This is a genomic window from Paenibacillus sp. NFR01, assembly GCF_900111565.1.
Taxonomy (GTDB): Bacteria; Bacillota; Bacilli; order Paenibacillales; family Paenibacillaceae; genus Paenibacillus_AQ.
The window spans coordinates 119281-176618 of record NZ_FOIK01000007.1; the positions used below are offsets into that span (position 1 = coordinate 119281).

Below are 57338 nucleotides of genomic sequence, written 5' to 3' on the forward strand. Positions count from 1 at the left end.
AGGTATCGAGGCCACAACGATCCAAATTAATGACGGTCAAATCACGTTGTATGCAAAGAATGACGGCATCAATGCCTCGCCTAAAATCGACGCAACTCCGGTCATTGAGGTCAACGGCGGGACGATTTCGGTGAGCATGGGCAGCGGCGACACGGATGCCTTCGATGCCAACGGGAATATCGCGATCAACGGCGGAACGATTAACGTCGAAGCCACTTCGGCTTTTGACGCGGACGGAACGGCTCAATTAAACGGCGGCACGGTGACGGTCAACGGCGAGCAGATCACGGAGATTACGGTCTCGCGCGGCGGAGGCGGAGGGAGAGGCAAGCGGTTTTGAGGATGGACAATAGGCTTGGCGGTTGAAGAATAAAAAGCTCATGCTATCACAGCGTGAGCTTTTTCGCGTTGGATTTATCTGTACCCTTCAGCGTTGGCCGGTTTGCCGGCATCCGCAACCTCAACCAAATAACGCCAGGAGTCCGGCTGCGAACCGTCGATATCCGTGAACCCGTACTCCTGCGCAAGTTGACCGCTTGAGAGGGATTGCCCGTTCCAGCGGGCTAGCCCGGGGTCTTGGGCAAGCGCAGCAACGGCCCGGCCCACATAACGGGGGGATTCCGAGATGCAGAAGTGAGGTTCCTGGGCTACGGCATCTTGCCAATGGTCTTCCTGTACTCCGTAATGCTCCAGCATCATTTCCGAACGAAGCCAGCCTGGCGTGAGCGCCACTGCGGTACAGCCATAAGGCTGAACCTCCTGGGCAAGCGCCCAGGCCATGCGGTTAATGGAGGTTTTTGCCTGATCATAAAACATGGAGACTCTATAATTTGTACGGTTATATTCAGCGGTCCCATCCGTCATCTCGACGATCAAGCCGTGTTTATTCTTGATCAGAAGCGGGAGCGCAAAATGGTTGGTAATCAGATGCGTATCGACGGCGAGCCGCAGCATCCGCAGCCCTTTTTCAAGGGAATGTTCCCATACGGGGATGTTCCATTCAATGAGTTTTTCGGCTCCCCATATATCGTTTACGAGAATATCCAGCCGGCCTTGCTCTTGCTCGATACGGCTCACCAATTTCTGCACCTGAACAGGGTCCAGATGATCAACTTGAACAGGGATTCCACGGCCGCCGGCCTTCGTGACGAGCTCGGCCGTTTCTTCAATCGTTTCCGGACGATCGTATTCGGAACGCTCCGCCCGGGTCGTTCTTCCGGTCACATACACCGTCGCGCCTGCTGCGCCTAACTCGGCGGCAATCCCCCGGCCTGCTCCTCTTGTCGCCCCGGCGACCAGAGCGATTTTTCCATGTAAAGAAGTCATATCGTCTTCCTCCTTTGGTATGCATAACTTCATGATAGAGGGTAATGACGTCATCTGTTGTCATATATGAACAGGAGTTGGCTGAATGTCACAAGCTCTAAACTAGATCGAAAGTTGTAAGCAAGTTATACAAAAAAAGGTCTATAAAAAGTCCAGATGTAATAATAGGGGTGACGGCATAAAGCGGCGGTTGATGCAGCTGGATTGGCCATATCGGAGAGAATGCAGGCGCAGATTCGCGGATTATCCCAAGCGAAACGAAATATAGAAAATGGGATATCGCTAACAGCGGATGTGCGGACCGCTGAGCTTAATTATGGATGGAGTGGACTTTTCGGCGATCCATGGGGCTGAAGTAGCCATTGAAGCATGAATTATAAACGCAGGACGTTTATTGGAAGGCACGGATGACTCATCCATGCTTATCGGTCATCCATATCCAGGAAGGAAATTGAAGGGTTTTGGTTTTGTTTGCCGAATAGTTCATAGGATCTATACCCGTAATAGTAGAATTCGCTTCAATATAATCAATAAAAAGTAGAGGATGAATATGATTTGGAAACAATATTAATAATGGAATTGAAAGGGTTCGAGAGGATTACAACTGAGCTGGCACAACGTATGGATGCTGTTCAAATGTCAGTAGAACAAATTAGATCGACTGCCATCCAACGTGTAAATGAAGTAATTGCTCAAGTATCCGAGCAGCTATGTTTCCCCCAAGAGCAAACACTTATCGGCGGAGATACATGGTACTTTATATTCAATGATTTTCCTGAGGGGATTAATTTTGGATGCGGGTTGCTATATAGAATGTATAACTTAATCATTGATCATTCCATTTTTTATATCAAACCTAGCCTGGCTATAAATATTGGAAAAGCTAAATTTGATGGTTCAAAATTCTTAGATAACGACTCGATTACTGCTTACCGTAAAGCTGATAAAGGTGAGCCGTTTACCTTTTATGCTATAGGCGCAGCTATTAATGAATCTAGAAGGTTGGGTAACATTGTGCTTGAGCCGATCGATGAAGATTCCATGTCTATAAATTGGCTTCAATTTGGTGAAATTCTGAATAGAAGTGGACAATTTAATTTTGGAAGCATAAATATACCCCATATTCTATTGAATAATGAGGTTCAATATTTCCGTTCGACAAGTGAAAGTGTGAGGAGTTTTATTCAACTTCAAGAACGTTCTACAACGATTTCTGCCTTTGGAGGCGCGGTACCATATGATATTGACTTTTACTACGAGTATTTAAAGAGTATGAAGAAATTAATAGAGTCGCAAAAGTGCAAATGCAGTATAATCACATATATCAATTCTGGGTTGAATATAAAATACTCCTATTTTTGGTTGAAATGGTGTCTTTATTTTGCACGGAGATATCCGCAATTTTTTACTATTGCGGCATATGAAATATCAGGGATATCAGCTAAACCGATTTCTTTCCATATTTACGATAAATCATTGACACATATTGGGCTCCGTGAATATTCACTACATAAGAACCAGTCCATTATGTCTGCCTCCATTCTTTTAAAAAATGAAAAAATCGCTGATCGATTTTATAGTGAATTTCAAGAGAATTTCCGTAGTATAAGTGTGAATAATTGCGATGATATGCTTGAAAATTTGAAAAAGTCCATTACTGAAAAAGACTTGTCGGAAGCAGAATATGCATTTGATAAACTATTGAATGAAAAGGAGTTTTAAGGTGGACTTTGCTCAAAAGGAAAACGAGATTAATCAGCTACTAAAGTCTGTTATGGAACTTAATATAATCTATCTTGGAATCATTCATGGATTTTTTACTATAATTGATCGAAGTAGTAACCAAATTACATATAATACATTGGCGTCTGCCGCTGCACTTGACCCCGAATATGTTAAACGTTGGTTGGATGCTTCAGTTGCTTTCGGATTAATAGATGTACATAAAGATGGTTTAATTTCGTTGAACGAAAGAGGAACGGCTTATATAGATAATGGGAATAATGGTTTCATAGCTCAAATTCTTCAGGCGGTATATAGCACTCTGATAAGTGATCAAGCGGTTAACCTGTTCCAATCAGGGGATCGTCCAGGATATTCTATAGTAAACAACTTTCCTAACCTAAGGCCATGGTATGGATATATTTTTGAATCACTATATTTGAGCGTTATGAAAAAAGAAATATTGACGCATCCATCTGTTCAAAGACATATCAGTAATACTGCAGGAGATATTATAGATTATGGTTGTGGTAATGGTTGGCTGCTTCGAACGTTTGGAGACTATTATCCTCAAAAATCATTTTTAGGACTAGATGGTGATCCGCAGATTATTGATAAGGCTATACAACTTACAGCAGATAATGGATTAAGCAAAAACGTTTCTTTCAGAGTTCAGGATTTTTCTCAACCCTTCTCACAGCCTGTTGGCGGAGTTATTATTAATCGGTCTTTGCATCATTTTGGTGATAGCCGTCTGCGTATTTTGAAAGAAATGATAAGCAATCTTTCTTCCGATGGCTTTTTAATGATATGGGATTTTAATTGGACCAATAACATGAATGAATTGAGGAATGAAGGTAACGAAGATTTGAGCTTCTTACAAATAATAGAACATATCCAAGGCAACTCTTTTTTGGAATTGGAGACTATAATTAAAGAACTTTCATTATTACAATGTTCTACCGAATATTTCTTTGTTAATAGAAATAGAGATTATGTTATCTTAGCATCAAAACAGTAACTCTGAGGTCTCCCAACGAGTGATAACAAGTCGCCTCCTGTTTGAGGCGACTATTTATATTGTTCTTCGATTTATGCGTATGCGTTTCTTCCGAACCCAGCCGCGCTTCCGGCGGCAGCTCGCCGATTAATCATAAACATCCCCAAACAACCCCCGCCCCACCACATTTGCGCTCACCGGTGCTTTCCCGATCTCCCGTGCCCAGACGGACAATTGGCCGATATGGTGAATTTCGTGGGCAATCACATGGCTCAAGACCTCGGCATAGGTGTGGGGCTCCCGTTCGCCTTCGTCCGTAATGTCGATCATGATGCGGTCGGCCATGCTGTCGTCCCAGCCGTATACGAATGGGGCGAGCTCTGCGTGGCAGCGCTCGGAGAACTCTTTGATCTGCTGCACGCCGGCCACGTCGTCAAAGTCAGGGATGTCGATCTCTTTTTCCAGGATGCCGCCGCAGATCCAGCCGTATTCGACTGCAATGATGTGATATAACGTGGGAAGAAAGTACCCGATGCCGCCCGTGCGCTTCTTCATCAGTTCTGCCATGCTTACCGTCTCGCACCAGTCCAGCCACTCTTTCCGGACTTGCCAGTTATACTCAAACAGCTTAATCATCGGTTCGCCTCCTGTAATTTAGAGTAGTTCTCTTACAATAATTCTCAGTGGAAGTCTATGATCCTGCCAATCTGCGAAAATTTCAAATATATGTATGCTAGCGAAGCGACTTCTTTTTCGTTTATACTGATAAGGCCAATTTTACAGCTGGGAGTGTCGGTATAGTCATGATAAAAAAAGAGATCGCGCATATACGCAAGCAATTTAAGCTGGATCACGATTTGCTGAATATTTACGACATCCTGAACGTGTATATTATGAAGGACAGCAGCGAGATCTATCACTGGGAGCGCCAGCCGTTCGGCCTGGTGGACCGGGAGAAGCAGGAGCTGTACATGGGCAATTTCAAGAAATTGCTCGCCGGCGAACTGGACCAGAAGCTGTTCGAGCTGAAGTTCCAGGAGGACGCGGAGGAGCCTGCACGGGTGCTGCTGCACCAGGCGCTCGTTACCGGCGATCCGGACGAGTGGCAGGAAATGATGCTGATGCTGGTGGAACGGATGCTGACCGATACGGTATATGAAAAAGACATGGTCGTGACGTTCGTCCGCGGCCAGTATTACCGGCCGACCAAAGCGCGGAACGACGAAGCCGAGGAGACCGGGAAGGATGAGATGTTCGCGCATCCGTTTATTCTATGCAGCGTCAATTCCACGGAGCAGCAGCGCAAAAACCTCATGTTCGACTACGTCGAACGGGAGTTCAAGTACAACGTGATGGTCGATCCGATCATCAAGCTGAGCACGCCGGAGCAGGGCTTCTTTTATCCGAGCGTGACGGACAATTATTCCGACGTGAATCGGATTTTGTACTGCTCGGGCAGAGCGCATGAGCCGAATCCGGTGTTCCTCGACAAGGTGCTGAACGCCGAACCGACGATTACGGCGCTGGAGGAGCGGGGCTTCTTCGAGAATATCGTGAAGGAAGTAGCCGGCGATTCGCTTGATACGGCGACGCTTGCCCATGTGTACGAGGAGATTTACAACGTCATCGAGAGCAACAAGGACGCGGAAGAGCCGCCGCGGCTGGATTATACCGACGTGGAACGTGTGCTGAAATCGAGCGGCGTGGAGAACGTGACGGCGGAGAAGGTGGCGCTGGCCTTTGAGACGGTCATCGACGACAAGAATTACGAGATGAAGGCGAGCAGCGTCATTCCGAAATTCACGACCAAATCGATCAAGATCGAGACGAAGGTCGCGACGGTTTCGGTCAGCCCGCAGGATTTGCGCTATATTAAGCAAGTGAATTTCCAGGGCCGGCGCTGCCTGATGATCGAGGTCGACGAGGACGTCGTGATCGAAGGCTTTACACTGAGCTCGGAGACGATCTAGGTTACGCTGGAGAAAAAAATGACCCGCAAACGGGACGCTTGGTGACAAGCTGATGTTTGCGGGTCATTTGCATTTTGCATTTGCGTTTTACGCTTCGTTGCTGTACAGCTCCCGCAATTGCCGGAAGGCCGGGAGCGAGCGGCGGATCATGTCGGGCTGCACGCAATAGGAGATGCGCACATAACCGGGACAGCCGAAATCATCGGCCGGCACCAGCAGCAGGTTGAAGGCTTTGGCTTTCTCGCTAAAGGCGACGGCGTCCGCTTCCAGCGCACGGACGAACAGGTAGAAGGCGCCGCCTGGCTTCACGCAATCGTAGCCCATCTCGCTCAGGGCGTCATAGAGCAGCGTGCGGTTATAGTCGTAGGCGGAAATATCGGCCGTCTCCCCCAGACACTTCAGCACGACCTTCTGGAACAGGCTCGGTGCGCACACATAGCCGAGCGCCCGTCCGGCGCCGCATACGGCGGCGTACACTGCCCGGGCCTCTTCGACATGGGAAGGGACCAGAATGTACCCGATCCGCTCGCCGGTCAGCGACAGCGACTTGCTGTACGAGTAGCAGACAATCGTATTTTCGTAGATCGCCGGGATGTAGGCGGGCGTGATGCCGTCGTAGACGACCTCGCGGTACGGCTCGTCGGAGATCAGATAGATCGCGGTGCCGAATTCCGCCGATTTCCGGCGCAGAAGTTCGGCCAGCTCTTTGAGTACGGCGTCCGGATAGACGATGCCGGTCGGATTGTTGGGCGAATTGATGATGACGCCTTTGGTGTTCGGCGTCAGCGCGGCCGCCAGCAGGTCAAACGGAATTTCGAATTTGCCCATGTCCGGCGGAACGACGACCGTCCGAGCTCCGGCATTGCGGATGAACACCGGATATTCAGGGAAATACGGAGCCAGTACGATGAACTCATCCGTCTCGGCGGCGGTTAATGCTTTCAGGGTAATGGCCAGAGAAGCGGCGGCGCCGCAGGTGATGTAGAAATCGTCGGCATGGAGCTTGCAGGGATAGGACGCGTTCATGTAGGCGGCCAGCCCCGCGCGCAGCTCAAGGTCTCCCTGGGCCGAAGTATAGCCGTGCAGAACATCGGAAGGTTCGGTCTCCAGCAGCGACAGGATAGCCTCCTTTACGCATTCCGGTGCAGGGACGGTCGGTTTGCCGATGCTGTAGTCATACACATTTTCCGCCCCGACAATGGCTGCCTGCCGCTTGCCGTATTCGAACAACTCCCGGATGACGGAGCGCTTCGAGCCCAGCTCCAGCATTTCTTGCGATAGATTCATATGTATTTCCTCCTTGTCTCTGATCAGATACGCTTAAAGAAGTTTGGCGTTGACGCCGCGCAGCACCGCGATGGACTGCTTGAAGCGCCCCAGCTCTTCTTCCGTTAAATTATATTCTACCAGTTCTTTGACGCCCCGGCTGGTCAATACGGCCGGAACCCCGCAATACACATCCCGTTCCCCGTATTCTCCGTTCAGCATGACGGAAACCGGAAGCACCTTATGTTTGTCTTTGATGATCGCTTCGATAATCTGTGCCGTGATATAGGAGATGGCGTAGCTGGTCGCCCCTTTGGCCTCCACGATCTGATAGGCAACCTGGGTAACGCTTTGCGAGACTTCGTCCAGATTCAGCCCGCCGAAGCGCAGGGGGTTGTCCTCGATGATCTCCAGAAATTTTTTGCTGCCGACGGTGACCTGGCTCCAGGGAACCATCTGCGAATCTCCGTGTTCGCCCATGCAGAAGGCATCGACGCTGCGGGAATCCACGCCCATCAGATCGGAGATGGCTTTGCGGAGCCGGGAGGAATCCAGGGAGGTGCCGGTGCCGATGACCCGTTCCGGGGGCAGTCCGGAAATCCGCTGCACCAGATAGGTCATCACATCGACCGGATTGGTGATGACCAGAAATATACCATTAAATCCGCTGTCCATAATCGGAGGGACCACTTCTTTGAGAATATCCGTGGCGCTCTCCAGCATGTCGAGCCGGGTCATGCCGGTAACGTAGGGAGCGCTGACGGACAGGACGACAAGGTCGGCGTCGCGGCAGGCCGCATAGTCTCCGGGGATGACGTTCACGATGGTATCGGAGTACCCCATGGCGTGATTCAGGTCCATCGCCTCCGCCCAGGCTTTGCGGGGATTTTTGTTGATCAGGATCAGCTCGTCGCAGATGCCGGTGTTAATGATCTGATACGCCAGTGTGGCCCCGACGCGGCCAATGCCGACGATGGCGATTTTGGTTTTCTTCATACGGTGTCTCTCCTTAATTTCTCCACGTCCTTGATCAGGATGCTTCTATTTTTGCCGTTATACTAGCAGTAAGAAACGTTATTTACCAATATCGAAAAGATGCAGTACAATAACTAAAACTTATGGTGGGAGCCGGCAATGAATCTCAATCAACTGGACTATTTTGTAACGGCGGCGGAGACGCTCAATTTCACGAAGACGGCCCGGAAATTCTTCATTTCCCAGACCGCGATTACCCAGCAGATTAAGGCGCTTGAGGAAAATATCGGGGTTACGCTGTTTGACCGTTCGAACCGCACGCTCGCGTTGACTCCGGCGGGCCAGGTGTTCTACAAGGAATGCAAAGAGATTCTGATCCGGACCGCGGATGCGCTGGATAAGGTGCGGAAGGCGGAGGGCGGGATCATCGGCAGCCTGAAGATCGGCTTTATTTCGGGGTATGAGAAGACAAATCTGACCGAGCGGATCAAAAATTTTCACATCGGCTACCCCAATGTCTCCTTGACCTTTGTCCGCAAGGATTCCCGGGAGCTGAGGGATTTGCTGCAAAAGGGTGAGCTGGACCTGATCTTCGACACAGCCCGCGAGGATGCGCTGAATGCCGGTTACGGAATCCTGCCGATTAGCCGCTACCCGGTCAGAGCCGTATTGTATCCGTCCCATCCGCTGGCGGGCCATACCTCCGTCCGGTTAGCGGAGCTGTACAATGAGCGCCTAATCATGCTTTCTCTGGATGAAGCGAACGCCAACCGGCCCGATCCGGCCTATCCGCATATCGTGCAGTATTCCAATGATGTCGATGTCATCCTGCTGATGGTCTCGGCCGGTCTTGGCATTTCATTGATTCCCCAGTTCGCGCTGAATTACTACAACCAGGCGCAGAGCCTGTCGATCATTCCGCTGGAGCCGCGCGATGCGCTGGAGATTACGGTATACGCGATCTGGAATCAGGAGAATAAAAATGCCTCCATTGCGAACTTTCTGCAGCATCTGGAGCTCCGGTAATAATTTTTTAAGCATTCTTAAGGCTTTCTTCATAACTTCCCGCCAAGGGCTTAAGATTTCTTCGCTATCCTTGAGGAAAGCGAGGAGGATGCCGACATGGAAATGTTTATTGCAGGGATTGGAAGCCTTATGGCGAATGTTGCGATGGTTGCTCTATTTATGATGCTGACGAAATTGGGAAGCAAATTTATGGCGAAGAAGGCGAAGAAGGGCCAGCGTTTATTCAAGCGTCTGGATAAGGCCCTCATGAAAATCCACAAGCCTATAGGGTATACGCTGATTCTATCGGCAACCGTTCATGGCGCCCTTTCGGTCGGGAGCATCCCGCACATCGGAATAGGGGCAACCTTATTCGGGGGAATCGCACTGGCAAGCGCGGCAGGGGCAGCTATAAGCTTTTTCATTCGCAAGAAATTCAAGCCGGTGAAATCCTGGCTGTATATGCATAGAGGATTATCCATCTTGGCGTTATTTTCATTCTGTGCCCATTTCGTATGGGTATAAACTCCGAAGCAGAGGTGGAGGCGTATGGACAAACCGAGCCGGTTCCAAAAAGTAATCCGGTATATCGAGGAGCACTTACAGGAGGAGATTTCGCTGGAGCGGGCTGCCCAGGCAGGATTTACGTCTCTGATGCAGCTGTACCGGGATTTCTATGCCTATACCGGCCACTCGGTCAAGGAATATATCCGCAAACGGCGTTTGTCCAACGCTCTTGCCCTGATCCGCTGCTCGGAGCTGCCGCTCGCGGAGATCGCGTACACCTGCGGCTACAGCTCCCAGCAGGCGATGTGCAAAGCCGTCAAATCCGCCGTCGCCATGACACCTCTGGAATACAAACGCAGCGAAAGCTCCTATTATTTTCCCCGGTACGACAGCATGGCGGACAGACAGGTAACGGTATCGGCAGAGACTTTTCCTGCAACGGTCGGGGCATGTTTCTACCACCCCCGCCTTCTGGGGATCGAAGATGCGGCGATTGCGGCGCTACGGGCAGCGATGCCCGATTACAGCGGCAGGATATTCGGCAGGAATAGCCGTCAGCAGGGGAACCGGTTCGGGTATGAGATTCGGGTGGAGCATACGCCACAGACCGCGGAAGGCCTGCTGTCTGCCGGCGCGTTTCGCGAGGCGGTGCTGTATCCCGGGAAAACGTTAACCGTTGCCCGAACCGTCGTCTTAAATGAGGAGCCGGAGATCGTAGCCGCCTGGAACTACCTGTATTCGGATTGGCTGAAATCCAGCATGTTCACCGAGGATCATGAGCCGTACTTCGAGGAGTTCCTATGCCGGAACAACCGGGTGAACCGGTTGGCGCTCATCCTGCCGGTGGCCAAACGGAGGGATTATGAGCGGATTTCCTTGATACAGAGCACCCGGATGCTTTTTCTGGCTTGTACCCGGGAAGGCAGTGACGGGGAGCGGGCAGCGGCACATGCGGTGCTGAGCTACCTGGCCGTGTACCGGCCGCAGGCTGCGCGTACGGCTGCGACCTTTTTTATCGCGAAAAATGAAAAGGCTGTCACCTGCGGTGTAAAGCTGGAGGAGGCACTTGACCTTCCGGCTGGAAGCGGACTAACGCTGCTGGAGCTCCCGGCGGGAAGTTATGCCGTACTGGAGACGGGGAGCAGCGGTGAAGGCCTGGTGCTGGGGGAACGATTGAAGGGATGGGTACGGGATCATGGACTGCGCCCGGGCGGACCGGCTTTTGCCATTTACGAGTATGAAGGCGGGTATGACGCCAAGCAGATGATCTGCACCTGCCGGATCCCGCTGGAACATGTTAAGAACGGATAATACAACCTTTGGAACTGCCGGTAAAATGAAGCTGTAGAACGCTGGAGAGAGAAAGGTGGATCGCCGATGAACATGAGAAAGCGGGCCGGCCACGGGCATAACCCGGGGCTTGCGCAAGGCCAGGGAACGGAGGCCTAAGCCCAGCCGTAAAACCGGAAATTGTGAAGCTGGCGGAGGAGATGAGCCGGGTGGGGCTGCCAAGCGAAGTGTTGGTGGAACAGGTAAGCGAATTTTGCACGATTGTGGACCGGCCGGAAATGAACATCGTGGGTTTCGCCCTGCCTGTCAGCTATGAAAGCCGGGGGTATGGCGGATATTACGGCTTCGAGCACGCCAATTGCATCCTGAACGATTATTTTTATACGAAAAAGCTGGTTGGCGAAGGGGATATGGCGCTTCTGGCCGGCCTGATCGGGAGTAGCCTGCTGGATCGGGAAGTGGTGACGGTCCGCACGGATGCCCGGGGAGACGGGAATTATAAGATCGTGGCCGGGTACAGAGTCAAGAGCTTCGAACAGATCCCGGAATATTTGCCGGAATATACGGAGCAGCTGACGCTTCCGCCTTGCCGTTATGCCAAGGTCCTGATTAACGAGACTAAGCGGGCGGACCGTAAAGGGTATGACGAGCGGATGCATGCGGACGAATATTTCGTCGGTAAGTTCCGCGAGGACACAAGGTATGTATTTAATCAGGCGGGCTGCGGCTTTAACACCTATGATGAAACCGGAGACGTGCTGGCCAAATACGAGCCGGTGAAAAAGGCGGACAGCGTGAAGGAGCGCTTCGACTCCCTGCGGTATAAGCTGGTCACCCTGCCGGAGATGAAAATCGCCTGCAGCGTAACCCCGCCCGATTCTGAAGAGTTCGTCATCACCAAATATTTCGGCGTGCAGCATCGGGTCTTCGCCACGGAAGCGGCCAAGTATTACCTTCATGATTATTACGGTTTTCCCGTGGATGGCCCGGAACAAGGCTCGTACAGCTCTTGCTTCGGCACCCGGGTCAGCACCTTCGAAGGCATCCCGGACGATGTCGAGAAGGTTACGCTTCCGGGCGGCATTTATGTACATATCACCCAGCTGGAGATCAACGGGGATAATCCCTCGCTACCTTATGAAGTTGCATTCCAGCATCTGCAGGAGCTGTTTCTGGCCGGTCACCCCGGATATGAAATGGACTCTGGCCGCAAGGTGATCGCCCGGTTCCGGCAGGCGAACAGTGCCTCCGTGTTTGTACCGCTGAAGCTGGTGAATGGCGAAACGGAGTAAATAATGGCTTGTAAAAAAGGTCAAGCACCGGGCTTCCCTGTCCGGCGCTTGGGCTTATTTTCTTCTGAAGCTGTCCGCCCAGTCGTTAATGACTGCGGCTCTGGTCGGGAACCGGTCCTGACGCCAAGATTCGGTCTCCCATTCGTGGATCGCTTGCTGTTTGGTTTTGTAGAAACGGTAGTCGCAAATGTTCCAGGAACAATAGACCTTCCGGTACCATTTGCCATCTTGAATTTCCTCGGCATAACGGCGCACAGCTTTGCTGGCCTGCCGTTTGCTCCAGCGCGTTCCCGGAGTACGGTGATCCGTACATGCCGGGGATTTTTTCACGCTTCTGCTCATTAGGCGCTCTAACCTCCTCTTACCGGGAAGCTAGAGGCCGTCCAATGTCTTCATCGTTCACCTCATCTCAAGGCTTGCTGTCTCTATATATAACGCGGCGGACATAAATATGTTGCTCCTACAAGGACGCCGATATGGTACGATTTGGATAACGCATTTTATACATGGAGGCTGTGGCATGAAAATTCTGTTTTGTTCAGAACCGTTTAACCCTAAATCCGTTGATGCGGAATATGAACAGGAATATTACTGCGCGTTAACGCTCGGATTAGATGTCTACCTTGTTTCGTTGGAAGAGCTATTAGAGGGCGAGCCTGCAAAAGCGATTAAACGGGTTCCCGCCTTCGAAACTCCCGAGCTGTTCATTTACAGGGGCTGGATGCTTAAGCCGAAGGATTACGAAGCCTTACATTTGGCGCTGCGCCAGAAAAATGCCATGCTGATCAACTCTCCGGCACAGTACATAAACGGGCATTATTTCCCTTTTTCCTATGAAGCGATCAAGGCGGCCACGCCGGAAAGCATTTGGCTGGGGATGGAGAACCTTCAGGATGGCTTAGACCCTTTATATGAGAAAATGAACGCTTTTGGAGATCGGCCGGTTATTGTCAAAGATTACGTGAAATCCAGAAAACATGAATGGGTAGAGGCGTGTTTTATCCCCGAGGCTTCGGATCGGCAGCAGGCGCAGACGGTTCTTCGGAATTTCATCGATCGCCAAGGCTCAGAGCTGAACGGCGGTGTGGTCATTCGCAAATTTATTCAGCTGGAACAGCTCGGGAACCATCCCAAGAGCGGGATGCCGTTATCCAATGAATACCGGCTGTTTTTCCTGGATCACGAATTGGTTCAGTGTATTGAATATTGGGATGAGGCGGCCTATCGGCAAGAAACTCCTATGCTGGATACTTTTATAGCTTTGGCTAAAGGTGTGGCGAGCCGGTTCTTTACGATGGATATTGCCAAAACGGCAAGCGGAACGTGGACCGTGATCGAATTGGGCGACGGACAGGTCTCGGGGCTGCCGAGCCATGCAAATCTGGAGCGGTTCTATAAATCTATATTATCCAAAGAAAGTACGATAACGGAGTGATTCCATGCCAACAGAAATCATCAGTGAAATCGTGAACGCGTTACAAAAGATCGCCGGCGTGCAGGCCATTGTGCTGGGCGGATCGAGAGCGAAAGGGACGGCGCATGCCCATTCGGATATTGATCTCGGAATCTATTATGATCCCGCTGACGGATTGGATATTGCCGCACTAAATCAGGTGGCTTCAGCACTGGATGATGATCACCGGACGGACCTCATCACGGAGGTTGGCGGCTGGGGGCCGTGGATCAATGGCGGCGGATGGCTGCAGATGCAGCAGATTCCCGTTGACTGGTTGTTTCGTGACCTGGGCAAAGTCTCGCAAGTGATGGAGCAGTGCTTGGCGGGGGACATAACGATCGACTATCAGCCGGGGCATCCCCACGGGTTCGTGAATGCGATGTATCTGGCGGAAGTCGCGCTATGCCGGGTGTTGTGGGACCCGCATGGACTGTTGGCCGAGCTAAAGTCGAAGACACAGCCGTATCCGCCGGTTTTGCAGGCAGCGATGATCCGGAAGTTCTTGTGGGAAGCGCGCTTTTCCATGGAGATTGGGCGAAAGGGGATCTACAAGCAGGACCTGTCCTATATCGCCGGTTGCTGCTTCCGCGCCGTCTCCTGTTTGAATCAGGTGCTGTTTGCTTTGAATGAGACGTATTGGATGAACGAGAAGGGCGCGGTGGCGATTGCGGATGCTTTTTCGATTAAGCCGGGTAACTACGCCAGTCGGGTAAACGAGATGATGACGCTAATATCGGAGGACTCTGCACGTTTGGGGATGGCGATTGAGGTGCTGGACGAACTAATCAATGAAACAGAGGGGACAGTGAGGGATGAAGATACGAATCGATAAAAAAGAACGGAAAGTCATCATTAATGAATATTTCGTTATTGGCGGAGTAGTCATTCCTGAGCGGTATTGCTCCGAGTGCGGAAGTATTGTAATTGCGGATAATCAATAAAAGCACTTCACCTGGAAAGGAGATAAACCGGTGGGACAACGGGCGAATCTGATAATCGTTAAAAATGGGGCTTATGATCTCTACTATAGCCACTGGTGTGCGAACACGTTGCCCGAGGATATATTTTGGGGAGAAAGATACGCCATTCCGTTTATTGAGCAGCAGCGGGCGGTAGACGCCTGCATAAAGGTGCCTGAATTCCCACGGATTCAGGCACCTTTTATTTGCATCGGCAGCCGGGAATGTTTATCTATGAATCAAGGTTTACGATCTTCCCGGCCCATGCAGCGGGTATAATGTAATTATTGGAAGTGAATACAGGACGATTCGGAAAGAGAAGTGCAATGATGTTAAACGAAGCTTCGGAAAAAAGCTTAAGTAAGTTAATGACCAAGATACTCCGGCATACCCCGGAGCAATTCGGAATACGCCTGGAGCCGGCGGACGGCTCCTGTACGCTCGCGGCGCTGCTGCATGCGATTCAGGCCCAGCCGACATGGGCATGGGTAATACAGGAGGATGTGGAGCAGGTGGTGCGCCAGTCGGATAAACAGCGTTTCGAGATTGCGGACGGGCGCATTAGGGCGAGATATGGCCACAGCCATGACCAGGTGCAGTATACGCCGGGCGAACCGCCGGCGGTGCTCTATCACGGGACCAATACCAAAGCGCTGCCGCTGATTTTGCGGGAGGGCTTGCGCCCGATGAACCGGCAATATGTACATCTCTCGGAAGGCACTCATTTCGCGACGCTGGCGGGCAGCCGCCGGGGCGAGCTGGTTATTCTTAAAGTGGATACTGCGAGCGCAAAGCGGCAGGGCGCGACCTTCTATTATGCGGGCAATGAAGTGTGGTTGGCGGACCGGATTCCGGCAGCTAGCCTTTCGAAAAACAACATCGGAGAAAAAGGAGCAACTAAGCCATGACACATCCCCTTGTCGATATCGGCATCAATCTGATGCACCGTTCCTTTAACGAGGACCGGGATCTGCTTGTAGAGAAAGCGGCGGCGGCGGGCGTTACGCCGCTGATCATTACCGGCACGAGCCTGCGCAGCAGCAGCGAAGCGGTCCGTTATGCCGGGCGGTATCCGGCAAAGCTGTACGCCACGGCCGGCGTGCATCCGCATGACGCCAAGAGCTGCAATGAAGAGACGCTGAAGAAGCTGAAAGAACTGGCGGCGCTGCCGCAGGTCGTAGCCATCGGGGAATGCGGCCTAGACTATAACCGCGACTTCTCGCCGCGCGAGGTGCAGCGGACATGGTTCGCAGAGCAGGTTCGGTTGGCGCAGGAGCTGGAGATGCCGCTCTTCCTGCATGAGCGGGAGGCTTTTGCGGATTTTATGCATATCCTGCGGGAGCATTCGGTGCGCAAGGCGGTGGTTCACTGCTTCACGGGGACGGCAGCCGAGCTGAAAGCGTATCTGGATGCCGGTTTCCATATCGGGATTACCGGCTGGATCTGCGATGAACGCCGGGGCAAACCTTTGCGGGAGCTTGTCCGCAACGTGCCGCTGAACCGGCTCATGATCGAGACGGACGCGCCGTTCCTGACGCCGCGGGACCTTAAGGAGAAGCCGAAGGACGGGCGGAACGAGCCGGCCTTCCTGCCGCATATCCTCCGGTCCGTGGCGCTCTGCGTGGGCAAACCGGCAGAGGAGGTCGCCAAGGCGACGACGGAGACGGCGCGGGAGTTTTTCGGAATCTAATCCCGCGGCGTTTCCTCCGGCGTTTCCGCCACCCCGTAACGCTGCAGCGCTTTGGATGATGCTTCCAGCATCCGCTGCTTTAAATAATCCCCCTCGATGACCCGGACCCGTTTGCCGAGAAAACGGATTTTGGAGAGCAAATATTCGGCTTCGTCGCTGAGCAGCGTAACCTTGATCCGGTAAATGTCGCTGGGAGCGTCATATTCCACGTTTTTCTCGAAGCTGGAGAAGGCGTACAGAATCCGGGAGAGTTCCTCGTTGTAGTCGCGGACGAGTTCAATGACCACCTCCGTCTTGCGCGATTCCAGCGTCTTGGCGGTTTTTCTGAAAATCTGGTCCACAGTGGCGGGGCTGGCCGGCTCGGGCACAACCGAGAGAATCTTTTTTAACCGGGTGCTCATAAAAGCGTGATGCCGGGCATGATGCCAGAGCAGATACCATTCCCGCTTGACCATGGAATACTCCAGCTTGTAGGGGATTCCCGCTTGGTCCAATTTCACTTGACCGCCTTTGATCTCGTAGGTGATGCGGATGCCCGACTTTTCCATAATGCAGCGGCGTAGAGGCCGCAGCAGCGGATGGTAGACCTGCTCTTCGGCGGTACGGGCTTTCTCAATGAGGTGCAGGGCTGTGTCCATCACCGGTTCCGGCTCCAGAAGGGAACGCAGCTTCTCCCGTGTCTCCGGCATAAAAGCCTCATCGGCGGCAGGATGCTCCAGCATCGTCTTCAACCATGCCCGTTCGTGGGCGGTGACCATAAACGTGCCGGAGTCCTCCAGCCGGGAGAGGATCTGGTAGTTGAAAATTTTTTCAAACAGATTCATAATACGCCCGGATCTCCTTCCACTCGGCAATCATCTGCTGGCGCAGCTGGCGCGGCTCCAGAATCTCGCAGCTCGAACCAAAGCTCCGCAGCCACGGCTTGATTTCGGTAGTTCCGTTCACGGTAATCTCATAGATGAAAGACGCTTCATCCTCGGCCACGATCTGACCCCACTGCCCCTGCGACAGCACCCGTTCCTTCACGAAGTTGGCGGCCGAATCCAGCGGATGGTAAAAGCGGGCGCGAACCGTCACCGGTTCTCCCGTGTCGATCAGCCAGCTGTATTGCATTTTCCGGGCCAGCTCCTCTTGCTTGCCGGCAAACCACTCTTCGTCCACCGCCTCGGCTTCTTCCATCTGCGTAATGCCCTCCATCCGGAATTTCCGGATCCCTTCGCGGCCATGGCCGAGCAGATACCAACGCCCATATTGATGGTCATAGACGAGCTTTAGCGGAAGCGTCGTTTGGGATTTGCCCTGTGTGTCCCGTTCGAATAACGGGTTGGTGTTCCTGGAGGCATAGCTTTTATCCGACTTCGGCGAAAAATAAAGAAACCGGACCTTGCGCCGTTGCCGGATCGCCTGCAGCAGCGTGAACAGATGCGCTTCATCCAGAATCCGCGAGTAATAGTGGTACTTATACAGAAAAAGCTCGATTCCCTGCGGTTCGGCCTGCCCGCTGCGCAGCAGCTGTTTCTTCAGGCCGTCGCGCAGCAGGTAGCCCTGGACGGAAGGAACCTGCGTGTTGGCCATCACGTCCACGAAATCATACAGATCGATCATTTCGTCCTGCGACAAACTGCGGATCAGCTCGTCCTGAATGCGGTAGCGGTAGGGGCGCGGCCCCGGCTCCCGCTTGATGACGCCGACGTCCTCCAGATATTTGAGGTCGGAGCGGATCGTTTTTTCGTCAGGCAGCGCCCATTCGGGAGGCATACTGCCGCAGCACAGATCCAGCAGCTCCATGGCGGTTAACGCCTGGCCGTTCATGGCCCCAAGCAGCAGGGAGATCCGCTGGCTCTCCGATTCCTTGACCGACTTGGCGCGGAACAGGAACAGCAGCAGCGGGTCGGCCGATTCGTAATAGCTGCTCCGCAGCGCCTCGGCAAACTCTTTGTTCTGTTCCTGCGCTGCAGGCTGGTGCACGGCCCCGGCCACCTCTTTAAGCCGCCGCAGGGTTTTATCGAAGGTGTGGACCGAGATGCCCAGCCGCTCGGCGAACTGCTGCCGGCTGAACGCCCCGCTGGTCAGCACAAGTATGCGCAGAAACTGGATTTCTTTATCGAAGCTTTCTTTGGCCAATGGTGTCTCCCCCGTTCGCAAGCATCTTTTTCCATTGTAACAGGGGCAGGATTGGGGTGAAATGGTAAACTTTATGACCCGTCGTAATACTTTCGCCATGTTCGCGCCGCGTTAAATCAGCGATGATAGTACCTGTAAGCGGCATGACAGAAGTTGGTAAACGCCAAAACGGCGTTCTATCATACATTGCTTCTTGTCCGGACGGCTGTAACGAGGCGGGGATATCCATGAATCCCGCAGTGCCGCGCATGTTATGCTGCGGTATCCTGTACACCGGGTCGGCTTGGAGCCAACATTATTGGGGTTCGATTCCCCAATCGCCTAGGGAGCGATTCTGGTAGAGCACTCGACTTTCAATCGAGCGATAAATTTATGACCAAAGGCCGGAATTCCGCGCGGCTTGGGTTAGCGCACTGCGGGAGAGGCTATGCAATCCGCGGATACCGCCGGAGCGGAAGTCCGGAACCTCGGGAGGTTTTGAAGATTCAGCGGGACGGCTGAGGTTTGGCCGTTCTTCGGATCGGCAGGCTGCCTGGGGCAGAGGGATGGAGCGCACCGGCTGAAGCGGGATTCCGCTGAACTTAGCAGAGGGATTCCGGGCCAATGGTCGACCATTAAGGAGGTTAACGATATGTTCAGAAAAATCATCATTCAAGCGGACGAACGCGGGTTGCTTTTTAACAATGGAAGCTACGAGAAGAAACTGCTGCCGGGTACATACAGCTTCATGCCTTGGTCGAAATCTACGGTAACGGTGCTCAACATCGCCAAACCGTTTCAGGTCGAAGGCCGGGATATGCGGTTGTTCCTGCAGGACGAGGAACTGCTGCGCGAGCTCGATGTCGTACGGGTGCAGGATCATGAATATGTGCTGCATTACGAGGACGGGCAATTCGTGCAGCTGTTGAAGCCGGGCGTGTATGCTTTCTGGAATGTTTTGAAGAAAAATACGTTTATGCACGCGGATACGCGTCAGCCGGAGCTGCCTGCGGAGATTAACCGCTCCATCGTGCAGCGGCTGGGCGCGAACGTGCTGACCTATGAAGTGGCGAGCCATGAATGCGGATTTCTCTTCTATGACCACATGCTGCAGCGGGAGCTGAAGCCCGGCAAATACTATTTCTGGAGAGGCCCGGTCTCGCCACTCTTGAAGACAGTGGATTTGCGGCAGCAGCAGATGGACCTGATCGGCCAGGAAATGATGACGGAGGATAAGGTAACCTTGCGCCTGAACTTCGTCTGCCAATACAAAATCGTCATGCCGCTGCGCGCGCTGGAACTGAAGTCGTTCGACGAGCAGGTTCACATCCAGCTGCAGCTGATTCTGCGGGAATATGTGGGCATGCTGAAACTGGATGATCTTCTGCGCCGCAAAGAAGAGGCTGCGGCCTTCGTCCTCTCTCGTCTGCGGGAGAAGGAAGCGGCGTTCGGCGTGCAGTTCCTTGGCGCGGGCGTGAAAGACGTCATTTTGCCGGGCGAAATGCGCGACATTCTGAATACCGTGCTGCTGGCGGAGAAACGGGCGCAAGCCAACCTGATCACCCGCCGCGAAGAAACGGCCTCGACCCGCAGCTTGCTGAACACCGCAAAGCTGATGGATGAGAACCAGACGTTGTTCCGGCTCAAGGAGCTGGAGTTCCTCGAAAAAATCTGCGAGAAAATCGGCTCCATCTCGCTCACGGGCGGCGGAGACCTGCTGGACCGGCTGAATGCGCTCGTTGGAGCGGGGAAGACGGCGGGATGAACGGTTAATAATCCCGGCGGAGTAGCGTAAGGAGGGGGTATCCCATGAACGACAGCATACAACAACGCATCCAAACGGAGCTGACGCGCATCGAACGCGAAGAGCAGGTGCGCATCCTGTACGCCTGCGAATCCGGCAGCCGGGCCTGGGGATTCCCGTCCAAGGACAGCGATTATGACGTAAGGTTCCTGTACGTCCGGCCGGTGGACTGGTATTTATCGATTCATGACAAGCGCGATGTAATCGAACGTCCGATCAGCGACCTGCTGGACATCAACGGCTGGGATTTGCGCAAAGCGCTGCGGCTGTTCCGCAAATCCAATCCGCCGCTGCTGGAATGGCTGCAGTCCCCGATCGTATATCTGGACGATCGGTCGATCACGGAGCAGATCCGCCGGATCGCTCCGCTGACGTTTTCGCCAAAGGCCTGCACTTATCATTACCTGCACATGGCGAAGGGCAACTACCGGGAGTATCTGCAGGGCGAGCAGGTGAAGATCAAGAAATATTTCTACGTGCTCCGCCCGGTCCTGGCCTGTGAATGGATCACGAGATACGGCACGATGCCGCCGATTGAATTCGGGCAGCTGGTGGACGCCATCGTACCCGCAGACAGTGAGCTGAAGGGCATCATCGACCGTCTGCTTATCCGCAAGAAGGCGGGAGACGAAATGGATCTGGAAGCGAGAATGAATCCGATTAACGATTATCTGGAGGAGCGGATCGGGTATTACGAACGGACGGCCGCAAGCCTGCAGGCTGCACCCGCCGGAGATCCGGATGAGCAGTTGGACGATTTGTTCAGGAATGTGCTGAAGGAAGCATGGAATAGCGAAAACATTTAGGAGTTGAAGCAGAGATGGCTTATCAACATATAAACGGCGTGCGGGTCTGGGGCCAGCCGGACGACGGGGCGCTGGCGCAGGCCTTGACCTGTGCGGCGACAGGCAATGTCGTGCAGACGCTGCTGATGGCCGACCATCATAAAGGCTACAGCCAGCCGATCGGCGGTGTGGTCGTGTACGACGGCCAAATCTCGCCTTCCGGCGTCGGGTATGACATTGCTTGCGGCAACAAGGCGGTGCGGACAAATGTGCTGGCCGCGGACATCCGGCCGAAGCTTGGAACAATGATGGATACCGTTGCCCGCAAAATTTCGTTCGGCGTAGGGCGGATCAACAACGAGAAAGTCGATCACGACCTGTTCGACGATCCCGATTGGGACGTGTACATGGCGGTTGGCCGCATGGAGCACCGGAAGCTCAAAGAGCTGGCGCAGAGCCAGCTCGGCACCGTCGGCAGCGGCAACCACTTCGTGGACCTGTTCGAAGAATCCGCCACGGGTCGTCTGTGGATTGCCAACCACTTCGGCAGCCGGGGCTTCGGCCACAAGACCGCGAGCGGGTTCATCAATCTGGCGGCAGGGCGGGAGTTTCTGGCGAACGCCCCGGGCGAGAAGATGGATCAGCCGCCGGTACTGCTCGATTTGGACAGCGAACTCGGCGATATGTATTACCGGGCCATGAAGCTGGCCGGGCGTTATGCTTATGCGGGTCGGGACTACGTCATCCGGCAGGTGCTGCAGATTATCGGCGCGGAAGCAGATCTGGAAGTGCACAACCATCACAATTTTGCGTGGAAAGAGACGCACAGCGGCAAAGACGTGGTCGTCGTCCGGAAAGGGGCGACGCCGTCCGCCCCCGGCCAGGTCGGTTTTATCGGCGGCAGCATGGGGGACATCTCCGTAATCGTCAAGGGCAAGGACACCGCAGAGAACCGGGATTCGTATTACAGCACCGTGCACGGCGCGGGGCGGATTATGAGCCGTACCCAGGCCGCCGGACGGATGAACTGGAAAACCCGCACCCGCAGCGGCGGACAGATTAGCGCGTTGCAAATGCTCGAGGCGGTTCGGAATTATGGCGTGGAGCTGCGCGGCGCCGGCACCGACGAGAGCCCGTTCGTGTACCGGAAGCTTCGGGACGTGCTGGACGCACACGCGGAGACGATTGAGGTAATGCATGAGCTGAAGCCGATCGGCGTCTGCATGGCCGGTGCCGGCGAGTTCGATCCGTACAAGGATTGAGGATCACCCCGCTTTGCGGGGTGATTTTTACATCGTTTTACTTATCGCTGCGTTCATTGCATAGATTCTCTTGTTCATCTACAGGTATAATAGGAGAAGGTTCAAGACTGTATGGAGGGACGAGTGTGGAGAGGGAACGTTCTGGGCTAGACAGGAATAGAGAGAGCTATGATGACTTACACATCCACGAAATACAGAAGGAATACACCCGAATCGACAACGATTGGCTCGTGCTGCACTACAAGACGACGGTGGGGCTTGTGCTGTTCGCGTTTATCATTGAATGCGTCATGGGAGCGTTCCTGCTGCAATCCGATATGCTGACCACGACCGTGCCGCGGTTTATTTTAAAATTCATAGCGGTTCCCAGCGGGATCAACCTGCTGTTTGTCGGGGTGAATGCGGCGGTCATACGGTCGGAGTCCCTTTCGCTGACTCAGAAAAAATATACGGTCTCGCTGGTGATGGTCGGCATCTGCTTTGTGCTCTTTACGACGCACAGCGCATTTACGGCGTCGTACTATATGTTTGCGGTGGCCGTGATGATGACGACGATCTATGCCAGCCATCGCTTGACCAGCATTACGGCGCTGCTGAGCATTGCCGCCATTATCGTCTCGGAACTGTTCATCAAATGGGATGTAGACAAGATCAGCATTTTCGACAGTACGCTGCGGATGAGCAATTTTTTCATATCCCTGTTCATTATGATCGCCGTTTCCATCGTCTGCATGGTCGTGATCCGTTACGAGCAGAAGAAAAACGAAGCCAGCATTCAGATGGAGATGGAACGGCAGCAGCTGCAGCGCCGTCTTCAGATCGATGAAACGACCGGCATCTTTAACCGCAAGGCGCTGCACGACGCGCTCAAGAATATGGAGGACGACGTGCTGGATCATACATACATCCTCGCGATCACGGATATCGATAATTTCAAGGGGATCAACGATACGTGGGGGCATCACCTGGGCGACCGCTGTTTGATCGAATTTGCGCGGGTATTGAAGGAACATTGCGGCGGTGCGATTCCTTTCCGTTACGGGGGCGATGAATTCTGCCTGCTGTTCCGCAACGCGACCATGGACGAAGCGGTCCGTACCTGCGAGCAGATCCGGGTGAAAGTCAGCGAACTGCAGTTTGCGGACGAGCCTCTCTTGAAGCTGACGGCCAGCTTTGGCTTATCCTCCTATTCCGAGCAGGTCGATACCGTACGTCTTTTTACGCATTCGGACCATGCCCTTTATAAGGCCAAGGAAGTGCGCAACTCCATAAGCGTATTTGAAAAAGAAGCCTGAGCCGCACCGGGATGAAGCGGTTAAAATCATTTTTTACCAAATGATGTATGACCGTCCGTGCTACACTTGGTGAAGAGAGGGCATGCTTCTTAGCGGATTCATTCCTCTCATACCGGTGGGGGGAACTAGATCGTATGATGAAGTTAGACAACATGGTTATTGGACTGACAGGGGATGCCGCTGCGGCAAGCTTGCTTGAGTGTTGGGAGCATAGTGAAGGAAGCTTGAAGTTTTGTCGAGCCAGTTCGAATTTTGTATATGTCTTTGAGAATCGCGGAGAACGTTTTTACTTACGGTTCAGTTTTGAAATGGAGCGTCAGGAAGAGCAAATCCGGGCGGAGCTTGATTTTTTGGCCTATTTGCAAAATCAACATTATCCGATCGCCGCGCCAGTGCTTTCGTTAAATGGGAAAGTACTTGAGAAAGTGCACGCGTCCGAGGGAATGTACTACGGGGTGGTTTTTCGATCCGCCGCAGGCGTTGTTCTGGAAGATGATCTAACGGCTGAACAATGCTGGACCTGGGGCCGGTCGCTGGCTTCGCTGCATCAATTATCGCAGGCGTACCGGCCTTCATCCGTTCCAAGAGTAAGTTGGAAGGACATCCTGCAGGAGATCGATGTAATTCTGAAGCGGCATCCGAAGGAACGGGAGGCGGCGGCGGAGCTCAGACAACTAAACGATTGGCTGATGACGCTGCCGATAACAGAGCAGAATTACGGACTGATCCACTATGATTTTCAGCTGGACAATGTGTTTTACGAGGCGGATACCCGGTCATTTGAAATTATAGATTTCGATGATGCCGTATACAGCTGGTACGTCCAGGATATCGTTAATGCTATTGATGATGTGGTGGGAGACGAGCTTGGCCTGGAGCATCCGCACGCCCAAGCTTTTCTGGAGGGTTATGGCTCCATCCTGCCGCTGGGCGGCGATAAGCTGTCGCAGTTTACAGATTTCCGCAGATTCATGAACTTGCAGAAGTTCTCCAGCTTGTTAAGATCGCTTGAAGGCTGCGGGGACGACGTACCGGAATGGGTGCAAGAGATCAAGGTTAAATTTGTACGCGTGATGGATAGAATGAGACGGGGCTTTGCCCTGTAGAACGATAACAATATTGCGAGGTGCCAGCCAGCATGATGGAGCAGAAAAAGAACCCGAAAGTCGCCTTTTTCTTTGAGAAGGCGGACAAGTGGAAGGAAGCGTTTGAGGCGCTGCGGAATATCGTCCTCGATACGCCGCTGACGGAGGAGTTGAAATGGGGCGTTCCCTGTTATACGCTTGACGGCAAAAATGTTCTGCTGATCCACGGGTTTAAGGAATATTGCGCAATCCTGTTTCCCAAAGGCGCTCTGATCAAGGATTCGCATGGCTTGCTGATCCAGCAGACGGAGAAGGTACAGGCCGCGCGGCAAATCCGGTTCACGAGCGCTCAGGAAATCGCGGAGCTGGCGCCGCTGCTGAAAGATTACATCGGCGAAGCCATGGACATCGAAAAAGCCGGATTGAAGGTAGAGCTCAAAAAGCATGAAGAATACGAAATTCCCGAAGAGCTGCAGCAGAAATTTGCCGAGCTGCCGGAGCTGAAGACGGCGTTTGAGGCGCTGACGCCCGGCCGGCAAAGAGCCTACCTGATGTTTTTCGCCCAGCCGAAACAAACCAAAACCCGCATCGCGCGGATCGAGAAATCCACACAGGCGATCTTTGAGGGGAAAGGATTGAACGACTGAGCCGATTCTTTAATGAATGTTCTTTGAATACACGCCGAATCCGCTGCGTTTCTCCCAGCCCTCGGCGGTCCAGAAACGATGGCCTGCCTCGTTGTCGTCAATGACGAAGATATGGCATTTATCGATGCCTTCGCCGTGCAGCTTGTCCAAACCGGCCTCCACCAGCTGCCGGCCGATCTTCAATTTCCGGTAGCCGGGGTGAACCGCCAAATGGTGGATGAAGCCTCTGCGCCCGTCATGCCCGCACAGGATGGTGCCGGCGATGACGCCTCCCTCTTCAAAGATATAACTCATGCCCGGATTACGCACCAGGTATCTCCCGATGTTCTCCCTGGAGTCCGCCTGGCTGATCGCCAGCCCCTCTACGCTTTTCCACATTTCGATCACTTGATCATAATCGCTCATCGTCATTTCCCGCAGCGTGCCCATTAATCCTCCAAACCCCTTCCAAGATCAAATTTATACTTTGTATTCGTGAACAATGCGAGGATTCCTCTTTTTAGTCTACAATGGTATTTGACATTTTAACAATAATTATGCGTTACTAAACAGATAAAATATATTGTAAAACAATAAAACTTATGCTAAATTAAGCTGGTCAAATAAGCGGTCGGGATGCTGCCCTGAGAATTGAAATAACGATTGGAGGCGAGGGAGATGACCTCCTTATTATCCATGCAGCCACGTCCGGTGAAGAGAGGACTGCTGCAGCTGGTCTGTTTTGGCCGGGAACAGGCGTTATCCTGCGTGTTTCCTGTAGTGATTTTTGCGTCGCTGGCGTTAACGAAGCTGATTCCGCTGCCCTGGATTCCCCGATATGACTGGCTGCTGCTGATCTGCCTGGCCATGCAGTGGTGGATGGTCCATGCCGGGCTGGAGACGCGCGATGAAGTGAAGGTCATTACGCTGTTCCACTTGATCGGGCTGGCTCTTGAAATCTTCAAGACGCATATGGGATCATGGTCTTATCCCGAAGAAGGCTACTTCAAGGTGTTCGGTGTGCCGCTGTACAGCGGATTTATGTATGCGAGTGTGGCGAGCTATCTCTGTCAGGCGTGGCGGCGAATGAATGTCGAGCTGGTGAAGTGGCCGCCGTTTCCGGTCGTTGTGACACTGGCGGCGATGATCTATTTGAACTTTTTCACCCATCATTACTGGATTGATGTGCGCTGGTGGCTATCGGCGCTGGTGCTGCTTGTATTTTGGCGGACCCGGGTGATTTATGAGGTGGGCGGGACCCGTTACCGGATGCCGCTGGCACTTTCTTTTGCGCTGATCGGCTTCTTTATCTGGATTGCAGAGAATATCGCGACATTTTTCGGGGCATGGGAATACCCGGATCAGGCGGCGGCATGGCAGCTGGTTCATCTGGGTAAGGTGAGCTCTTGGCTATTGCTGGTCATCGTGAGTTTCTTGATCGTGGCGACGTTAAAACGGGTAAAAGGCCGGCAAACGCCTGCCTTACCAAAGGAGATTGCTGGGCATGAACAATGATTATGCAGAGCGGATCGGCAAGGTTATTCAGTATATGAAGGACAACAGCCATCAGAAGCTTAGTTTGGATCAGCTGGCGGCCGTCGCGAATTTTTCAAAATACCACTTCAGCAGGATCTTCGCGGCGATGACCGGAATGGCACCTGTCGCCTTCCTGAACCGCGAGCGTCTGCAGCGGGCGGTCTCTTTGCTGGCCGAATCGGACGGCACCATTCTGGAGATTGCGGGGCAATGCGGCTTCGACTCCGTTTCTGCTTTTAACGCCTTATTCAGGAAACACTACGGCCTGACGCCAAGCGAAGTAAGAAAAAGTCTGCACCATAATAGCAAGAATCCGGCACTTCTTAGCAACAGCCGCGAAGAGCCGTCTGCTCCCCGGACTTACAATGAAGATGAAACCAATCATCTTTTGAGAAGGGCGTGGGGCAAAATGATTACGTTTAAAGAGCTTCCGGATGTTGAAGTGGCGTGTGTCAGACATGTGGGGAGTTATCTGGATACGGGCGGAGCCTGGGAGAAGCTGGGCATATGGGCGGCCCGGCACGGCTTCACTCCGGAGCGGCAGTGTTTTATCGGGATTTCGCTGGATGATCTTGATATGGTCGAAGAACAGGCCTGCCGGTACGATGCCTGCGTAACTTTGCCGCCGGGCTTCGAGAAGCAAGGACATTCCGGGGAGGTCGAATTCAAAACGCTTACCGGCGGGCTTTATGCGATGTACCCGTATTACGGCCCGGTCGATCAATTCGTGCTTGCTTACCAGCATGTGTTCGGTTTATGGCTGCCTGAGAGCGGCTATGAAGCCGATGATAAACCTTGCCTGGAATTCTGTATGAACAATCCCGCTCTGGACCCGGAGGGCAAATGCAAGGTGGATCTGTATATACCGGTCATGAAACGAAACGGCTGACCCTCCTATGAAAAATCGTCCGCGTAGTACGGAACTCCCCACGGCGGATTCGTCCGGCGGCAAACGGGTAAACTTATATACAGCCGTTTGTACGATGACGACGATACAGAGGAGATGAATGACGTGAGCAAGGAACCGGAGGAACATGTGGACGATGGACTTGTTACCGAACGGGATATCGACGAGGAATTTGGGTTGTTTCAAGAGGGCAGCTATCCCGGGGCTTTGCCGGACCAGGATCAGCAAGGGGCGATCCGCCATGCGCTGCCGGATGAGGGACACGGCGAGCGCGAGGATAAAGATTAAATCCGTTTATTGCGAGCATCATTAATAAAAGGCACAGTGCCATTGGCACTGTGCCTTTTCAAGTTTAATTATTTAAATCCATATAGCCGGAAGTTACTCATATCGATCCAGCAAGTTCTGCAGAATCACATAAGATTGCTCCAGGGTCAAATTGTCCAAAGGCTGGAACTTGTTATTTCCTATCCCGTTCAGCAATCCCAGCCGCACGGAGGCGTAGACTGCGTCTTTGGCCCAGGAGGCGATGCCGGAATCATCTTTGAACGGCGTAACGGATACGCCGGCCCCTGAGGAGGCCGTCTGCGTGCGCTCATCCAGGATCTGCACCAGTTTGCTTAACATTGTCGCCGCTTCCTGTCTGGTTACGGTTTTCCAAGGAGAAAACGCCGTAGCGGAGGTGCCTTTGATCAAGTTAAGTTCGTAAGCCAGCGTAATCCGGGAATCCTGAATATCCTTGAAAGGAGAAGCGGTAGTACTGCTTACCTTGCCTGCAATGTTCTCGTATACCTTAAGCGCTTCTTTGGCAAACGTATACCGGTTGACTGGTGTTTGATATTTGCTGTCGGAGCTCATCGCCACAATGCCGTTGGCTTTGGCTTTGCTGTAAGCATCCTGTGCCCAGGCGCTCACCCGGTCCTTGGGATCGGCGGTTTTGACGGACACATAGACCGGCTCTGAAGCGTTGAAATATTGATTCGCGGATATGGTTGCGCTGCCGCTTCGTTTCGCTGTGATCGTCCCGTCCTGATCGACCGCTGCCACTTCAGGATTGCTGCTGGTGAACTGCGGCGCCAAGCCGCTTTCTTTGTCCGCCTGGTTAATGCCCGTGTACAGCTGCAGCTGTTCGCCGGGAATCAACTGGATACTTTCTGTGCGGAAGGAGGCTTGGGCGAGCAGATCAAACATCGTCGTCTCGAAGGAGATGGCTGTTTCTGCGCCGCCTTTCGAATAGATCCCCCGAATGTCTACCTTAAACGTATCCTCATCTTCAAATGCCGATATTCCGTCAGGCCTAAAAATAATGCAGAACGGGATGCCGTATCCGCTTTTCTCTACATTGAAATATTTGCCCGATTTATTGGTGTCCTGCGCGCTGAAGCTCCAAGAACGGCCGTCCCGGATGCGTGTCAGGTTCACGCTAATCTGCCCGGTACGGGTATTGTCGTATTTGTCCGGATTCAGCGAAACGGACCACGCATCGTCCGGGGCAAACAATTCCTGAGGGAAATATCCGGCCGACGGCCAGCTGACGTAATCATATTGGACCTCGCTGGCGCTCCGCTCTCTGTTGAACGCGTACATGGCTCCGTACGGATAGATGTTGTCTCCGTTCTTGAAGGTGAAGCCGAACATGGTTTTCTTCATCTGCGGATTGATAATCCAGCGCCGGTGGCCCACGCGGTCAATGTTGGAGGTGTCGCTGTCCGACATATATCCGGTCACATTGCTGTACAGGGTAGGGTTGCCTGCGTACAGATTGCTTGATTTGGCTCCGTCGGCGGCGAGGCGAAACAGGGCATCATCCATTCCGGCCGGCTGGCTCGGGTAATGGCTGAGACCGCCATTTAAAGCGTTGGCCATGGCAGCGGCCTGCTCCTGCGGCGCCAAACTCCAATCGGCTTCCACGTCGCTCGGCAGTCCCGCGAGATATCTGACGAAATTCACGGCCTTGAGTCCGTCTTCTATGTAGACCTGCTTAAGTTTTCCGGCATCCATGGGCGTTCCAAATTGCGGCGCCGCTTCGAAAATATCCATGCTCTCCATGTAATCAAAGCTCTGCGACATCGGACGAAACTGCTTGAACACCTCACGGATCTCCTGCGGGCTTCTGCTCGCACTGATATCCTGGACGTTCTGCCCGGAGGCGGATGTTCTGGAAGGGAATCCAGTCAGCAGCAAGGCTGCGCTGACGATGCCCAATACTCGAAATTTGAATTTCACGGTATCTCCCCTTTATGTAAATGATTTCTTCGGCACAGTATATATCGGCTTGCGGCTGGCAGATCTAAAGAATTTCCCGGATAGACCTTTAATTTGGTACTAAAAAATGTATACGCTTTCCTTCTATAATTTACTAAGAATGGAGGTGAAAGTTAGAAGATTGCGAGAAAAAAGACTGGGCGGTTGGCAAGGGCAAGCGGAAATCAAAAACCATTGAGGAGGCAAGCCATGTTTAAGTTCAGCAGAAAAATGTTCACGGCGTTGTTTGCGGCATCACTCAGTATTTGTTTGTTTGCATCAACCTCCAATGCGGCTACGGATTATTGGCAGAATTGGACCGACGGCGGCGGCACCGTCAATGCCGTCAACGGATCAGGCGGCAATTATAGCGTGACCTGGTCCAATACAGGCAATTTCGTCGTCGGCAAAGGGTGGAATACCGGATCGCCGACCCGGGTCATCAACTATAACGCCGGGGTGTGGGCGCCATCCGGCAACGGGTATCTGACGCTTTACGGATGGACCCGAAACTCGCTGATCGAATATTACGTGGTGGACAGCTGGGGCACCTACCGGCCTACCGGAACCTACAAAGGCACCGTAACCAGCGACGGCGGAACTTATGATATCTACACGGCTACGCGTTATAATGCGCCTTCGATCGACGGTACCCAGACCTTTACCCAATTCTGGAGCGTCAGACAGTCGAAGCGGGCGACCGGTGTCAATTCCGCCATTACATTCAGCAACCACGTCAATGCGTGGAAGAGCAAGGGCATGAATTTGGGCAGCAGCTGGTCGTATCAGGTGCTGGCGACGGAAGGGTATCAAAGCAGCGGCAGCTCCAATGTGACGGTATGGTAGCTTTACGTTAAGCGGTTTGCCGGGGCCGGACGGTCTTGCACCGGGCGGCCTTATCCATTTTACATGGGAGCGATGCGCCGATGAAGAAAGCATGGACATTTCTTTTTATAGGATTAATGGTGATTTGCAGCGCGTGCTCTGCGAAAACGGATGCGGCGGAGAAAGCGGCCCCGTCCCCCGGAAAGGCAGATCATCTCGTCTGGGTGGAGGGCGGAGCGCCCTTACATCCGAAGTCCAATGATTACGGCAAGCAGGGTACGCTGAGTAATTTTTATATCGGCAAATATGAAGTGACGCAAAGCGAGTGGCTGGAGGTCATGGGCGGGAATCCCTCCACGTTTCGGGGAGGCAATCTTCCGGTGGAAATGGTCAGCTGGTACGATGCCGTGGAATACTGCAATAAACGGAGCGTGAAGGAAGGCTTGGAGCCGTATTATACCATCACTAAGAATACAATCGATTCGAACAATAAGAACGATAATGATCATATAAAATGGCAGGTGACACCGAACCCGGAAGCGGACGGCTACCGTTTGCCTACGGAGGCGGAATGGGAGTATGCCGCAGGCGGCGGCCGGCAGAGCAAGGGGTATCTTTACAGCGGAAGCGGCAATGCGGAAGAGGTCGGGTGGTTCTGGCGGAATGCCGGCGACACGTTCCTGAACGGGGATTGGAACTGGCCGCTGATCGAGAACAACCATAACAGGACCCATGCCGTCGGGGGCAAGCAGCCCAATGAGCTGGGAATCTACGACATGTCGGGCAATGTGCGGGAATGGTGCTGGGACTGGTACGCCGAGGGCGACGGGCAGGCTGCGGGCGGCGTCTACCGGATCGTCAAAGGCGGCGGGTGGATCGGCGACGTCAGCAACAACGAAACCTCGTACCGGGGAAAATTCGATCCGAACGGATACGGCCCTGACCAGGGTTTTCGGGTGGTGCGGAGCGATTTGCTGTACTAAAAATCACATAAAAATGCATGTAAAGTGAAAATGTTTGTCAAAAAACAAAATTTAATTGCCTTTCCTGCCGATAAATGAGATAGAAATTAGTTCTTCCGTACCGGAGTTCGTTACCGGAGGCGCACTTCGCGGGGGATACTGACATCTCAGAAGGAGGCAATTCATGTTTAAGAAGGCAAGCAGGCTGGGTTTGGCGTTTCTATTAATCGTAGGATTACTGCCCGTTTTTTCATTGCAGGCGAATGCGGGAGCGGGATCGGCGTTTACGGCGGTTAGGGATTTTCCTATACGTCCGTTGGCTGACTACAGCGCGGGAGGGAATTTTTCGGATGCCCAAGGCTTATCCAACGGGAATGTAGCTGTATTGTCAAACACGTCATACTACGACAGCAGGGCTACTTCCTACATATACACTTACTATTTAAAGGTATTTGACGGGGCGGGTGCGCCGATTACCGACGTTAATTTGAACAGCTTAATGGACACGTATTATAACTCCTTTGAGATTCACATGCTCGCATTAAGCAGCGGAAACATTCTGCTCACCTATAATAAGAGCGACAGCAGCACCTACAATGTCCAGCGGGGTTCTGTTATCGAAAGTGCTCCGAATGCTTATTTTATGGTGTTGAATCAGGCGGGACAGAAAGTGGTCGGGCAGACGCAGATCAACGCTTACAGTGACCCTAGTCTTCCTCAGCTTACGCGCAGTATTTCTGCGACTGAACTGTCCAATGGGGATATTGCTTTCTCTTGGCAGCGCAATAACAACATCAGTACGGCGACGCGAGTATTTACGGCCTCGGGCATGCCGGTCTCGAATGAAACGCTTCTGGTCCAGGATAATGCCATTAACTCCTATGTATCCGCCGGAGATGGCGTTTATATGGCGGCGTACAACTCCGGGGGGAATCAGGATCAGATCACGCTGCAGATATTTGCAAATGATGGAACGCCGGTAACCGCTATTGATATGGGGAACCGAGGAGAAAGAGATCTTTTGAACCTGTCCACTCTGAGTAACGGCAACTTCATTTTCAGTAAATATAATTATTTAACGGGTATATCCAGCGTTTATTTGTATGATAAGACGGGTACGAGCCAGGGGAGCTTTACAATCAACGGTTCCCTGGGCAGAGGTTCAGCCGTTTTCTATAAAAACGGCACAATCCCGGGGTTTGCAACCGTAAGTTACGATGCGGCTTCTGAAAGTGCTTTGAATAACGCTTACAACAACGGGACCGACTGGTCCGGAACGCAATTTGCTTATTTGAACTATTACGACAACGACGGGTCGCTGATTTATACTACGGAGCACCCGGTGGATTCCGGGCCGGCGGTGTTGGAAGGTTACGATGAAGAGAACTGGGTGTATGACACGGAATATCATCCAAGCTTCTATATTTATTCTGCTTTCGGCAATGGACTTGTATTTGTGAAATCCTCGAACACGGATAATACGCATTACTCGGTGACAGGAAAAGTGTTTGCCAATGGGCCTTCTCAGCCGGCCAAGCAGACCTTTACCGTGGTCAATACCAGCGACAGCGGCGTCGGTTCGCTGCGCTGGGCGCTGGAGCAGGCCGGAGCGGTGAGCGGCGGCGAGGTGGATTTTGATCCGGCGCTGGCCGGGCAGACGATTACCCTGGAGTCCGATTTGACCGGATGGGATGACGAAAGCCTCAAGGCAACTACAATCGGCGACGCTTCAACGGACGGCTTCAAGCTGACGGGACTTACGGACAGCAACGGCCAACCGGCCATCACCGTTAACGGTAATGGCCACCGGGGGATTCTGGCAACAGGTTCAGGTACGTTTGAAATGTCCAATATTCGCATGATCGGCTTTAATATCACCGATGCTGCCGGCGTATATGGCGGATTTGGTTCAGCGTTGACGGTCAGCGGAAATCATTATACCGATGTCAATCTTACGAATGTCATTTTCGCCTCGAATGCCATGATATTTAAGGATCAGGGCTCTATTGTTTCTTTGGGTTCGATGTTTACACCTTATGAGGTGAATCTGGACCGCGTGGCGTTTTTCAACAATGAGCTGAATGGGGCAGCAACATCCAGTGATACTAACCAGGCGGCATTGTTGTTTACCGGGCAAACCGCAGGCAGCATCAGCAACTCCCTTTTTGCCAATAACAATACGAGCGTGACGACTTCGGGCGATACATACGGCGCGTCGCTTGGCGGGACGTTCGATCAGAATATAAATATCGTGAACAACACGTTCTATAACAACAGCGTAAGCAACTATGGCGAGGGAGGCGCCTACGGGCCCATGGGCTTCTTATTTGCGTGGGGACAGGACGAAAGCAGCACAAGCAGCACAAGCAGCGTTCAGGTTTATAACAACCTGGTCATCGATAACAAAATAAACGGCAATACAATGAGTGCTTTACATGATTTGTACTACAACTTAAACATACTTGACAATGTGGCTATTATACCCGGGAATAACCTCCTGGGAGGGTCCCCGTTCTTGTTTGTCGATGCATTCAAGGGAGATTTTCGCTTGGCGAGTACAGAAACCGATGCCATCGACAAGGGCGACAATGCTAAAGTCATAGGCTCACTGGATCTGTCGGGGGCAGCCCGCATCAGCGGAGGAACTGTGGACCTCGGGGCTTATGAAATGTTCGCCAGTGCGCCGGAAATCACTCCGTCTGCAGGGATTGACTTCGCAGCCGAGCAATTGACAGGCCTTGTGCCGACCGGCTCCTATACGATTAACGGAGCTGCGGCTACGGCAGACAGCAACGGTAAGCTCGACATCTCCAGCGGCTGGTTCGGCACTGCGCTGAGCATCGTTAAGCTGGGTAACGGCAGCACGACGACCGACAGCGCGGACCAGATGCTTGCCATTCCGCTGCGTCCGAATGCTCCGGCCGGCGTTAGCGCTACGGATGTGACGCCAGGCGGCGGCAGCGACGGCAGCATCAACAATGTGACGCTGGCGATGGAATACAAGCAAGCCGGCTCGAGAGATTGGGCCGCGGTGACCGGTACCAGCATCTCCGGGCTTGCGCCGGACACCTATTACGTCCGCTATAAGGCAAAGGAAGATGCCTTTGCTTCAAATGCGGCGTCGGTAACCGTACACGAGTCCAATGCCACGACTCCGGATATGCCTGAGGTAACGGCAGACGATCTTAACAATGTGATTCTGGGATTGGATACAAGCATGGAATTCGCTGTAGATAACGGGGAGTACATCCAGTATAACGGCAATAATGCGCCGGACCTGAGCGGCGAGCACACGGTCAAGGTGCGGGTGGCCGCCAGCGGTTCCGTACCGGCCGGCGAAGCGACTGTGCTGAACTTTACGGCGAATCCGGCTATTCCGGCCAGTGGCTTGAATGTTCAGGCCAGCGATCCGAGGGGTGCAGCGAATGACGGCAAAACAAAGGTGACCGTGGCGCCGGCACCAGGCCAAGGCCACAGGCTGATCTATAAAAACTTTGGCAGCATTGCCGGGGAAAGCCCGAATGTAGGCGATATGCCGCTAGGCTATACCATTGTCGGCGAAGATGGCCTGATCCCGGCTGCGAACGGTGATCAAATCGGCGTTGCCGAGATCGACGCCTCCGGTAAAGTGGTTCGATACGGCACTGTCACCGCTGTGGTGGCAGCAGAACCGTCGTTGCCGGATAGCGGCAACAATAACTCGGGCAATACCAACACAGGAAATACAAATACCGGCAGCACGGGCACCGGCGATACAGGTATGGTGGACGACGTAATCGTGCTCGTCAACGGCAAAACTGAAAATGCCGGTAAAGCAACCACAACCACAATCGGAACCGTAAAGACAACGGAAATCGCCGTTGACCCGGCGAAGCTCCAGGCCAAGCTGGATGACGAGGGGATTGGGGCGGTAGTTACGATTCCGGTAACGCAGAATTCCAATATTATCTCCGGGGAACTGACCGGCCAGATGGTCAAGAACATGGAGAACCAGTTGGCAACGCTGGTGCTGCAGACGAACCAGGCTTCGTATACATTGCCGGCCCGCGAAATCAACATCAGTTCGCTGGCGCAGCAGCTCGGCAGCGGCGCAAACCTGAATGATATCAAGCTGAAGATTACGATCGGCGAAACTTCCGCCACGATGAGCCAAGTGGTAACGGATGCCGCCGGCAAGGGCGGACTTACCCTCGTAGTTCCGCCAATGGACTTTACCGTAACCGCTGTTTATAATGGAAAAACCGTGGAAGTGAGCCGTTATAACGCGTATGTGGAACGTACCATCGCGCTGCCGGAAGGCGTTGATCCAAGCCGAATCACGACCGGAACGGTAACCGATCCGGATGGCACGGTACGCCATGTGCCTACGAAGATCACCGTGAAGGACGGGAAATATTACGCCACGATCAACAGTTTGACGAACAGCACCTATTCGGTGATCTGGCACCCGCTGACATTTGCCGATGTGGAGAACCATTGGGCAAAGGATGCGGTGAATGACATGGGCTCGCGTCTGGTCATTTACGGCGTGAACGAAACAACGTTTAATCCGAACGCGGATATTACACGAGCGGAGTTTGCGGCGATTATCGTCCGCGGCTTGGGCCTCAAGCTCGGCGACGGGACGGCGCATTTTGCGGATGTCGCCTCGGGCGCCTGGTATGCCGGCGCCGTGCAAACGGCTCGGGCATACGGTTTGATTAATGGCTTCGAGGACGGCAGTTTCCGCCCGGAAGCGAAGATTACGCGCGAGCAGGCGATGAACATCATCGCCAAGGCAATGATGCTGACGGGACTGGCCGGCAAGACCGGCACGGCCGATACTTCGAGCGTGCTTGCGGCGTTTAACGACGCGGACAGCATCGGAGCATGGGCCAAGGACAGCCTCGCGCTCGCGGCCAAAGCCGGCCTGGTCAGCGGCCGTGGCGGCAGCAAGCTGGAAGCCAAGGCGAACGTTACCCGCGCGGAGGTGGCGGTCTTGATCGAGCGGCTGCTGCAGAAGTCGGACCTGATCTAAAGCAAATCACTGGCAGAACAGCCACTGCCGGAGTTTCCGGCGGCTGGCTTTTTCTTTTTCACACAGAAAGGTCCAGAAAGATATGGTAGGATGAATGTAGCTGTGCCATACCAAGCCTATGAGCGTCCAGCACGGGATGCGGAAAGGAGAGGGTGCTATGAAATCGAGGTTCGGCGTTGTCCGGTTTGGCGGAATCACCTTGATCCTGTCGGGAATACTCTTTTTCGTGGTGTACCTGCTTGTTCTGCCTCTGCCCGATCCGCCGCTGCCGGACGCCGATTTGCTGGCATGGCTAAAGGAATGGAAGTTTAATCTATCGATGGCCGACGAGGTGCTGCTGTTTGCCGCGCTTGCGCTGCTGCCCTCGACCGTGGCGCTGCACCGGGTACTTGTGAAGACCGATCCAATCAAAACCTGGCTGGGCTGCAGCGTGATGGCGGTTGCCGTTCCTGTCTATATCGTGCTGGATATCGTGCTCGGCCGGCTGGTGTATCCGGTGTACCATCTCGAACTTTCGCCTGATATCTACAGGCTTGTGCTTAGCCTTTATTACGGCGGCATGCATATGATTGCCATTCTAATGTGCATCGCCACGATCGTGCTCAGTCTGGCGATTCGTCGCAGCCGAATGGGCGAGTGGTTGGTCTACCTTGGATTTGCGGCGGGAATGGCCGATGTGCTCGGGGCATTTCCTTGGCTGACGGGAACCGCTGTGGAACTGGTGCATCAAATCCTGTTCGCGGCATGGTTTATCGCGGTTGGGCTTAAGCTGTGGGGCCTTAAGAATGAGGCTAGGGCATAGTCCGTCCTGCGAGGTGCATGCCTATCCCGAGAGCGGTATGAACGCCTTGGTCAACAATGTGCATGAACCACAAACGACATCGGTGTACGAGGTCAAGGACATGCTTCCGGAGACCCATTTCCTCTATTACAAGAACCCTCTGAACCCGTAGCTTCTTCATGGTCAATAATACAGCGCTGATTTTGGTGATGAGGCGGATCTCCGCCTCTTTTTTGTATAAGGAAGGAAATCGGTAGCCGGCGGAGAATCAGCAAAGGGAAGAACCCAAGCGGAAGGAAGCGAAGCGATGTCCATGTCGGCTGCATCCAACAATCGATTGACCTGTATCGGCAGCGGCCATAAGCCGCCCAATTTGCATAGATGGGGCCCGGGGGTGCGCGATGTGTACGCTCTGCATTACATCGCCCGCGGCAAAGGCGTACTGGAAACAAACAATCAAAGGTATCCGCTTCAGGCGGGAGATAGCTTTGTCATTTTTCCGGAAAGAGAGGTCTACTATTATCCCGATTTGCAGGATCCCTGGGAATATGTGTGGATCGAATTTAAGGGAGAGGAAGCGCTGCGGCTGTTGTCCATGACCCTCTTTGCACCGGCAAGCCCGGTTGTTGCGGAATCGCCTGCCGATCTGTCGCCTTTCTTTTATATGCTTGAGCATGCGCCTTCGCGGCCGGATTACGAGACCCAGCGCGCGGAAGGGCATCTGCGCCTGCTGCTCTCCTATTATCTGGAGTATTATCCGCAGGAAGCGCCCGGAGCACCGGCCAATTACGTAGAACGCGCGAAGGAATATATCGGGCAGCATTACTGGAGAACGGATCTATCCGTGTCGGATGTGGCGGATGCCGTCAATATCGAGCGCAGCTACTTGTTCCGGATGTTCAAGCAGGCAACGGGAATGTCCGTATCGGCCTATCTGATTAACTTCCGGATCCGGCGGGCGTGCGAGCTGCTGGAATCATCCGGTTTGTCGGTCAAATCGGTTGCATGCTCCGCGGGGTATAAGGACCCGCTTTATTTTTCGAAGATCTTTAAAAGGGCAACGTCACACACCCCCTCGGAATATATGACGCTGCACCGCAAAATCGGGGCATTACCGGAATAAGACGCAGTTTCCCGAAGCCCGGAAATACTCGATGAGCTTAAGAATGGGCTCCCGACCGCAGTTCAAAGAGATGCCAAGGCAATCGATGCACTGGAAGTGCTGCGCCGTGCGGGAGACCAGCTTCAGATAAATGGCGACATCGTCGGTCCTCAGCGGAACGCCGCAGCTTTTGCAAGTCCGGTCGGCCGGCATCTAGTCCACCAGCTTTGCCCGCAGGACCAGGCAATCATGGGCTTCCACGACCGGCGAGAACCGTTCCTTGTGCAAGCCAAGCTCCTGATGCGACCAACAATCGTAGAGCGACAACGAATAACCGGAAGCGTAGGGAAGGCCGAGGTCCCAGAACAGCAGGGATACTTCACGCCGGGTTTCGCTCATGTTGAAGAAGCCAATGGCCAGGTCGCCGCCGGCCAGCGCTTTTACCAAGATAAAGACCTCGTCGGTGTGGAACCACTGCGGCTCCGGCTTGATCCGGTAGGCGCCCCGGCCTTCGGGGTCTTGGTTGATGGCAATCAGGTCCTTGTTCTGTAAAATCTCTTTGGCGGCAGGGGAAGTCTTGCGGATATCGCATCCGATCATCAGCGGGGAACCCATCAGGCTCCAGAGGGAAAAATGGGTTTTGTATTCGGTATCCGTACAGCCGCCGATCCGTCCGATAAACTCGTCGTTGCTGCCGCCGTACATGCCGACGACCAGCATATCCATATCGTTATGGCAGAAAACGCCGGTGTAACATTCCTGATCGAGCTGCGAGTGTGCGAGCGTTTTGATCGAATCCCAGCGGTCCTGAATGTCGGGCGTAGACCGGTACATATGGGCGCCGGAGCTGCGGATCCACCGGGGTACGTTGTCCTCTCCCCAGTTGCAGGCGGAGAACAGGATGTCTCTCCCGCTGTTTTTTAAAGCCAGGGACATGCGCTTATACAGCAGCTCGCCCGGTATATTCCGCGGCTTGAAGCAGTAATCGTATTTCAGATAATCGATTTCCCATTCGGCGAATTGGCGGGCGTCCTGGAATTCATGCTCGAAGCTGCCCGGGTAACCGGCGCAGGTGTGCGTGCCTGCGCAGGAATACATTCCGAACTTCAAGCCTTTTGCATGGATATAATCAGCGAGCGCCTTCATCCCGCCGGGGAATTTGACCGGATCCACGACCAGACGGCCATCGGCATCGCGCTCTTTCAGGCTCCAGCAGTCATCGATGACGATATATTCGTAACCGGCGTCCTTATACCCCTCCGAGATAAAAGTGTCCGCAACCTCGCGGATCAGCTGTTCGTTGATGTCCCACGTAAACGTATTCCAGGAATTCCACCCCAGGGCGGGGGCCAGGCCAAGCATTGTGCTTGCGTTCATGTCCAATCTCATCCTCTCTGATTGCCGTAATGGCGTGTTCTCTGTATTTAATCACAGCGGATGGGACCGGCCTATGGCCTCACGTTGCTTTGATATCGAAATTTGTTGTTTGCTTGGGGACAAGAGTTGTTACACTGTAGAGGAGCAATGAATTTGTACAGGGGGGATGACAGTCCGATGAATGCAGAACAGGTAATGCAGGAGCTGGAAGCGCTGGGCAAGGAGCGGACCCAAAAAATCTATCTGTCGAACGGGGCGCGGGAGCCGCTGTTCGGCGTGGCCACCGGAGCGATGAAGCCGATGGCGAAAGTCATTAAGCGGAATCAGCCGCTGGCCGAGGAATTGTACGGGACCGGCAACTATGACGCGATGTATTTTGCCGGGGTCATCGCCGATCCGGAAGTCATGACCGCAGAGGATTTCGAGCGCTGGATCGACGGCGCGTACTTCTATATGCTGTCCGACTTTGTCGTGGCCGTTACGCTGGCGGAAACTAAGATCGCCCAGGAGGTGGCCGATGCATGGATCGCGAGCGGCGACGAGCTGCGCATGTCGGCAGGCTGGAGCTGCTACTGCTGGCTGCTCGGGAACCGCAAGGATCACGAGTTCGACAAGGACAAAATCGCTGGCATGCTGGACACGGTGGCGAAAACGATCCATGCCGCGCCCGAACGCGCCAAATACAGCATGAGCAACTTTATTTATACAGTAGGCGTATCCTACGTACCGCTTCATGAGCAGGCATTGGCGACGGCCGAGGCGATCGGCCAGGTGGAAGTGAACAAGGGCAAGGGTAAACCCGGCTTTCTGAACGCGCTCGGCAACATTCGCAAGGCGGTCGATAAAGGCCAAGTCGGCTTCAAGCGCAAATATGTGAGATGTTAAACAGTGACGCTGTACATGATCGCTGGAAATTTCGGAGGAAACTGTAGCGATGGATTTACGCTTGAAGTTTAATGAGGATGCGCGAGGCTATGACCGCTGGCGTCCGACATACACGGCGGAATTATTCCAGGATATACTTCATTATTCCGGCTTGAAGAAAGACGGCCATGCGCTGGAGATCGGCATCGGGACGGGGCAGGCGACGCTGCCGGTCCTCGAAACGGGCTGCCGGGTGACCGCCGTTGAATTGGGCGACAGCCTGGCGGAGTTTGTCCGCCATAAATATGCGGCATATGCCAATCTGGAAGTAATAACAGGTGATTTCGGGAGCTTCGCAGGGGAAGAGGCGGCATTTGACTTGATCTATTCGGCAACCGCTTTTCATTGGATTCCGCAGGAGGCGGGGCTAGCGAAGGTTTTGGGTCTGCTGAAACCGGGCGGAACGCTGGCGCTGTTCTGGAATCATCCGTTCGTGAATCGGGAGGACGATCCGGCACACCGGGATATTCGACTCTCGTATGCCAAGTATAAGCCCGTGGATGTGCCGCCCCGCGAATTTGACGGGAGTGCCTGTCCGGCCTATGCGGAGCAACTGGAGAAAGCCGGGTTTGCAGAAGTGGCAAGCCGGTTATATTATGCGACCCGGACACTCAATGCGGACAGTTATCTCGCGTTGCTGAACACGTATTCGGATCATCGGGCTTTACCGGGACCGATCAGGGAAGGCCTGGAAGGCGAAATTGCCGGGGCGATCGAACGGAACGGCGGTCAGCTAAACATTTACGATACGATGGATTTATATCTGGCGAGAAAAAGCTGACGATCCCAAGCGCTGCGCAGGCTATGACAATGCCCTGCAGCGCTTTTTGTGCGTATCCGGCAGCTGCAACAGCTTAAATGCCCCGGGTTCGCTGTGCGTTCAGGAGTTTGGCTTGACCCGGTACCAGTAGGAATAAGCTTCCGTGAAGCCGATTTTACTATACAGCCTGTCCGCCGGAGCGTTGGACGCCACAACGGCGAGATAGCTGTGTCGCGCGCCGCTGCGCTTGCCCCAAGCCAGCAGATTCAGAATCATCTGCTCGGCCAGGCCCTGATTGCGGCGGCCGGGATCGGTCACGATATCATAGAGACCGATATACTCCCGTTCGATGACGCCCAGGCCGCAGGATACGGCTTCGCCGCCGGAATGCAGCGTAATCAGCGCCTTCGGGCTGCGGATATTGGACAACATCCGTTCCAGCACAGAACGGTTCTTGGCCGCCACGCCGCCGATGCGCTGATAATGATCCAGCCATTTGGAAGAGACTTCTCCCGTCATGGCGATGCTGGTGAGCGAAGGCTCGCGAACAAGGTCGAGTGCGACCGTGCGTACGCTGGTCGGCTCCACTTTGGCATAACCTGCGGCTTCGAGCGCCTGGTCGAGATGCGCGGGCAGCACGAACGGCGTGATTTTGAAGATGGTAGGCAGGCCGTTTGCGGCATAAATGCGCTCGCAGGTGTTGATTTGCGTTTTCCAATCGCCGGATGAAGGATAAATGGGGTTAACGGAATTGGCCCGTTTCGTGTAACCGTCCGCAAAACGCAGCACCCAACCCTCATACAGCAGCGTAGACAAGGGCTGCCAATGATTCAGGGACAGCTCCTCAATGAATTTATAGTCCATGCCAACCTCCGTCTACTCAGTATAATAATACATATATTCTCATAATTATACCGACGGGAGTGGCGAATAACAACGCATTTTTTTACTCTGCTAGAGGCTTTCGGTCATCAATCCCCAGCGGAAGCCGAAACGGTCGACTATGGACGCCATGCATGAACTATAGGTTGTACGGCGCGGCGGGTAAATCACGGTGCCTCCGCTGCTTAACGCTTCAAAGGCCCGGACGACCTGCTCCGGTTGTTCAAAGGTAATCGTCAGAAAAAGCGCTTCGCTCGCGCAGTGTGCCCGGCGCGTCTCGTCGGCAAGCATCAGCCGCTGCTCTCCGATATAGGCTTCGGCATGATAGACGTAACCCCGCTCATGTTCGGTCATTTCTTCCGGCCAGTCCCGGCTGTCCGCGTCGGCGTAATGAAGCACGAAATCAATCCGCAGGTTAAAAGCCTGCCGGTACAGCGCGAGGGCCTCTACGCATTGTCCCTGGAAATGCAGCGTGGGGGTAACCAACAGCATAATGAATCTCCTCCTGAAACCATAGATGATTAATTTCTTCCGGCTCTTCTACTATTTTATCACCGGATGCCAAAATAGCCGCCGCCCCGTTTTCCAGAAAATTCTACAACGGCAAACGCCGGCCGTGGTATGATGGGAGCATAAGTTCTTATAGGAGGGGAACGCGATGCCTACATATCATAAGCTCGTCCGCGACCGGATTCCGGAGATTATCGCAGCCGGCGGACAGCGCTGCCGGACGGTTATCCTCGATGAAGAGGCGTACCGGCAGGAGCTTAGACGCAAATATCAGGAGGAAGCTGCGGAATATTTGGCGGCCGGAACCGCCGAGGAAGCGCTGGAGGAGCTTGCCGATCTGCTGGAGGTTGTCCGGGCTTTGGCGGTCGTCCATGGCGCAAGCTGGGAGCAGCTTGAGGCGACGCGGATGAAGAAGGCGGAAGCGCGCGGCGCGTTTCAGCGGCGGATTCTGCTGGTGGATGTGGATGAAGCGCCCCATTGACGGCAATGCAATATCAAGAACGGCAGCACCGCGTCATTCCGGGCCGGACTGCCGTCATTCTTCCGTAAACGATCCGAAATCGGTAATTTTCACATCGTATTTGAACGTAACTTTAGACCCGCTGAACACCTCGTCCCAATGCTCCTTAACCCCGCGCCAGGCCGCGGGATGCTGAACCGCCAGTTTTTCCCCGAATCCGGCCGCATCGACTTTATATTCCGTCTGAAGCTTACGCATCAGCGTCTCCATCATCTGCTCCAGCCTTTTCCGTACGATCTCCTCAATCTTTGCCGCAAAGGCATGCGTGGTTGGCGTGCTGTCCGTATTCCAGGTCTCAATTAGGCGCCCTTTGGTAGAGACCGCCACCTCGAAGCTGATCCGGTCTCCGTCTGCCTTGGAGGTGACTTTGCTGGTCATGTCCTTGATTTCATAGGTCAACGGCTCGCTGTCCCAGTCCTTCTCAATCTTGATGACTCCGCTGTCCCCTGCACTCTTCAGCCACTCGAGACATTCGGTATCTTCTTCGTTTAAGGCCCCGATCCAGCGGCCGTCATCTCCCTTGATGATGCCTGCCCCGGAGAATTCGACCTCTCCGCCGGCGGTCACCAAATTTTGCAAGACAAAACTTTTATGGGCATGGGTCAACGCATCCAGCTTGGCCAGCGTAACCGGAGCCAGCACCTTGCTTGTTCTCTGGCGGTTGCGCAGCATGCCGGCGATATGCAGGGAAGGAACCTCGTTCGGGTTGCTGTTTCCTAACGTGTCCCGGGCACTCCCTTCGCTGATAAACACCATCGTGCTGGGGCGAATATCATTGTCTCGGAGTACGAAATCCGTCAGCTGCTCAATGCCGTAATGCTGCAGCAGCCGGGCGGAAATGACAATGACCTTGAGATGATGTCCGATAATCGGGCGGTCGAGGCGGAGCGAGAACTGCCGGAAGATTTCAAGAATCGAATCGCCGGTTCCCGAGATGTTGTGATAAGGATCGGAAGGCATGTTGTTGCTTTGGGACGCATCTTTAAGCCCCATCGCCTGGACGGGAACGATCTGTACAGTCGCCATCACCTTATTCTGTTTGGAATAGACGGCGCCTTTGGCCTCGAAATCTTGTTCGACCGGAGCGGGCTCACCGACATCCAGCGCAAGTCCGGTATATAAAGCCAAATCCTCGATTTCCTTGCTGCTCCAGCAGCCGGTCAACAGAAGCGGCAGAAGCAGGCATTTCAAGAGAACCGCTGCGCGTTTATACATGCTGCTTCAATCCTTTCACCCGGATCAGCCAGACGATGGTCAACGTCACTGGCAGAAGCAGGAACAAAGCGATGGACATCATTCCGATGGCGTCTCCCAAGGCAAAGAGATCCTGCACGCTTTTAGGAATCATGGCCGAGAGAAAGATCAGTGGCACAAGCGCATAGATCACCCGCTGATAGGACAGGTTGAAGAGCTGCGATACGCCCAGCGAGGCCTGGAAGAAAAAGCTGCTGAAATTGCAGAACATCTGCATCAGCCAGATCACCATCAGCGGGAATTCCAGCCGTTCGATGAAAAATCCGGTAATTTCAAAGCTGCGGACCAGATCGAGCGTCGGCCAGGTGCTGGTCACGGCGGAGTCGATGGACAGTCCGCCGATGACAACGACGACGGTGACAAAATAGAGTCCCAACGGGATTCCGATCCCGGCCAGCATTCCCCGGACCGCCTGGCGCGGCTGCTGCATGAAAGCGACGAGCGTGAGGATAACCTCGCAGCCGGAATAAACCAGCACGGAGGATTTCAGTCCGCGCAAGACCGGGTAGATGCCTTCGCCCAGTACCGGCCGCAGATTGTTGAAGTCGAAGAGGCGCAGACTGACGCCGTAGGAAACGAGCAGCACGAAAATCGAAATCGGAAATATGACCTGAAATACGCGGGCGATGGAGTTGATGCCGCCGGAAACCAGATAGGTGCCGGTCCAGACGAATGGCAGAACAATGGCCCAGATCGGGGTGCCTTCCAGCAGAAAGAACAGCGTCACCTCGGCCAGGGAACGGATCTCAAATCCGGCGATAATAATGAAATACAGGACCAGAGCCACGCCGACGATTTGTCCGGGCAATCTGCCAATTAGCCGTCCGGCATATTGAAATACCGTTTGTCCCGGGAAATGCTGGCACAGCTTAACCATCAGCAGGATCACCGGCATGATAATCATGCCGCCGAGGAGGATGGTCAGCCAGGCATCGGGCGTTTTCAGTTCCTGGGTAACGCTTCGCGGCATGGTGAGAATTCCGGCGCCGAGCACGGTATTGGTCAGGAAGATCGCCGCCTGCGAGGTTGTGATTTTATCGTCGGTTCTTTTATACATCAATGGGCCGCCTCCAGTCATGCCGACTTATGATTTGCGTTTGCTCCTTTGAGGCTTAAACAACACCGGCCGGCGCTTCATCAGCATCAGCGGGGCCCGGAGAAACAAGTCCTTCCAATTGCTGAGCCGAAACGGCGAAATGGGCGTCAGAAAAGGCATGCCAAAGCTCCTCAGCTTGGTCAGGTGGCTGCAGATGAGCAGAAAAAACAAGATGGTTCCGAACATCCCGAGGAACGCGGCGAACAGCATGCCGACGAAACGCAGCATGCGCAGGGTGATTCCTGCGCTATAGGTCGGAATCGAGAAGGAAGAGATGGCCGTAACGGCAACAACGATGACCAGAAATGGACTGACGATCCCCGCCTGCACCGCCGCGTCGCCGATGATCAGGCCCCCGACGATGCCCATCGCCGGACCGATCGGCTGCGGCAGCCGGATGCCGGCTTCGCGCAATATTTCGATGGATACTTCCAGAATCAGCACTTCGATCACCGAGGGGAAGGGAACGCCCTGCCGGGTCTTGATAATCGAAAGCGCCAGCTCGGTTGGGATCAGGCCGGGATGAAACGAGATAAACGAAATATAAAGCGAGGGGGCCAGCAGCGCGAGAAAGGCAGCCCCGAAGCGCAGCAGCCGCAGCAGCGAGCCGGGCAGCCAGCGTTCGTAATAATCCTCCGGCGATTGCAGCAGCATGCTGAACGTCGCCGGGACAATCAGGGCGAACGGCGTGCCGTCAAGCAGGATGGCGACCCGACCTTCCAGCAGGGCGGCAATGACGCGGTCCGGCCGTTCGGTATTCTGAACCTGCTGGAACGGGCTCAAGTAGTTGTCTTCAATGAACTGTTCGACATACCCGCTTTCGGCAATGAAATCCATATCGATGTCGCCGATCCGGTTCTGTACTTCGTGGAGCAAGTCCGGATTGACGATATCATTCATGTAAGCAATCGCTAAATCCTTGGATAGGCGGGTGCCGACGCGGCAATGTTTAATCTCCAGCTGCTCGCTGAAGCCCTGGCGCCGCAGCATGGAGGTATTGATGCTGAGCACTTCGCTGAACCCAAGGCGGGGTCCCCGCAGCAGCGCCTCGGAAACCGGCTCCGTAATTGCCCGATTCGATCCTTCCGGAAATTCGATCAGCAGCCCGCGCGGAAAACCTTCGATTAACAATCCGACATGCCCGAACAGGACCGAGCGGCTGAACTCGGAGCAGCTGGTTGCCTCCATCAGGCTGCTGAACGGCAAGTTGGGGGCATTTAAGGAAGCCGACGACAGGGTATCCGCGCCGGCTTCGTACATTAGAAACTCCATGATGCTCAGGTCCAGCACCCGGTTATTCTGCATGCCATTCACGCTGAACAACGCCGCCCGCGCGCCCAGCCGCTGCATAACAAACGGCCGGCAGTGCAAATCGTCATTTCCGCCGATCGCGTTTTGGATATGCCGAAAGTCGTCGTCGTAACTTCCGCTGAACAGCTCGGAGGCTTCCGGCGGCGGCGCAACCTCGGCTCTGCTGCGCGCCTGCTTCGACGTATTTCCGTTTTTTCCAAACGTGTACACAGATCGATACAGTCTGCTGATCAGAATGGGGATGAGAAGGGCGATGAGCGCCTGCTCCCAGACGCCCCAATCCGGAATATAAGAGATGATCGTATGCATCGGCCTAAGTCCTCTCCGCTCGCGAAGTTAAATCTGGGCGTAAAAGAAGTTTCCCAACGTTTGCTTGATTTTATGTCAAAAGAATAGAAAAAGAGGGAAAACCTGTTCAGGTTTTCCCTCCTGGATGCGTCTGCCGCAGGTAGCAGGCCAATTGCAGATGCAGTAGATGCTCCTGATTGCTAAAGGACATGCCCAGAAGCTCCTCGATTTTGTGAATCCGCTGATACAGCGTATTGATGTGAATGTGCAGCGCCGCCGCGGTCTGCGCCGCCGAACCGCCGCTGGCCATATAGGCGGTCAGCGTATCCTCCAGAACGGCCGCTGCGCCTTTGGCCGGGCGCAGCGGCTCGAAGATCTCGGCGATGAACGCGGCCAGATCCTCCGCCGGCTGGCGGATGAACAGCCGGTTCACGCCGATGTCGGCGTACCGCAGGGTGCCCGGCCTGCCGCGGCTTTTCTGGTACGCCAGCGCTTTATCGGCTTCCTGGTAGCTGGTATTGACCGCGTCGATTCCCGTTCGCACCGAACCGAGGCCCCCGAACACCGCCATGCCCGCCTTCCGTTCCCAATCCGCTAAGCCGCCGGTGAATTTCCGCTCCAGCTCGCCCGGCTTGGATCCTTCAGGCGCTATAAGCAGCAGTGTGACACGCCGTTCGCTGGCGAAGGCTAGCGGAACCGCCTGCTGCCCGGCGTGGTCTTTGAGGAAAGAAATGAGCTGCAGCGAAAGAGCGCCCAGAGCCGCGGGATCGCCTGGATCGATCCACTCGAGCAGCCCCACGGCAATCCGCGAAGCGGGACCGATGCCGAATTCTCCGGATCTCTCCCAATATTCCGCGGAGTTTTTGCTCAGCCGCAAATCGTTAAAGAGCTGCTGGGTTTTCTTGAAGTACAGCTCGGCCAGCGATTGCTTGCGCATCAGCTCAAGGGCCAGGATCGAGCTTCCCTGCTCCAAAGCCACCCATTGCAGGGGCGTCAGGCGCCCTTCCGCCTGAACGAGCAAATACCCGAGGCATTGTCTTGCCGAGGCAATGGGATACAGATGCAGCTGGCCTTCACTGCCCTCGCCTTCCACGGACGTAAAATATTCCGGAGGCTGCAGTGAATGATACAGCTTTAGCAGCCGCTCCATGCTCCAGTCCCGAATCCAGTCCACGCGCTTCGGATGCCACTGCCGGTCGATGAAATCGACAAAAGCCAGCGGCAACCCGAGAATGCGTCCCATTTCCCCGACAATGGAACTTACGCCTTTGTTCTGCAGCGAGAGCTTCATCAGCGCGGAATGGATTTCATCCCGCCGGACCAGCGTTTCATTCTGCTCGCTCAGATGCGCATACAGCTTGGCGTTGGTAATGGCGATTGACACCTGATCCGCAAAGCTTTGCAGGAGCCGCACCTCCGCTTCGCCATACAAAGGAATTTTTCCTTTTTGATAAAAAATCAGCACGCATTCGGTTTGTCCCGCAACCTTGATCGGAACCGAAAAAATGGAGCAGATATTCTCGAAGTGATAGGCATTGTGCAAGTAGCCCTGATTCTCCTTGGACATGTTACCGACATCCTCTTCCAGCATCTGCATGCTGTTATACAGCCGGGGTTCCCCGCGCACAAACGTTTTGCCGATAATGCCTTCGCCCGGCTTCATCCGCATCTTCAGCATGTCTTTGCCCATTTCGCCGGCGCGGGCTTTAACCTTCAAGGCTCCGATGGCCGGATCGTAGCTCCACAATACGCCGATGCTATCGTAAGGAATGACGTCCAGCGCGCTGGCCAGAATACGTTCCAGCAGTTCGTCCAAATCCAGCAGCTGGGTCACATCGCGAAAGCTGTTCATCATCGTATTGAGCGCCTGCTCGTGTCTGGCTGCCATAAAATCGGAATAATAGGGGTACAGCAAGGAGACGAGCGCATTCATTGCATCGGTGGAGACATGCCGTTCCCCGGCAACGCGAACCACAATGCAGACATTGCTACTGTATGGAAGGTAAAATGACATAAATCCATCCGCTTCCAGCCGGGCTTGCGGAGCACGCAGCGGCAGTCCGGCCGTGAGGACAGGAGGTTGTGCCAGAGCGCTTCCCGCCTGATAAACCAGCGTCCATTCGTTCCAATCCCGGCTGATCCACACCGTGAAATCCCCGGTTTCCAGTTGCTCATTCAACATCTTCTCGAAAAAGGCTTGCATGCCGCCCACCTCTGTCAATGTAGGTTTTTATATCATATTATTCTTTATTATATAAGGACCTCCATTGTAAAGCTACGCCTGATCCTGTAAATTTTAGATAACCAATCAACAAAAATAACACCATATGAGAAAGAAGGTAACATGATGTCGAACGTGATCCACAGCAAAACCTTTAAGTATGTCGTATTGGCCCTGTTGTTTCTCGGCTGGAGCCTCGGTAACCTGGACCGCTTCGTCATCAATTATGCCGTCGTCAGCATTTCCGGCGATTTGGGGCTGAGCGCTTCCTCGCAGGGGATTATTCTCAGCAGCTTTTTTCTCGGGTACGCCATTATGCAGATTCCCGGCGGCGCATTGGCGGACCGCTTCGGTTACCGCAAAGTCATTTTGTTCTCGTTATTTTCCTGGTCCGTATTCACCATGATAACCGGCTCCGCCTGGTCGCTGCTTTCGCTGGTGCTTGTCCGGTTCCTGTTCGGTCTGGGTGAAGGCGGATTTTTCCCTTCCGGCTCCAAAGCGATTGCCGTCAACTTCCCCGTCAACCAGCGCAGCACCGCGATGTCCGTCATGCTGGCATCCGGAGGCATTATGGGGGTCGTTACGCCGCTGATTTCCGGCTTCGCGCTCGAATCGGTCGGCTGGCGGATGCTGTTCCACATCTTCGGCGTGATCGGGATCGTGATTACCGTCCTGATGTTCTTTTTCCTGAAGGAACCTGCCCGTACTTTCGAAAAACCAATCCCCGAAGCCGCTCCGAAGAAAAATGCCTCATTGAAAACGGTACTGAAAAGCCCGGTCATCTGGGGCTTGTTCCTCAGCTACTTCAGCATTTACGCCGTCAACTGGGGCTTGACCTCTTGGATGCCGACGTACATGGTCAATGTGCGCGGGCTTAATCTAAAAGAGATGGGGATGCTGGCAGCCATTCCGGGACTCATCGGCATCATCACCATGCTGCTGGGTGGGTATGTCATGGACCGCATTCCTGCGGGCAAGGACCGGGTCATCTCAGCCATTTTCGGACTCTTGGTCGCAGCCGGCTTGTACTTGATGAGCACGGCAGGCAGTATCGCGCTTTTTGTAGCCTATGAGACGCTGGTCCGGATATCGGCGGGCTTTGTATCTACGCTGATTATCTCCAAATCGGTCAAATCGATGCCGGAATCGGTTGCGGCAAGTGCCAGCGGATTCGTCAACACGGGCGCCCAGCTTGCCGGCTTCCTGACGCCGATGCTGATCGGATTTCTGGTCGATGCTTCCGGCGGTTCCTACACGTCGGCATTTACGATGCTGATCGCCTTTGCCGTGATCTGTTCCGCTTCGCTGCTGCTGGCACGCCGTACTCCGTCCGATCTGCCAGCAGAGCCGCAAACGGTCTGACTCCCCATCCCGGGATGCAGCGCTTAATATACTCTATGAATACGAGGTGTTCCATATATGAATATGACATTGGATTTGACGCGTTATGTTGCCGAAGTGATCGAGTCGAAAAAAGATACCTTCATCTCCGCCAGCGACCGGATCTGGGAATTTGCGGAGACTCGCTTCGACGAAGTTCAGTCGGCGGAAGCGCTGATTGAGGTGCTGGAGACCGAAGGCTTCCGCGTCGAGAAAGGCGTGGCCGGCCTGGAGACTGGCTTCATCGGCTCCTACCGTGCCGGAAACGGCGGCCCGGTTATTGCGCTGCTGGGCGAATATGACGCATTGGCCGATCTGAGCCAGGAAGCCGGGCTGAGCGAATACCGGCCGGTGCAGCCGCGCGGCAACGGCCATGGCTGCGGCCATAATCTGCTCGGCGTCGGGGCGCTTGCCGCCGCGGTGGCAGTCAAGGATTATATGGCCGCCCATCCGGAGACCGCCGGGGAAGTGCGTTTCTACGGCTGTCCGGCCGAAGAGAGTGGCTACGGCAAAACGTATCTGGCCCGCGAAGGCTATTTCAAGGATGTGGATGCGGCCTTTTCCTGGCATCCGCATGCAATGAACGCCGTGATGCACGGCAGCTCGAACGCGGTCATTCACGCCACGTTCAACTTTAAGGGCATCAGCGCCCACGCCGCCGCCGCGCCGCATCTGGGCCGCAGCGCGCTGGACGCCGTGGAGCTGATGAACATCGGCGCCAACTATATGCGCGAGCATATGATTGACCAGGCCCGCCTGCATTACGCCATCACCAATTCGGGCGGCTTTGCCCCGAATGTCGTGCAGGCCGAAGCAGAGGTAACTTATCTCGTGCGGGCGCCAAAAACGGCGCAGGTCCGCGAGCTGTTCACGCGGCTGGTCAAAGTGGCCGAAGGAGCCGCGCTGATGAGCGGCACGCAAATGGAGTACCGTTACGAAGGCGCCTGCGCCAACCTGATTCCCAACAGCACACTGGAGCGTGTGCTGCATAAGCATCTAAGCGCGCTGGGAGCGCCGGAGTACAGCGCGGAAGAATACGCATTTGCCAAAGCGATCTATGAAACGCTGCCGGAGAGCAACAAGCAGGAAGCGGCGGCAATGGTCGGACCCAAGCTGGCGCCGCTGCTGGCCGAACATCCGCTGACCGGCTTTATTGTTCCTTTCTCCGACGACAAGGAAATGTTTATGGGCGGTTCGACCGATGTGGCAGATGTAAGCTGGAATGTTCCTACCGCGCAATGCGGGGCCACAACCATGGCCTTCGGGACGCCGCTTCATGCCTGGCAGACGGTAGCCCAGGGCAAATCCTCTTATGCCCACAAGGGGATGCTGCTTGCGGCCAAAGCGATGGCGGCGGCGGCCATCGAAACGCTGCTTGAGCCGGAGCTGGCGAAGCGGGCGCAAGCCGAACTAAGGGAGCGGCTGGGCGGCGAAGCATATGATTGCCTTGTGCCTGCCGATGTACAGCCGCCGAAGCAAGGAGCGGGAACCCTTGCGGTTTAAGGATGTGTTTTCGATCATCGGCCCGGCCATGGTAGGGCCGTCCAGCTCGCATACGGCGGGCGCCGCCCGGATCGGGCGGGTTGCCCGGCTGCTCTTCGGGGACTGCCCGGCCCGGGCCGATATCCTGCTCTATGGCTCCTTCGCCGCTACGTACCGGGGGCATGGCACGGATACGGCGCTGGTGGGCGGCCTGCTTGACATGACCACCGACGATCCCCGGTTGCCGGAGGCGCTGGCCTATGCCGAAAACGCGGGGATGGCCGTCTCCATCGCGCCGGGCAAGGGGCTGTATCCTCATCCCAATACGGCCGAGCTGTATTTGTCCGATGCGGCCGGTAACCGCAAGCTCCAGCTGACCGGTACCTCGATCGGCGGCGGCAACGTCGAGATCGTGAAGATCAACGGCTTCAGCATGAAGCTATCGGCAGCCTATCCGACGCTGACGATCCGCCACCGGGACGAGACCGGGATCATTGCCATCGTCACCGGCCTGCTCGGCGGCGAAGGCATCAACATCGCCCACATGACGGTGGACCGCCGCTCGCGGCGCGGCGAAGCGATGATGGTGCTGGAATGCGACGGCATTCCCGCAGAGGACGTACTGCAAGCCATATCCGCTTTGCCGGCGGTCGAAGAGCTTCGTTTACTGGCGATATGAGGCTTATATCTCTGATTCCATCTTGCGCGATAAAGGAGCATCAGCATGAACTTCCGAACACTTAAACAGCTATCCGAATTGGCGGGAGACCGAGGTTGTTCGCTGGGGCAGCTTATGCTCGACGAACAATGCCTGGAATCCGGAGAAGACAGGGAGGCCGTCTATGGACAGATGCACGAGTATTATCAGATCATGAAAGAAGCCGTACGGCAGGGCGTGAGCACCGGCGCCGTCTCGAAAAGCGGCCTGACCGGCGGCGACGCCCGCCGGATGCATGGCTACCGCGCGGCGGATGAGCCGCTGCTCGGCGAGCATGCCGCGCTTGCGATGACTTATGCCCTCGCCGTGTCCGAGGTCAACGCCTCGATGGGCCGGATCATTGCCACGCCGACAGCAGGCTCCTGCGGCATCATCCCCGGCGTGCTGATCAGCTGCCAGGAGCGCTTCGGCTGGAACGATGAGCGGATGGTGTACGGCTTGTTCGCTTCCGGTGCGATCGGGTATGTGATCGCCAACAACTCCTTTATCTCCGGCGCGGAAGGCGGCTGTCAGGCCGAAGTCGGCTCGGCAATCGGCATGGCCGCCGGGGCGCTAGTCGATATCCGCGGCGGCACGCCGGCGCAGGCCATCCATGCGGTCGGCCTGGCGCTGAAGAATACGCTGGGCCTGATCTGCGATCCCGTGGCCGGCCTGGTGGAGATTCCCTGCATCGTCCGCAACGGCTTCGGGGCCATCACCGCGCTGGGCGCCGCCGACATGGCGCTGGCCGGCGTCCGCAGTGTGATTCCGTCCGACGAAGTGGTGCAGGTGATGCTGGAGGTCGGCTCCGCCATGCCGGAATCGCTGCGCGAGACGGCGGGCGGCGGGCTGGCCCAGACGCCGACCGGCCGCCGGATTACCCGTGAGCTGCAAGAGAACTCCTGAGCAAGCCGCAAGCAGATAGCCCGTGACCCATCCGGCATTGCCGGGGGCACGGGCTTTTAGGCGGAATAGAGTAGGCCTTGCTGCCGGATTCTAGTTATAGTTGGGGAAGGGGGTCTCTTCCAGAATACGCTGCCTCCAGAGGCGATAATGCTCCGGATCGCTCTGGGCGAGTCCTTCGGCAAAGACGACAAACAGCAGAATTCGCCGGTATTGGAGAAAAAGCGGAATTTGCGCAAGCCAGAAGTCGTCCAGCGGATTGGCGCTCAAATAGCCCTCGATGAATGACCGGTAGAGCTGGCGCAGTCGGCCGGGATCCTGCGGCGTTCCTTCGATTTGACCGGCAGAGGCATACGTGAGGATGCTGTATACGGCAACGGCCAGGTCGCAGGCGAACCAATGCAGGTTCGAAACGTCAAAGTCCAGGACCGTCACCGTGCCCTGGTTGGCGAGCAGGTTCTCGATATGCAGGTCGTTGTGCGTAAACCCGAACCCGCCTCGCTCCAGCGGCAGCCGGTCCAGCTTGTCTTTCAGCCTGCGCCAGCTTTCCTTGACGGCTTCATCCTTGCACCATTCATGGAAGCCGTGCCATTCCTTTTCCCAGTGCAGAATGCCGTGCTCCTGATCTCCGGGAATTTCGCGCCAGACGGGGTATTCCTGCGCCGCCGCATGCATTTGCCCCATAACTTCGCCCCAGCGGGCAAACAGCGCTTCATGCTCGGCAACCGGCCTTTCGAAGAGATGCACGCCGTCCCGCTTGATGTAGCCGTAGGCGGCATAGATCCGCTCTTCCTCCTGTTCCTTCACAAAAAGCCGTCCGTCCGCCGCGGGCTCTGGATGCACGATTCCGATGCCGCGTTCCCCGAGAAAACGGATGAATTGCAGTCGGGCTTCAAGGGCGCTTAAGGATTCCTGCGCCTGCCCGGCAGGCAGCTCCATGATTTTCAGGATATGAGTCCGCCCGTCACGGGAATATTCGTAGAGAATCCCGTCCGACCAGTCGTGTCCGCCCCGGAAGTAGGATAAGTCCGCATGCTCCGCATCGTAAGCCTTGGCCATTTGCTTCAATAAATTGTCCGGTATTTTTTTCATTCTGCAGTCCTCCGAATCGTTGGCTTGCACACCTGGGTCTGCGTTGTCCGTGGCTGCGTGGTCTGCAGTGTGGTCATTACATTATGACGGAACCTGCGCAGACGGGGCGGTGATATATATTGCCGGACCATACTTTTTCAGGAAAATTGACACGCCGCATTTATATATACTACAATCTGTAGTATCGAGGTGAACGACATGCCAATCAAACGAATCAACGTGGATGGGGAAGGGCTTCAGCGGTATTTCGGTACGCTCGAGGCGAAAATCATGGAGCTGTTATGGGCTTCTGCGGGAATGAGCATCCGCGACGTCCAGTCCGTGTTGCAGCAGGAGTCGCCAATTACGGTGAATGCCGTGATGACGGTGATGAACCGGCTCGTGGAGAAAGGGCATCTGCTGAAGTCCTCCGGCGGGTTCGGCAAGGCGCGGGGCGCCGTCTACAGACCGGCGCTGAGCCGGGAAGCGTTCCTGGCCGAGCAGATGCATGCGGTGTCGCAAGGACTGATTCAGGAACACGGCAGTCTGGTCGTTGCGCATATGATCGATATGCTCGACGAAGCCGATCCGGAGATTATTGCCAGACTGGAACGAAAGCTTAACGAAATGAAGCAAGGGAAGCCGTTATGAGTCCGATATTCAAGGTAAGGGCCAGTTATGGCCTGATGCTGCTGCTGGTCGGCGTCATCATGTTTCAGATGGGGGCAGCGGTCATGCGCTCGCCGTTGTATTTCCTGGATCCAGCCTGCAATGTGCCGCTGCTTGTGACGGATCTGATGGTTGGCTTTGCCGCCGTGCGGGCGATATGGGCAGCTGTCGTACAAGTCCGGGCGCATCGGGCGGCAGCGCGACTTTTCTGTATGCATGAGGAACCTGACGCCACGCGGCGGCTGAACGAGGTCTACAGGGCTTGGGGAACTCCGATCCTCGTCGTGCGGGATGAGGGTTTTGTCGCTCTGGCCGCCGGCCTGCTGCGTCCCCGCATTATCGTTTCGACCGGCGTTTTGCAGCGGTTCGGCCCGGAAGAGGTAGAAGCGATCCTGCAGCATGAACGGCATCATTGCCTGAACCGGGATAACCTGAAGCGCTTCGTGTCGGAGATGCTGGCGCAGGCTTTCCCTTATTTGCCGATCATCCGGCCTGTGGTAGCTTATGCGAAGACCTGGCAGGAGCTGTTTGCCGACAGGTTCGCGATCGCACAGATGGGGACCTCGCTGCATCTTGGCAATGCCCTGTTGAAGTTCGCCCGAGAAGGACGGATCCCGCCGCGGGAGGCGGTTGCTCATTTTGCTGGGACAGCGCTGGAATACCGGATGCTGCAGATCATCGAACCAGAGACGGCGGTCAAGGTTCCGCTGCGGCTGTACCGGCCGGTGCTGACAACTTGCTGCTTCTTGCTGCTGCTGATGCTTAGCGGCAGCTCGTAAGCTTTTTTTTGGCAATAAATACTACGTTGTGTAGTATGTTTACATCCATTGGATACGGGAGAGGATTTCATGAGAGTTGTATTGTTCAGCATTGGAGGCTACGAGGTTCATTCTTACGGCCTGGTTGTCGCATTGGCGGTTCTGCTGGCGATGGGCGTGGCGATGTTTCTGGCCAGAGGTACGGTCTACCGGGACCATATTCCCGGCCTCGTGATGTACTTGATTGTGGGTGCAATTGTTTTTGCGCGGATCTGGCATGTGTTCTTTTTCCAATGGCCTTATTATTCGGAGCATTTGGCGGAAGTGTTTACGATTTGGAAAGGCGGGCTGGCCATCCAAGGCGCTCTTGTCGGCGGATTGCTCGCGGCTATCGTGTATGTGCGCAGATATCGGCTGAACTTCTGGGAGTTGGCGGATATACT

Annotated in this window: 54 protein-coding genes and 1 pseudogene (2 of these 55 only partly in view); 38 read left to right on the top strand and 17 right to left on the bottom strand. The window is 54.5% G+C overall.

Annotated elements, in window-relative coordinates:
* Positions 1 to 340: the 3' portion of a carbohydrate-binding domain-containing protein gene (locus tag BMW84_RS21945; protein ID WP_091072099.1), read on the top strand. 911 nt of this gene lie to the left of the window's left edge; the window shows 340 of its 1251 coding nt (coding positions 912–1251); the start codon falls outside the window, past its left edge; its stop codon occupies positions 338 to 340.
* Positions 341 to 414: 74 nt separating this feature from the next.
* Here the strand turns inward: BMW84_RS21945 and BMW84_RS21950 are convergent, their stop codons facing one another.
* Positions 415 to 1326, bottom strand: a complete 912-nt coding sequence (locus BMW84_RS21950; protein WP_091072101.1) for an SDR family oxidoreductase — start codon at positions 1324 to 1326, stop codon at positions 415 to 417.
* Between the two features lie 192 nt (positions 1327 to 1518).
* On the opposite strand from BMW84_RS21950, the pseudogene BMW84_RS21955 reads away from it, so the two are divergent.
* From BMW84_RS21955 to BMW84_RS21965, 3 genes and pseudogenes are all read left to right on the top strand, one after another.
* Positions 1519 to 1680, top strand: a pseudogene (locus BMW84_RS21955) (hypothetical protein); the annotation flags it as partial.
* 201 nt (positions 1681 to 1881) lie between these two features.
* The gene (locus BMW84_RS21960) at positions 1882 to 3048 is read left to right on the top strand and encodes a hypothetical protein (RefSeq protein WP_091072105.1); all 1167 of its coding nucleotides are present in this window, start codon (positions 1882 to 1884) and stop codon (positions 3046 to 3048) included.
* Position 3049: 1 nt separating this feature from the next.
* Positions 3050 to 4069: a class I SAM-dependent methyltransferase gene (locus tag BMW84_RS21965; protein ID WP_175498994.1), complete on the top strand. Its 1020-nt coding sequence runs from the start codon at positions 3050 to 3052 to the stop codon at positions 4067 to 4069.
* A gap of 126 nt (positions 4070 to 4195) precedes the next feature.
* Here BMW84_RS21965 and BMW84_RS21970 read toward each other — a convergent pair whose 3' ends face one another.
* Complete coding sequence (locus tag BMW84_RS21970) at positions 4196 to 4684, bottom strand: DinB family protein (protein WP_091072110.1); 489 nt, start codon at positions 4682 to 4684, stop codon at positions 4196 to 4198.
* Positions 4685 to 4851: 167 nt separating this feature from the next.
* Between BMW84_RS21970 and BMW84_RS21975 the strand changes: the two genes are divergently transcribed.
* Entirely contained in the window at positions 4852 to 6018 is a 1167-nt protein-coding gene (locus tag BMW84_RS21975; RefSeq protein ID WP_091072112.1) for a DUF4317 domain-containing protein, read from the top strand.
* Positions 6019 to 6105: 87 nt separating this feature from the next.
* On the opposite strand, the gene BMW84_RS21980 is transcribed toward BMW84_RS21975, so the two are convergent.
* On the bottom strand, positions 6106 to 7305 hold the full coding sequence (locus BMW84_RS21980; RefSeq protein ID WP_091072114.1) for a pyridoxal phosphate-dependent aminotransferase: 1200 nt from the start codon (positions 7303 to 7305) through the stop codon (positions 6106 to 6108).
* Positions 7306 to 7338: 33 nt separating this feature from the next.
* Positions 7339 to 8280: an L-lactate dehydrogenase gene (locus tag BMW84_RS21985; RefSeq protein WP_091072117.1), complete on the bottom strand. Its 942-nt coding sequence runs from the start codon at positions 8278 to 8280 to the stop codon at positions 7339 to 7341.
* Between the two features lie 138 nt (positions 8281 to 8418).
* Between BMW84_RS21985 and BMW84_RS21990 the strand changes: the two genes are divergently transcribed.
* The 4 genes from BMW84_RS21990 to BMW84_RS22005 all read left to right on the top strand — a co-directional run bounded on the left by BMW84_RS21990 (position 8419) and on the right by BMW84_RS22005 (position 12353).
* Positions 8419 to 9285, top strand: a complete 867-nt coding sequence (locus tag BMW84_RS21990; protein ID WP_091072119.1) for a LysR family transcriptional regulator — start codon at positions 8419 to 8421, stop codon at positions 9283 to 9285.
* A gap of 96 nt (positions 9286 to 9381) precedes the next feature.
* The gene (locus BMW84_RS21995) at positions 9382 to 9789 is read left to right on the top strand and encodes a hypothetical protein (protein WP_091072122.1); all 408 of its coding nucleotides are present in this window, start codon (positions 9382 to 9384) and stop codon (positions 9787 to 9789) included.
* A gap of 24 nt (positions 9790 to 9813) precedes the next feature.
* On the top strand, positions 9814 to 11082 hold the full coding sequence (locus BMW84_RS22000) for a helix-turn-helix transcriptional regulator (protein WP_091072124.1): 1269 nt from the start codon (positions 9814 to 9816) through the stop codon (positions 11080 to 11082).
* Between the two features lie 188 nt (positions 11083 to 11270).
* A complete protein-coding gene (locus BMW84_RS22005; protein ID WP_139209671.1) occupies positions 11271 to 12353 on the top strand; it encodes a GyrI-like domain-containing protein in 1083 nt (360 codons plus the stop codon).
* Between the two features lie 54 nt (positions 12354 to 12407).
* Here the strand turns inward: BMW84_RS22005 and BMW84_RS22010 are convergent, their stop codons facing one another.
* Positions 12408 to 12695, bottom strand: a complete 288-nt coding sequence (locus tag BMW84_RS22010) for a hypothetical protein (protein WP_091072129.1) — start codon at positions 12693 to 12695, stop codon at positions 12408 to 12410.
* 178 nt (positions 12696 to 12873) lie between these two features.
* On the opposite strand from BMW84_RS22010, the gene BMW84_RS22015 reads away from it, so the two are divergent.
* From BMW84_RS22015 to BMW84_RS22035, 4 genes are all read left to right on the top strand, one after another.
* Positions 12874 to 13788 carry an ATP-grasp domain-containing protein gene (locus tag BMW84_RS22015; protein ID WP_091072131.1) on the top strand — a complete coding sequence of 305 codons (915 nt, stop codon included), beginning with the start codon at positions 12874 to 12876 and terminating at the stop codon, positions 13786 to 13788.
* Between the two features lie 4 nt (positions 13789 to 13792).
* A complete protein-coding gene (locus BMW84_RS22020) occupies positions 13793 to 14641 on the top strand; it encodes a nucleotidyltransferase domain-containing protein (protein WP_091072133.1) in 849 nt (282 codons plus the stop codon).
* Positions 14642 to 15097: 456 nt separating this feature from the next.
* Positions 15098 to 15676 (top strand): RNA 2'-phosphotransferase, encoded by a 579-nt coding sequence (locus BMW84_RS22030; protein WP_091072297.1) that lies wholly within the window; start codon positions 15098 to 15100, stop codon positions 15674 to 15676.
* Positions 15673 to 16458: a TatD family hydrolase gene (locus BMW84_RS22035; RefSeq protein WP_091072137.1), complete on the top strand. Its 786-nt coding sequence runs from the start codon at positions 15673 to 15675 to the stop codon at positions 16456 to 16458. The genes BMW84_RS22030 and BMW84_RS22035 overlap by 4 nt, the downstream gene beginning before the upstream one ends.
* Here BMW84_RS22035 and BMW84_RS22040 read toward each other — a convergent pair.
* Both BMW84_RS22040 and BMW84_RS22045 read right to left on the bottom strand, forming a co-directional pair.
* Positions 16455 to 17282: a WYL domain-containing protein gene (locus tag BMW84_RS22040; protein ID WP_091072140.1), complete on the bottom strand. Its 828-nt coding sequence runs from the start codon at positions 17280 to 17282 to the stop codon at positions 16455 to 16457. The genes BMW84_RS22035 and BMW84_RS22040 overlap by 4 nt on opposite strands.
* Complete coding sequence (locus BMW84_RS22045; RefSeq protein WP_091072141.1) at positions 17269 to 18582, bottom strand: helix-turn-helix transcriptional regulator; 1314 nt, start codon at positions 18580 to 18582, stop codon at positions 17269 to 17271. The genes BMW84_RS22040 and BMW84_RS22045 overlap by 14 nt, the downstream gene beginning before the upstream one ends.
* 631 nt (positions 18583 to 19213) lie before the next feature.
* Between BMW84_RS22045 and BMW84_RS22050 the strand changes: the two genes are divergently transcribed.
* From BMW84_RS22050 to BMW84_RS22075, 6 genes are all read left to right on the top strand, one after another.
* On the top strand, positions 19214 to 20326 hold the full coding sequence (locus tag BMW84_RS22050) for a slipin family protein (RefSeq protein ID WP_091072144.1): 1113 nt from the start codon (positions 19214 to 19216) through the stop codon (positions 20324 to 20326).
* Between the two features lie 44 nt (positions 20327 to 20370).
* The gene (locus BMW84_RS22055) at positions 20371 to 21171 is read left to right on the top strand and encodes a nucleotidyltransferase domain-containing protein (RefSeq protein WP_091072146.1); all 801 of its coding nucleotides are present in this window, start codon (positions 20371 to 20373) and stop codon (positions 21169 to 21171) included.
* A 14-nt stretch (positions 21172 to 21185) separates the two neighbouring features.
* Positions 21186 to 22412, top strand: coding sequence for an RtcB family protein (locus tag BMW84_RS22060; RefSeq protein WP_091072149.1), 1227 nt, complete (start codon positions 21186 to 21188; stop codon positions 22410 to 22412).
* A 125-nt stretch (positions 22413 to 22537) separates the two neighbouring features.
* Positions 22538 to 23707, top strand: a complete 1170-nt coding sequence (locus BMW84_RS22065) for a GGDEF domain-containing protein (RefSeq protein WP_091072151.1) — start codon at positions 22538 to 22540, stop codon at positions 23705 to 23707.
* Positions 23708 to 23859: 152 nt separating this feature from the next.
* Positions 23860 to 24813 (top strand): phosphotransferase enzyme family protein, encoded by a 954-nt coding sequence (locus BMW84_RS22070; RefSeq protein WP_254773097.1) that lies wholly within the window; start codon positions 23860 to 23862, stop codon positions 24811 to 24813.
* 32 nt (positions 24814 to 24845) lie between these two features.
* Complete coding sequence (locus tag BMW84_RS22075; protein WP_091072155.1) at positions 24846 to 25439, top strand: YdeI/OmpD-associated family protein; 594 nt, start codon at positions 24846 to 24848, stop codon at positions 25437 to 25439.
* 9 nt (positions 25440 to 25448) lie between these two features.
* On the opposite strand, the gene BMW84_RS22080 is transcribed toward BMW84_RS22075, so the two are convergent.
* Positions 25449 to 25868: a GNAT family N-acetyltransferase gene (locus BMW84_RS22080; protein ID WP_091072157.1), complete on the bottom strand. Its 420-nt coding sequence runs from the start codon at positions 25866 to 25868 to the stop codon at positions 25449 to 25451.
* A gap of 246 nt (positions 25869 to 26114) precedes the next feature.
* Here BMW84_RS22080 and BMW84_RS22085 point away from each other — a divergent pair, with 246 nt between their 5' ends.
* The 3 genes from BMW84_RS22085 to BMW84_RS22095 all read left to right on the top strand — a co-directional run bounded on the left by BMW84_RS22085 (position 26115) and on the right by BMW84_RS22095 (position 28149).
* On the top strand, positions 26115 to 26933 hold the full coding sequence (locus BMW84_RS22085; protein WP_091072300.1) for a DUF817 domain-containing protein: 819 nt from the start codon (positions 26115 to 26117) through the stop codon (positions 26931 to 26933).
* Positions 26923 to 27843, top strand: coding sequence for an AraC family transcriptional regulator (locus tag BMW84_RS22090; protein WP_091072159.1), 921 nt, complete (start codon positions 26923 to 26925; stop codon positions 27841 to 27843). Before BMW84_RS22085 ends, BMW84_RS22090 begins: the two co-directional genes overlap by 11 nt.
* Before the next feature lie 123 nt (positions 27844 to 27966).
* Entirely contained in the window at positions 27967 to 28149 is a 183-nt protein-coding gene (locus tag BMW84_RS22095) for a hypothetical protein (protein ID WP_091072162.1), read from the top strand.
* A 93-nt stretch (positions 28150 to 28242) separates the two neighbouring features.
* On the opposite strand, the gene BMW84_RS22100 is transcribed toward BMW84_RS22095, so the two are convergent.
* Complete coding sequence (locus BMW84_RS22100) at positions 28243 to 30087, bottom strand: S-layer homology domain-containing protein (protein ID WP_091072165.1); 1845 nt, start codon at positions 30085 to 30087, stop codon at positions 28243 to 28245.
* Positions 30088 to 30315: 228 nt separating this feature from the next.
* Here BMW84_RS22100 and BMW84_RS22105 point away from each other — a divergent pair, with 228 nt between their 5' ends.
* The 6 genes from BMW84_RS22105 to BMW84_RS22125 all read left to right on the top strand — a co-directional run bounded on the left by BMW84_RS22105 (position 30316) and on the right by BMW84_RS22125 (position 38813).
* On the top strand, positions 30316 to 30951 hold the full coding sequence (locus BMW84_RS22105; RefSeq protein ID WP_091072168.1) for a glycoside hydrolase family 11 protein: 636 nt from the start codon (positions 30316 to 30318) through the stop codon (positions 30949 to 30951).
* Between the two features lie 80 nt (positions 30952 to 31031).
* A complete protein-coding gene (locus BMW84_RS22110; protein WP_091072170.1) occupies positions 31032 to 31913 on the top strand; it encodes a formylglycine-generating enzyme family protein in 882 nt (293 codons plus the stop codon).
* A gap of 163 nt (positions 31914 to 32076) precedes the next feature.
* Entirely contained in the window at positions 32077 to 36909 is a 4833-nt protein-coding gene (locus BMW84_RS22115; protein ID WP_091072172.1) for an S-layer homology domain-containing protein, read from the top strand.
* Positions 36910 to 37066: 157 nt separating this feature from the next.
* The gene (locus BMW84_RS22120) at positions 37067 to 37711 is read left to right on the top strand and encodes a hypothetical protein (RefSeq protein WP_091072174.1); all 645 of its coding nucleotides are present in this window, start codon (positions 37067 to 37069) and stop codon (positions 37709 to 37711) included.
* Complete coding sequence (locus BMW84_RS24880; RefSeq protein ID WP_175498996.1) at positions 37695 to 37862, top strand: 1,3-beta-galactosyl-N-acetylhexosamine phosphorylase C-terminal domain-containing protein; 168 nt, start codon at positions 37695 to 37697, stop codon at positions 37860 to 37862. The genes BMW84_RS22120 and BMW84_RS24880 overlap by 17 nt, the downstream gene beginning before the upstream one ends.
* Before the next feature lie 135 nt (positions 37863 to 37997).
* The gene (locus tag BMW84_RS22125) at positions 37998 to 38813 is read left to right on the top strand and encodes an AraC family transcriptional regulator (RefSeq protein WP_091072177.1); all 816 of its coding nucleotides are present in this window, start codon (positions 37998 to 38000) and stop codon (positions 38811 to 38813) included.
* A gap of 192 nt (positions 38814 to 39005) precedes the next feature.
* On the opposite strand, the gene BMW84_RS22135 is transcribed toward BMW84_RS22125, so the two are convergent.
* Entirely contained in the window at positions 39006 to 40169 is a 1164-nt protein-coding gene (locus BMW84_RS22135) for a glycoside hydrolase family 27 protein (protein ID WP_091072181.1), read from the bottom strand.
* 177 nt (positions 40170 to 40346) lie between these two features.
* Here BMW84_RS22135 and BMW84_RS22140 point away from each other — a divergent pair, with 177 nt between their 5' ends.
* Together BMW84_RS22140 and BMW84_RS22145 are read left to right on the top strand one after the other, a co-directional pair.
* Positions 40347 to 41054 (top strand): DNA alkylation repair protein, encoded by a 708-nt coding sequence (locus BMW84_RS22140; protein ID WP_091072184.1) that lies wholly within the window; start codon positions 40347 to 40349, stop codon positions 41052 to 41054.
* A 49-nt stretch (positions 41055 to 41103) separates the two neighbouring features.
* Entirely contained in the window at positions 41104 to 41874 is a 771-nt protein-coding gene (locus BMW84_RS22145) for a class I SAM-dependent methyltransferase (protein ID WP_091072185.1), read from the top strand.
* Positions 41875 to 41973: 99 nt separating this feature from the next.
* Here the strand turns inward: BMW84_RS22145 and BMW84_RS22150 are convergent, their stop codons facing one another.
* Entirely contained in the window at positions 41974 to 42717 is a 744-nt protein-coding gene (locus tag BMW84_RS22150) for a GNAT family N-acetyltransferase (protein WP_091072188.1), read from the bottom strand.
* 90 nt (positions 42718 to 42807) lie between these two features.
* The gene (locus BMW84_RS22155; RefSeq protein WP_091072190.1) at positions 42808 to 43227 is read right to left on the bottom strand and encodes a VOC family protein; all 420 of its coding nucleotides are present in this window, start codon (positions 43225 to 43227) and stop codon (positions 42808 to 42810) included.
* Positions 43228 to 43393: 166 nt separating this feature from the next.
* Here BMW84_RS22155 and BMW84_RS22160 point away from each other — a divergent pair, with 166 nt between their 5' ends.
* The gene (locus tag BMW84_RS22160) at positions 43394 to 43726 is read left to right on the top strand and encodes a nucleoside triphosphate pyrophosphohydrolase (RefSeq protein ID WP_091072193.1); all 333 of its coding nucleotides are present in this window, start codon (positions 43394 to 43396) and stop codon (positions 43724 to 43726) included.
* A 54-nt stretch (positions 43727 to 43780) separates the two neighbouring features.
* Here BMW84_RS22160 and BMW84_RS22165 read toward each other — a convergent pair whose 3' ends face one another.
* The 4 genes from BMW84_RS22165 to BMW84_RS22180 all read right to left on the bottom strand — a co-directional run bounded on the left by BMW84_RS22165 (position 43781) and on the right by BMW84_RS22180 (position 49917).
* Positions 43781 to 44980 carry a Ger(x)C family spore germination protein gene (locus BMW84_RS22165; RefSeq protein WP_091072195.1) on the bottom strand — a complete coding sequence of 400 codons (1200 nt, stop codon included), beginning with the start codon at positions 44978 to 44980 and terminating at the stop codon, positions 43781 to 43783.
* Positions 44973 to 46076, bottom strand: coding sequence for a GerAB/ArcD/ProY family transporter (locus BMW84_RS22170; RefSeq protein ID WP_091072197.1), 1104 nt, complete (start codon positions 46074 to 46076; stop codon positions 44973 to 44975). Before BMW84_RS22170 ends, BMW84_RS22165 begins: the two co-directional genes overlap by 8 nt.
* 27 nt (positions 46077 to 46103) lie before the next feature.
* The gene (locus BMW84_RS22175; RefSeq protein WP_091072200.1) at positions 46104 to 47735 is read right to left on the bottom strand and encodes a spore germination protein; all 1632 of its coding nucleotides are present in this window, start codon (positions 47733 to 47735) and stop codon (positions 46104 to 46106) included.
* Between the two features lie 106 nt (positions 47736 to 47841).
* A complete protein-coding gene (locus BMW84_RS22180) occupies positions 47842 to 49917 on the bottom strand; it encodes a helix-turn-helix domain-containing protein (protein ID WP_091072201.1) in 2076 nt (691 codons plus the stop codon).
* A 144-nt stretch (positions 49918 to 50061) separates the two neighbouring features.
* Between BMW84_RS22180 and BMW84_RS22185 the strand changes: the two genes are divergently transcribed.
* From BMW84_RS22185 to sdaAA, 4 genes are all read left to right on the top strand, one after another.
* The gene (locus tag BMW84_RS22185) at positions 50062 to 51297 is read left to right on the top strand and encodes an MFS transporter (RefSeq protein WP_368086736.1); all 1236 of its coding nucleotides are present in this window, start codon (positions 50062 to 50064) and stop codon (positions 51295 to 51297) included.
* A 63-nt stretch (positions 51298 to 51360) separates the two neighbouring features.
* Positions 51361 to 52818 (top strand): amidohydrolase, encoded by a 1458-nt coding sequence (locus tag BMW84_RS22190; RefSeq protein WP_254773099.1) that lies wholly within the window; start codon positions 51361 to 51363, stop codon positions 52816 to 52818.
* Entirely contained in the window at positions 52808 to 53476 is a 669-nt protein-coding gene (sdaAB, locus tag BMW84_RS22195) for an L-serine ammonia-lyase, iron-sulfur-dependent subunit beta (RefSeq protein WP_091072205.1), read from the top strand. Before BMW84_RS22190 ends, sdaAB begins: the two co-directional genes overlap by 11 nt.
* Before the next feature lie 45 nt (positions 53477 to 53521).
* Complete coding sequence (gene sdaAA / locus BMW84_RS22200; protein WP_091072207.1) at positions 53522 to 54400, top strand: L-serine ammonia-lyase, iron-sulfur-dependent, subunit alpha; 879 nt, start codon at positions 53522 to 53524, stop codon at positions 54398 to 54400.
* Between the two features lie 90 nt (positions 54401 to 54490).
* Here the strand turns inward: sdaAA and BMW84_RS22205 are convergent, their stop codons facing one another.
* Positions 54491 to 55489, bottom strand: coding sequence for a phosphotransferase enzyme family protein (locus BMW84_RS22205; protein WP_091072209.1), 999 nt, complete (start codon positions 55487 to 55489; stop codon positions 54491 to 54493).
* A gap of 198 nt (positions 55490 to 55687) precedes the next feature.
* On the opposite strand from BMW84_RS22205, the gene BMW84_RS22210 reads away from it, so the two are divergent.
* From BMW84_RS22210 to lgt, 3 genes are all read left to right on the top strand, one after another.
* Positions 55688 to 56119: a BlaI/MecI/CopY family transcriptional regulator gene (locus tag BMW84_RS22210; protein ID WP_091072212.1), complete on the top strand. Its 432-nt coding sequence runs from the start codon at positions 55688 to 55690 to the stop codon at positions 56117 to 56119.
* Positions 56116 to 56916, top strand: coding sequence for a M56 family metallopeptidase (locus tag BMW84_RS22215; protein ID WP_091072213.1), 801 nt, complete (start codon positions 56116 to 56118; stop codon positions 56914 to 56916). Before BMW84_RS22210 ends, BMW84_RS22215 begins: the two co-directional genes overlap by 4 nt.
* Before the next feature lie 69 nt (positions 56917 to 56985).
* Positions 56986 to 57338 carry the beginning of a prolipoprotein diacylglyceryl transferase gene (gene lgt / locus BMW84_RS22220; RefSeq protein WP_091072216.1) on the top strand. The gene runs 421 nt beyond the window's last position, so 353 of the gene's 774 nt are visible here — the first part of the coding sequence; it begins with the start codon at positions 56986 to 56988; the stop codon falls past the right edge of the window.

Coding starts and splice junctions, on each gene's coding strand:
- BMW84_RS21950 (WP_091072101.1), bottom strand. CDS start 1,326: ATGACTTCTTTACATGGAAAAATCGCTCTGGTCGCCGGGGCGACAAGA.
- BMW84_RS21970 (WP_091072110.1), bottom strand. CDS start 4,684: ATGATTAAGCTGTTTGAGTATAACTGGCAAGTCCGGAAAGAGTGGCTG.
- BMW84_RS21975 (WP_091072112.1), top strand. CDS start 4,852: ATGATAAAAAAAGAGATCGCGCATATACGCAAGCAATTTAAGCTGGAT.
- BMW84_RS21980 (WP_091072114.1), bottom strand. CDS start 7,305: ATGAATCTATCGCAAGAAATGCTGGAGCTGGGCTCGAAGCGCTCCGTC.
- BMW84_RS21985 (WP_091072117.1), bottom strand. CDS start 8,280: ATGAAGAAAACCAAAATCGCCATCGTCGGCATTGGCCGCGTCGGGGCC.
- BMW84_RS21990 (WP_091072119.1), top strand. CDS start 8,419: ATGAATCTCAATCAACTGGACTATTTTGTAACGGCGGCGGAGACGCTC.
- BMW84_RS21995 (WP_091072122.1), top strand. CDS start 9,382: ATGGAAATGTTTATTGCAGGGATTGGAAGCCTTATGGCGAATGTTGCG.
- BMW84_RS22000 (WP_091072124.1), top strand. CDS start 9,814: ATGGACAAACCGAGCCGGTTCCAAAAAGTAATCCGGTATATCGAGGAG.
- BMW84_RS22010 (WP_091072129.1), bottom strand. CDS start 12,695: ATGAGCAGAAGCGTGAAAAAATCCCCGGCATGTACGGATCACCGTACT.
- BMW84_RS22015 (WP_091072131.1), top strand. CDS start 12,874: ATGAAAATTCTGTTTTGTTCAGAACCGTTTAACCCTAAATCCGTTGAT.
- BMW84_RS22020 (WP_091072133.1), top strand. CDS start 13,793: ATGCCAACAGAAATCATCAGTGAAATCGTGAACGCGTTACAAAAGATC.
- BMW84_RS22030 (WP_091072297.1), top strand. CDS start 15,098: ATGTTAAACGAAGCTTCGGAAAAAAGCTTAAGTAAGTTAATGACCAAG.
- BMW84_RS22035 (WP_091072137.1), top strand. CDS start 15,673: ATGACACATCCCCTTGTCGATATCGGCATCAATCTGATGCACCGTTCC.
- BMW84_RS22040 (WP_091072140.1), bottom strand. CDS start 17,282: ATGAATCTGTTTGAAAAAATTTTCAACTACCAGATCCTCTCCCGGCTG.
- BMW84_RS22050 (WP_091072144.1), top strand. CDS start 19,214: ATGTTCAGAAAAATCATCATTCAAGCGGACGAACGCGGGTTGCTTTTT.
- BMW84_RS22055 (WP_091072146.1), top strand. CDS start 20,371: ATGAACGACAGCATACAACAACGCATCCAAACGGAGCTGACGCGCATC.
- BMW84_RS22060 (WP_091072149.1), top strand. CDS start 21,186: ATGGCTTATCAACATATAAACGGCGTGCGGGTCTGGGGCCAGCCGGAC.
- BMW84_RS22070 (WP_254773097.1), top strand. CDS start 23,860: ATGGTTATTGGACTGACAGGGGATGCCGCTGCGGCAAGCTTGCTTGAG.
- BMW84_RS22075 (WP_091072155.1), top strand. CDS start 24,846: ATGATGGAGCAGAAAAAGAACCCGAAAGTCGCCTTTTTCTTTGAGAAG.
- BMW84_RS22080 (WP_091072157.1), bottom strand. CDS start 25,868: ATGGGCACGCTGCGGGAAATGACGATGAGCGATTATGATCAAGTGATC.
- BMW84_RS22085 (WP_091072300.1), top strand. CDS start 26,115: ATGCAGCCACGTCCGGTGAAGAGAGGACTGCTGCAGCTGGTCTGTTTT.
- BMW84_RS22090 (WP_091072159.1), top strand. CDS start 26,923: ATGAACAATGATTATGCAGAGCGGATCGGCAAGGTTATTCAGTATATG.
- BMW84_RS22105 (WP_091072168.1), top strand. CDS start 30,316: ATGTTTAAGTTCAGCAGAAAAATGTTCACGGCGTTGTTTGCGGCATCA.
- BMW84_RS22110 (WP_091072170.1), top strand. CDS start 31,032: ATGAAGAAAGCATGGACATTTCTTTTTATAGGATTAATGGTGATTTGC.
- BMW84_RS22115 (WP_091072172.1), top strand. CDS start 32,077: ATGTTTAAGAAGGCAAGCAGGCTGGGTTTGGCGTTTCTATTAATCGTA.
- BMW84_RS22120 (WP_091072174.1), top strand. CDS start 37,067: ATGAAATCGAGGTTCGGCGTTGTCCGGTTTGGCGGAATCACCTTGATC.
- BMW84_RS24880 (WP_175498996.1), top strand. CDS start 37,695: ATGAGGCTAGGGCATAGTCCGTCCTGCGAGGTGCATGCCTATCCCGAG.
- BMW84_RS22125 (WP_091072177.1), top strand. CDS start 37,998: ATGTCCATGTCGGCTGCATCCAACAATCGATTGACCTGTATCGGCAGC.
- BMW84_RS22135 (WP_091072181.1), bottom strand. CDS start 40,169: ATGAACGCAAGCACAATGCTTGGCCTGGCCCCCGCCCTGGGGTGGAAT.
- BMW84_RS22140 (WP_091072184.1), top strand. CDS start 40,347: ATGAATGCAGAACAGGTAATGCAGGAGCTGGAAGCGCTGGGCAAGGAG.
- BMW84_RS22145 (WP_091072185.1), top strand. CDS start 41,104: ATGGATTTACGCTTGAAGTTTAATGAGGATGCGCGAGGCTATGACCGC.
- BMW84_RS22150 (WP_091072188.1), bottom strand. CDS start 42,717: ATGGACTATAAATTCATTGAGGAGCTGTCCCTGAATCATTGGCAGCCC.
- BMW84_RS22155 (WP_091072190.1), bottom strand. CDS start 43,227: ATGCTGTTGGTTACCCCCACGCTGCATTTCCAGGGACAATGCGTAGAG.
- BMW84_RS22160 (WP_091072193.1), top strand. CDS start 43,394: ATGCCTACATATCATAAGCTCGTCCGCGACCGGATTCCGGAGATTATC.
- BMW84_RS22165 (WP_091072195.1), bottom strand. CDS start 44,980: ATGTATAAACGCGCAGCGGTTCTCTTGAAATGCCTGCTTCTGCCGCTT.
- BMW84_RS22170 (WP_091072197.1), bottom strand. CDS start 46,076: ATGTATAAAAGAACCGACGATAAAATCACAACCTCGCAGGCGGCGATC.
- BMW84_RS22175 (WP_091072200.1), bottom strand. CDS start 47,735: ATGCATACGATCATCTCTTATATTCCGGATTGGGGCGTCTGGGAGCAG.
- BMW84_RS22180 (WP_091072201.1), bottom strand. CDS start 49,917: ATGCAAGCCTTTTTCGAGAAGATGTTGAATGAGCAACTGGAAACCGGG.
- BMW84_RS22185 (WP_368086736.1), top strand. CDS start 50,062: ATGTCGAACGTGATCCACAGCAAAACCTTTAAGTATGTCGTATTGGCC.
- BMW84_RS22190 (WP_254773099.1), top strand. CDS start 51,361: ATGACATTGGATTTGACGCGTTATGTTGCCGAAGTGATCGAGTCGAAA.
- sdaAA (WP_091072207.1), top strand. CDS start 53,522: ATGAACTTCCGAACACTTAAACAGCTATCCGAATTGGCGGGAGACCGA.
- BMW84_RS22205 (WP_091072209.1), bottom strand. CDS start 55,489: ATGAAAAAAATACCGGACAATTTATTGAAGCAAATGGCCAAGGCTTAC.
- BMW84_RS22210 (WP_091072212.1), top strand. CDS start 55,688: ATGCCAATCAAACGAATCAACGTGGATGGGGAAGGGCTTCAGCGGTAT.
- BMW84_RS22215 (WP_091072213.1), top strand. CDS start 56,116: ATGAGTCCGATATTCAAGGTAAGGGCCAGTTATGGCCTGATGCTGCTG.